This is a genomic window from Allobosea sp. NPDC055594 (genome assembly GCF_053618995.1).
On record NZ_JBSHIO010000003.1, the window covers coordinates 1 to 55,884 of the forward strand.

Annotated in this window: 54 protein-coding genes; 15 read left to right on the top strand and 39 right to left on the bottom strand. The window is 67.3% G+C overall.

Annotated features, from left to right (window positions below):
* Together ACWGRX_RS07120 and ACWGRX_RS07125 are read right to left on the bottom strand one after the other, a co-directional pair.
* Positions 1–1,232 (bottom strand): DNA translocase FtsK (locus tag ACWGRX_RS07120; RefSeq protein WP_452116967.1); only part of this gene is annotated, 1,232 nt, incomplete at its 3' end.
* A gap of 133 nt (positions 1,233–1,365) precedes the next feature.
* Complete coding sequence (locus tag ACWGRX_RS07125; RefSeq protein ID WP_452116968.1) at positions 1,366–2,991, bottom strand: long-chain-fatty-acid--CoA ligase; 1,626 nt, start codon at positions 2,989–2,991, stop codon at positions 1,366–1,368.
* A gap of 193 nt (positions 2,992–3,184) precedes the next feature.
* On the opposite strand from ACWGRX_RS07125, the gene ACWGRX_RS07130 reads away from it, so the two are divergent.
* The 3 genes from ACWGRX_RS07130 (at position 3,185) to ACWGRX_RS07140 (ending at position 6,026) form a co-directional block, all read left to right on the top strand.
* On the top strand, positions 3,185–3,586 hold the full coding sequence (locus tag ACWGRX_RS07130; protein ID WP_452116969.1) for a MarR family winged helix-turn-helix transcriptional regulator: 402 nt from the start codon (positions 3,185–3,187) through the stop codon (positions 3,584–3,586).
* Positions 3,587–3,595: 9 nt separating this feature from the next.
* Positions 3,596–4,462, top strand: a complete 867-nt coding sequence (locus ACWGRX_RS07135; protein ID WP_452116970.1) for a patatin-like phospholipase family protein — start codon at positions 3,596–3,598, stop codon at positions 4,460–4,462.
* 100 nt (positions 4,463–4,562) lie between these two features.
* Positions 4,563–6,026, top strand: a complete 1,464-nt coding sequence (locus ACWGRX_RS07140; protein WP_452116971.1) for an amidase family protein — start codon at positions 4,563–4,565, stop codon at positions 6,024–6,026.
* Between the two features lie 4 nt (positions 6,027–6,030).
* Here ACWGRX_RS07140 and ACWGRX_RS07145 read toward each other — a convergent pair whose 3' ends face one another.
* From ACWGRX_RS07145 to ACWGRX_RS07155, 3 genes are read right to left on the bottom strand one after another with little or no spacing between them, the layout of a single operon-like run.
* On the bottom strand, positions 6,031–7,059 hold the full coding sequence (locus ACWGRX_RS07145) for a DmpA family aminopeptidase (protein WP_452116972.1): 1,029 nt from the start codon (positions 7,057–7,059) through the stop codon (positions 6,031–6,033).
* Positions 7,060–7,083: 24 nt separating this feature from the next.
* The gene (locus tag ACWGRX_RS07150; RefSeq protein ID WP_291648372.1) at positions 7,084–7,482 is read right to left on the bottom strand and encodes a VOC family protein; all 399 of its coding nucleotides are present in this window, start codon (positions 7,480–7,482) and stop codon (positions 7,084–7,086) included.
* Positions 7,483–7,499: 17 nt separating this feature from the next.
* Positions 7,500–8,030: a hypothetical protein gene (locus ACWGRX_RS07155; RefSeq protein ID WP_291641614.1), complete on the bottom strand. Its 531-nt coding sequence runs from the start codon at positions 8,028–8,030 to the stop codon at positions 7,500–7,502.
* A 290-nt stretch (positions 8,031–8,320) separates the two neighbouring features.
* Between ACWGRX_RS07155 and ACWGRX_RS07160 the strand changes: the two genes are divergently transcribed.
* Together ACWGRX_RS07160 and ACWGRX_RS07165 are read left to right on the top strand one after the other, a co-directional pair.
* Positions 8,321–9,703: an aminotransferase gene (locus ACWGRX_RS07160; RefSeq protein WP_291648194.1), complete on the top strand. Its 1,383-nt coding sequence runs from the start codon at positions 8,321–8,323 to the stop codon at positions 9,701–9,703.
* Positions 9,704–10,239: 536 nt separating this feature from the next.
* On the top strand, positions 10,240–11,130 hold the full coding sequence (locus tag ACWGRX_RS07165) for a metallophosphoesterase (RefSeq protein WP_452116973.1): 891 nt from the start codon (positions 10,240–10,242) through the stop codon (positions 11,128–11,130).
* Between the two features lie 89 nt (positions 11,131–11,219).
* On the opposite strand, the gene ACWGRX_RS07170 is transcribed toward ACWGRX_RS07165, so the two are convergent.
* The gene (locus ACWGRX_RS07170; protein WP_452116974.1) at positions 11,220–11,816 is read right to left on the bottom strand and encodes a L,D-transpeptidase; all 597 of its coding nucleotides are present in this window, start codon (positions 11,814–11,816) and stop codon (positions 11,220–11,222) included.
* Positions 11,817–12,054: 238 nt separating this feature from the next.
* On the opposite strand from ACWGRX_RS07170, the gene ACWGRX_RS07175 reads away from it, so the two are divergent.
* Positions 12,055–12,984: a histone deacetylase family protein gene (locus ACWGRX_RS07175; RefSeq protein WP_452116975.1), complete on the top strand. Its 930-nt coding sequence runs from the start codon at positions 12,055–12,057 to the stop codon at positions 12,982–12,984.
* Between the two features lie 176 nt (positions 12,985–13,160).
* On the opposite strand, the gene ribB is transcribed toward ACWGRX_RS07175, so the two are convergent.
* From ribB to ACWGRX_RS07190, 3 genes are all read right to left on the bottom strand, one after another.
* Positions 13,161–14,441, bottom strand: a complete 1,281-nt coding sequence (gene ribB, locus ACWGRX_RS07180; RefSeq protein WP_452116976.1) for a 3,4-dihydroxy-2-butanone-4-phosphate synthase — start codon at positions 14,439–14,441, stop codon at positions 13,161–13,163.
* 181 nt (positions 14,442–14,622) lie between these two features.
* Positions 14,623–15,741, bottom strand: coding sequence for a chorismate synthase (aroC, locus tag ACWGRX_RS07185; protein WP_452116977.1), 1,119 nt, complete (start codon positions 15,739–15,741; stop codon positions 14,623–14,625).
* A 72-nt stretch (positions 15,742–15,813) separates the two neighbouring features.
* Positions 15,814–16,209: a hypothetical protein gene (locus ACWGRX_RS07190; RefSeq protein ID WP_452116978.1), complete on the bottom strand. Its 396-nt coding sequence runs from the start codon at positions 16,207–16,209 to the stop codon at positions 15,814–15,816.
* A 431-nt stretch (positions 16,210–16,640) separates the two neighbouring features.
* On the opposite strand from ACWGRX_RS07190, the gene ACWGRX_RS07195 reads away from it, so the two are divergent.
* A complete protein-coding gene (locus ACWGRX_RS07195; RefSeq protein ID WP_452116979.1) occupies positions 16,641–17,387 on the top strand; it encodes a pseudouridine synthase in 747 nt (248 codons plus the stop codon).
* Positions 17,388–17,488: 101 nt separating this feature from the next.
* Here ACWGRX_RS07195 and ACWGRX_RS07200 read toward each other — a convergent pair whose 3' ends face one another.
* A complete protein-coding gene (locus tag ACWGRX_RS07200) occupies positions 17,489–19,225 on the bottom strand; it encodes a sensor domain-containing diguanylate cyclase (protein WP_452116980.1) in 1,737 nt (578 codons plus the stop codon).
* 119 nt (positions 19,226–19,344) lie between these two features.
* Complete coding sequence (locus ACWGRX_RS07205) at positions 19,345–21,018, bottom strand: formate--tetrahydrofolate ligase (RefSeq protein WP_452116981.1); 1,674 nt, start codon at positions 21,016–21,018, stop codon at positions 19,345–19,347.
* A 239-nt stretch (positions 21,019–21,257) separates the two neighbouring features.
* On the opposite strand from ACWGRX_RS07205, the gene ACWGRX_RS07210 reads away from it, so the two are divergent.
* Positions 21,258–21,857: a dioxygenase family protein gene (locus ACWGRX_RS07210; RefSeq protein ID WP_452116982.1), complete on the top strand. Its 600-nt coding sequence runs from the start codon at positions 21,258–21,260 to the stop codon at positions 21,855–21,857.
* A 153-nt stretch (positions 21,858–22,010) separates the two neighbouring features.
* Here the strand turns inward: ACWGRX_RS07210 and ACWGRX_RS07215 are convergent, their stop codons facing one another.
* The 4 genes from ACWGRX_RS07215 to ACWGRX_RS07230 all read right to left on the bottom strand — a co-directional run bounded on the left by ACWGRX_RS07215 (position 22,011) and on the right by ACWGRX_RS07230 (position 24,985).
* Positions 22,011–22,415: a low affinity iron permease family protein gene (locus ACWGRX_RS07215; protein WP_452116983.1), complete on the bottom strand. Its 405-nt coding sequence runs from the start codon at positions 22,413–22,415 to the stop codon at positions 22,011–22,013.
* Positions 22,416–22,470: 55 nt separating this feature from the next.
* Positions 22,471–23,310: an S-formylglutathione hydrolase gene (fghA, locus tag ACWGRX_RS07220; protein ID WP_452116984.1), complete on the bottom strand. Its 840-nt coding sequence runs from the start codon at positions 23,308–23,310 to the stop codon at positions 22,471–22,473.
* Between the two features lie 229 nt (positions 23,311–23,539).
* The gene (locus tag ACWGRX_RS07225) at positions 23,540–24,652 is read right to left on the bottom strand and encodes an S-(hydroxymethyl)glutathione dehydrogenase/class III alcohol dehydrogenase (RefSeq protein WP_291642583.1); all 1,113 of its coding nucleotides are present in this window, start codon (positions 24,650–24,652) and stop codon (positions 23,540–23,542) included.
* Positions 24,653–24,685: 33 nt separating this feature from the next.
* Entirely contained in the window at positions 24,686–24,985 is a 300-nt protein-coding gene (locus ACWGRX_RS07230; protein WP_452116985.1) for a metal/formaldehyde-sensitive transcriptional repressor, read from the bottom strand.
* A gap of 104 nt (positions 24,986–25,089) precedes the next feature.
* On the opposite strand from ACWGRX_RS07230, the gene ACWGRX_RS07235 reads away from it, so the two are divergent.
* Entirely contained in the window at positions 25,090–25,524 is a 435-nt protein-coding gene (locus ACWGRX_RS07235) for an HIT family protein (RefSeq protein WP_452116986.1), read from the top strand.
* A 120-nt stretch (positions 25,525–25,644) separates the two neighbouring features.
* Here the strand turns inward: ACWGRX_RS07235 and ACWGRX_RS07240 are convergent, their stop codons facing one another.
* From ACWGRX_RS07240 to tolQ, 10 genes are all read right to left on the bottom strand, one after another.
* A complete protein-coding gene (locus ACWGRX_RS07240; RefSeq protein WP_452116987.1) occupies positions 25,645–26,544 on the bottom strand; it encodes an outer membrane protein in 900 nt (299 codons plus the stop codon).
* A gap of 322 nt (positions 26,545–26,866) precedes the next feature.
* A complete protein-coding gene (gene glmM, locus ACWGRX_RS07245; RefSeq protein WP_452116988.1) occupies positions 26,867–28,210 on the bottom strand; it encodes a phosphoglucosamine mutase in 1,344 nt (447 codons plus the stop codon).
* 225 nt (positions 28,211–28,435) lie between these two features.
* Positions 28,436–30,361: an ATP-dependent zinc metalloprotease FtsH gene (gene ftsH / locus ACWGRX_RS07250; protein ID WP_291642592.1), complete on the bottom strand. Its 1,926-nt coding sequence runs from the start codon at positions 30,359–30,361 to the stop codon at positions 28,436–28,438.
* Between the two features lie 111 nt (positions 30,362–30,472).
* Positions 30,473–31,534 carry a tRNA lysidine(34) synthetase TilS gene (gene tilS / locus ACWGRX_RS07255; protein ID WP_452116989.1) on the bottom strand — a complete coding sequence of 354 codons (1,062 nt, stop codon included), beginning with the start codon at positions 31,532–31,534 and terminating at the stop codon, positions 30,473–30,475.
* A complete protein-coding gene (gene ybgF, locus ACWGRX_RS07260) occupies positions 31,531–32,451 on the bottom strand; it encodes a tol-pal system protein YbgF (protein ID WP_452116990.1) in 921 nt (306 codons plus the stop codon). Before ybgF ends, tilS begins: the two co-directional genes overlap by 4 nt.
* 124 nt (positions 32,452–32,575) lie before the next feature.
* The gene (gene pal / locus ACWGRX_RS07265) at positions 32,576–33,076 is read right to left on the bottom strand and encodes a peptidoglycan-associated lipoprotein Pal (RefSeq protein ID WP_291642597.1); all 501 of its coding nucleotides are present in this window, start codon (positions 33,074–33,076) and stop codon (positions 32,576–32,578) included.
* A 327-nt stretch (positions 33,077–33,403) separates the two neighbouring features.
* A complete protein-coding gene (gene tolB / locus ACWGRX_RS07270) occupies positions 33,404–34,717 on the bottom strand; it encodes a Tol-Pal system beta propeller repeat protein TolB (protein ID WP_452117346.1) in 1,314 nt (437 codons plus the stop codon).
* Positions 34,718–34,773: 56 nt separating this feature from the next.
* Positions 34,774–35,895, bottom strand: a complete 1,122-nt coding sequence (gene tolA / locus ACWGRX_RS07275) for a cell envelope integrity protein TolA (RefSeq protein WP_452116991.1) — start codon at positions 35,893–35,895, stop codon at positions 34,774–34,776.
* 46 nt (positions 35,896–35,941) lie between these two features.
* Positions 35,942–36,388, bottom strand: coding sequence for a protein TolR (tolR, locus tag ACWGRX_RS07280; RefSeq protein ID WP_291641446.1), 447 nt, complete (start codon positions 36,386–36,388; stop codon positions 35,942–35,944).
* A gap of 12 nt (positions 36,389–36,400) precedes the next feature.
* Entirely contained in the window at positions 36,401–37,114 is a 714-nt protein-coding gene (gene tolQ / locus ACWGRX_RS07285) for a protein TolQ (RefSeq protein ID WP_291641444.1), read from the bottom strand.
* Positions 37,115–37,256: 142 nt separating this feature from the next.
* On the opposite strand from tolQ, the gene ACWGRX_RS07290 reads away from it, so the two are divergent.
* Positions 37,257–37,577 (top strand): hypothetical protein, encoded by a 321-nt coding sequence (locus tag ACWGRX_RS07290; RefSeq protein WP_452116992.1) that lies wholly within the window; start codon positions 37,257–37,259, stop codon positions 37,575–37,577.
* 15 nt (positions 37,578–37,592) lie between these two features.
* Here the strand turns inward: ACWGRX_RS07290 and ACWGRX_RS07295 are convergent, their stop codons facing one another.
* The 3 genes from ACWGRX_RS07295 to ybgC all read right to left on the bottom strand — a co-directional run bounded on the left by ACWGRX_RS07295 (position 37,593) and on the right by ybgC (position 39,507).
* A complete protein-coding gene (locus tag ACWGRX_RS07295; protein ID WP_452116993.1) occupies positions 37,593–38,045 on the bottom strand; it encodes a DUF2852 domain-containing protein in 453 nt (150 codons plus the stop codon).
* A gap of 316 nt (positions 38,046–38,361) precedes the next feature.
* Positions 38,362–39,009 carry a TetR/AcrR family transcriptional regulator gene (locus ACWGRX_RS07300; protein ID WP_452116994.1) on the bottom strand — a complete coding sequence of 216 codons (648 nt, stop codon included), beginning with the start codon at positions 39,007–39,009 and terminating at the stop codon, positions 38,362–38,364.
* Between the two features lie 57 nt (positions 39,010–39,066).
* A complete protein-coding gene (gene ybgC, locus ACWGRX_RS07305; RefSeq protein WP_452116995.1) occupies positions 39,067–39,507 on the bottom strand; it encodes a tol-pal system-associated acyl-CoA thioesterase in 441 nt (146 codons plus the stop codon).
* A gap of 139 nt (positions 39,508–39,646) precedes the next feature.
* Between ybgC and ACWGRX_RS07310 the strand changes: the two genes are divergently transcribed.
* Complete coding sequence (locus ACWGRX_RS07310) at positions 39,647–39,859, top strand: hypothetical protein (protein ID WP_452116996.1); 213 nt, start codon at positions 39,647–39,649, stop codon at positions 39,857–39,859.
* Positions 39,860–39,866: 7 nt separating this feature from the next.
* Here ACWGRX_RS07310 and ruvB read toward each other — a convergent pair whose 3' ends face one another.
* From ruvB to ruvA, 3 genes are read right to left on the bottom strand one after another with little or no spacing between them, the layout of a single operon-like run.
* Positions 39,867–40,910, bottom strand: coding sequence for a Holliday junction branch migration DNA helicase RuvB (gene ruvB / locus ACWGRX_RS07315; protein WP_291641434.1), 1,044 nt, complete (start codon positions 40,908–40,910; stop codon positions 39,867–39,869).
* Positions 40,907–41,392: a GNAT family N-acetyltransferase gene (locus tag ACWGRX_RS07320; protein ID WP_452116997.1), complete on the bottom strand. Its 486-nt coding sequence runs from the start codon at positions 41,390–41,392 to the stop codon at positions 40,907–40,909. The genes ruvB and ACWGRX_RS07320 overlap by 4 nt, the downstream gene beginning before the upstream one ends.
* Positions 41,389–42,006, bottom strand: coding sequence for a Holliday junction branch migration protein RuvA (ruvA, locus tag ACWGRX_RS07325; protein WP_452116998.1), 618 nt, complete (start codon positions 42,004–42,006; stop codon positions 41,389–41,391). Before ruvA ends, ACWGRX_RS07320 begins: the two co-directional genes overlap by 4 nt.
* Positions 42,007–42,094: 88 nt before the next feature.
* Between ruvA and ACWGRX_RS07330 the strand changes: the two genes are divergently transcribed.
* Positions 42,095–43,306 (top strand): NAD(P)/FAD-dependent oxidoreductase, encoded by a 1,212-nt coding sequence (locus ACWGRX_RS07330; RefSeq protein WP_452116999.1) that lies wholly within the window; start codon positions 42,095–42,097, stop codon positions 43,304–43,306.
* Here the strand turns inward: ACWGRX_RS07330 and ruvC are convergent.
* On the bottom strand, positions 43,294–43,803 hold the full coding sequence (gene ruvC / locus ACWGRX_RS07335; protein WP_452117000.1) for a crossover junction endodeoxyribonuclease RuvC: 510 nt from the start codon (positions 43,801–43,803) through the stop codon (positions 43,294–43,296). The two genes, ACWGRX_RS07330 and ruvC, sit on opposite strands and share 13 nt — an antisense overlap.
* Positions 43,804–43,998: 195 nt before the next feature.
* Between ruvC and ACWGRX_RS07340 the strand changes: the two genes are divergently transcribed.
* Positions 43,999–44,778, top strand: coding sequence for a sulfite exporter TauE/SafE family protein (locus ACWGRX_RS07340; protein WP_452117001.1), 780 nt, complete (start codon positions 43,999–44,001; stop codon positions 44,776–44,778).
* Positions 44,779–44,899: 121 nt separating this feature from the next.
* On the opposite strand, the gene ACWGRX_RS07345 is transcribed toward ACWGRX_RS07340, so the two are convergent.
* A complete protein-coding gene (locus tag ACWGRX_RS07345) occupies positions 44,900–45,646 on the bottom strand; it encodes a YebC/PmpR family DNA-binding transcriptional regulator (RefSeq protein ID WP_452117002.1) in 747 nt (248 codons plus the stop codon).
* Between the two features lie 210 nt (positions 45,647–45,856).
* Between ACWGRX_RS07345 and ACWGRX_RS07350 the strand changes: the two genes are divergently transcribed.
* Positions 45,857–47,206 carry a methyl-accepting chemotaxis protein gene (locus ACWGRX_RS07350; RefSeq protein WP_452117003.1) on the top strand — a complete coding sequence of 450 codons (1,350 nt, stop codon included), beginning with the start codon at positions 45,857–45,859 and terminating at the stop codon, positions 47,204–47,206.
* Positions 47,207–47,295: 89 nt separating this feature from the next.
* Positions 47,296–49,302 (top strand): PhoX family protein, encoded by a 2,007-nt coding sequence (locus ACWGRX_RS07355; protein WP_452117004.1) that lies wholly within the window; start codon positions 47,296–47,298, stop codon positions 49,300–49,302.
* 212 nt (positions 49,303–49,514) lie between these two features.
* Here ACWGRX_RS07355 and fba read toward each other — a convergent pair whose 3' ends face one another.
* The 6 genes from fba to tkt form a co-directional block, all read right to left on the bottom strand.
* Positions 49,515–50,597, bottom strand: a complete 1,083-nt coding sequence (gene fba / locus ACWGRX_RS07360; protein WP_265055983.1) for a class II fructose-bisphosphate aldolase — start codon at positions 50,595–50,597, stop codon at positions 49,515–49,517.
* Positions 50,598–50,691: 94 nt separating this feature from the next.
* Positions 50,692–50,937: a hypothetical protein gene (locus tag ACWGRX_RS07365; protein ID WP_452117005.1), complete on the bottom strand. Its 246-nt coding sequence runs from the start codon at positions 50,935–50,937 to the stop codon at positions 50,692–50,694.
* Positions 50,938–50,992: 55 nt separating this feature from the next.
* Complete coding sequence (locus tag ACWGRX_RS07370; protein WP_452117006.1) at positions 50,993–52,186, bottom strand: phosphoglycerate kinase; 1,194 nt, start codon at positions 52,184–52,186, stop codon at positions 50,993–50,995.
* Between the two features lie 35 nt (positions 52,187–52,221).
* Positions 52,222–52,683, bottom strand: coding sequence for a hypothetical protein (locus ACWGRX_RS07375; protein WP_291641407.1), 462 nt, complete (start codon positions 52,681–52,683; stop codon positions 52,222–52,224).
* 71 nt (positions 52,684–52,754) lie between these two features.
* Positions 52,755–53,765 (bottom strand): type I glyceraldehyde-3-phosphate dehydrogenase, encoded by a 1,011-nt coding sequence (gene gap / locus ACWGRX_RS07380; RefSeq protein ID WP_291641405.1) that lies wholly within the window; start codon positions 53,763–53,765, stop codon positions 52,755–52,757.
* Positions 53,766–53,862: 97 nt separating this feature from the next.
* Entirely contained in the window at positions 53,863–55,860 is a 1,998-nt protein-coding gene (tkt, locus tag ACWGRX_RS07385; protein ID WP_452117347.1) for a transketolase, read from the bottom strand.
* Positions 55,861–55,884 lie beyond the last annotated feature (24 nt).

Here is a 55,884-nt window from a genome sequence, read left to right on the forward strand (position 1 = left end):
AGCAATTCGCGCAGGAAGACGGTCTCGCGCTTGGTGTTGGGCAATTCGATGCCGATCGCGTTCTTGCCCTGCACCACCGCGACGCGCGCCGAGATCGCGCTCATCGAACGCGCGATGTCGTCCGCCAGCGAAATCACCCGCGACGACTTCGTCCCAGGTGCAGGCTCCAATTCGTAAAGCGTCACAACAGGGCCGGGGCAGGCCTGGACGACCTCGCCGCGGACATTGAAGTCCTCCAGCACGCCTTCGAGGAAGCCCGCATTCTGCTGCAAGATCTCGACCGGGATCGCGCTCTCGATCTGCGGCGGCTCGGCCAGGAAATCGATCGGCGGCAGCTCGAAACCCGGGATCACCACCGAAACCGCCGGCGCGATCTCGACGCCGCGGCGCTTCGCGCGCTGCGCCGAGGCGTCGGGCTCGGGCGCGCGTTGCGGGCGCTCGGCCTTGAGAATCGGGACGGCGTTTTTCGTCGCCTGTGCCGGCGGCGGGCTTTCCTGCACCGGCGGCTCGACCGGTGCGGTTGCCGGCGGAGCGGAGGGCATGGCGGGGGCGGTGAAGCTCACATCGAGCCGATAGCTCTGCGTCCAGCCCATGCCGCTCCAGGGCGTCGCGGTCGCCGCGGCACCCATGAAGCCGTCGGCCTGCGGAACGACCCGCCGCTCTTCGGCCAGAGCCGGCGGCAGCGGCGGGGCGGGCAGCAGGGCCGGCTCGGGGAGCGTCTCGGCCAGGGTCTCGATCGCGGTCTCGTCGGCCCGCTCGGCATCCGGGATGAACTCCCAGAAGGCGTCGTCGGACAGGAAGGCGAAAGGCGTCGACGGCATCGTCTCGACGCCCGGTTCCGCATCCTCGCACGCCATGGCAGGCGCGTGCGCGGAGCCCTCGCTGTCGAGCGCGGCGACCATCGCTTCCGACGTGCCTTCGGCGGCGGCGATCTCGGCGAGCTGCGCCTCGCCCCAGACCTGCTGCATCAGATGCCGCGGCGTCCGCCAGAAGCGGACGCGGTCGAGTTCGGCCGGGGCAAGCGGCACTGGCTCGGGCTCGGGTTCGGGAAGGCTGATCTCGACGACCTCCGCCTCGACGACTTCCGGCTCGACACGCGGCTTCGCGGTCTTCCTCGGCGTCCGCCAGTAACGGACCGCGGCCGGCTCGGAAGCCGACTGGCCGGTCTGGGGCTGAAGGGAGGAATCGGCGCCTTCCGCCTGGAGATTCCAATTCACTCGACGCATGGACATCAGCAAGCACGGCACATTGGTTAACGACTGCTTTGAGGCGTACCCCGGCAGGGTTAAGAGGGGATGAAGCTTTGCCCGCCGCGCACCGCGACAGCGGGTTGTCCCCAGGCCGATCGGCTGGCCGCGGCGTCGCCTAAACGGCGGGCAGTCGGTACTCCCGAAACATCTCGCGCAGCGCCGTCTTCTGGATCTTGCCGGTCGCGGTGTGCGGGATCGCCTCGACCAGCACGACATCGTCGGGCAGCCACCATTTCGCGACCTTGCCGGTCATGAAGGCGATCATCTCCTCCTTGCCGGGCGCCCGACCGGGCTTGGGCACGATCACCAGGAGCGGCCGCTCATCCCATTTCGGATGGGCGACGCCGATCACCGCCGCTTCCGCCACATCGGGATGGCCGATGGCGAGGTTTTCGAGCTCGATCGAGGAGATCCATTCGCCGCCGGACTTGATCACGTCCTTGGAGCGATCGGTGACCTGCATGTAGCCATGCGGATCGATGGTCGCGACGTCGCCGGTGTCGAAGAAGCCATGCTCGTCGAGGATCGGCTGGTCGTGCCGGTAATAGGCGCCGGCGACGGCCGGGCCGCGCACTTTCAGCCGCCCGAAGGTCTTGCCGTCCCAGGGCAGCTCCCTGCCCTCATCGTCGGTCAGCCGGAATTCGACCGTGAACTGCGGATGGCCCTGCTTGACCTTGAGGTCATAGAGCGCCTCGCCCTCGAGATCGGCATAATCGGGCTTGATCGTGCAGAAGGAGCCGATCGGGCTGGTCTCGGTCATGCCCCAGGCATGGTCGACGGTGACGCCGTATTTTGTCTCGAAGGCTTCGGTCATCGCCCGCGGGCAGGCCGAGCCGCCGATCACGACCCGCTTCAGGCTGGTGAGCTTTTCGCCGGTCGCCTCGAGATGCTGCAGCAGGCCGAGCCAGACCGTCGGCACGGCGGCGGTCAGCGTCACGCCCTCGCCGTTCAGGAGTTCGAGCAGCGAGGCGCCGTCGAGCTTCATGCCCGGCAGGACGAGCTTCGCCCCGGTCATCGGCGCCGAATAGGCCAGCGACCAGCTATTGGCGTGGAACAGCGGCACCACCGGCATCACGACGCTGCGCGAGGACAGGCCCATATAGTCGGGCATGGCGCAGGCCATGGCGTGCAGCACGTTCGAGCGGTGCGAATAGAGCACACCCTTGGGCCCGCCCGTGGTGCCCGAGGTGTAGCAGAGCCCGGCGGCGGTGTTCTCGTCGAGCTTCGCCCAGGCGAAATCGGCATCGCCCTCCGCGAGCCAGTCCTCGTAAGCGACGGCACCCTTCAGCGAGGTTTCCGGCATGTGCTCGCGATCGGTCAGGACGATGTAGCGCTCGATCGTCGGCAGCCTGTCCTGGATGCCTTCGACCAGCTTGACGAAGGTCAGGTCGAGGAAGAGCAACCGGTCCTCGGCATGATCGATGATCCAGGCGATCTGCTCGGGAAACAGCCGTGGATTGACGGTATGGGTGATCGCCCCGATGCCGGTGATGCCGTACCAGAGCTCGAGATGGCGGTCGGTGTTCCAGGCCAGCGTCGCGACGCGGTCGCCGACCTTGATCCCGCTGCCCGAGAGCTTCTTCGCCAGCTTCAGCGCCTTCTCGCGCACCTGCGCATAGCTCGTACGCCGGATCGGCCCCTCGACGCTGCGGCTGACGACCTCGCGGTTGCCATGCTGGATCGCGGCATGGTCGATGATCCGGTGGATCAGCAGGGGCCAGTCCTGCATCAAGCCCAGCATGCGCCTTCTCCCCATTGGTAGTACTTGTTTTGCGCAGCATAGCCAGGGGAGGCGCGGACGCGAAAGCCCTCGCGCAGCGGCCGAAGATAAGCTAGTTCAGGGATGAACCATCCGGGGGAAAGAGCCATTGCCAGCATCCCGCCCAGTTCCTGCGCCTGAGCCGGTCGAACCAGACCGCGTCTGGTTCCGCTTCATGCGGCTGCACCAGCGCATGCTCGGCCAGATGACGGCGCGCATCCGCGAGCTCGGCCTCTCCATCCCGCAATTCGACCTGCTCTCGACCCTGACCGAGCGGGAAGGCATCAGCCAGAGCGAGCTCGCCGAGCGGCTCTACGTCACCAAGGGCAATGTTTCGGGCCTGGTCGACAGGCTGGTCCAGGCGGGACTGGTCGAGCGCCGCGCCATCGCCGGCGACCGGCGCTCCTACGCCATGCACCTGACGCCGGAGGGCCGGCGCCTGGCGGAGGCCGGCATGGCGACGCAGCGCGATTTCGTCGCCTCGACTCTCGGCAAGCTGCCGACCGGCGATCTCGTCGAGCTCGACCGGCTGGTGCTGGCCTGGCGCGACCTCGCCCGCGCCGTCGACGAGACATAGGCGGAGCGCGTGTTCGCGGGGCTGGCCTATGCCGGCGGCGGCAATCGTTGCTACTGGCAGGGCGGCTTCTACGAGACCGTGGCGCCGCGCATCGGCCTGAAGCCGCGCCGCGTCGTCGGCGCCAGCGCCGGCGCCTTCGCCATGCTCTATACCGCGCTCGGTCTCGGCCCCACCGTGCGCGAATTGGTCCGCGAGGCCTGCCTCGGTCGGACCTCCGAGGTGGACTGGCCGGCCTTTCGCCGCGGCGGCCGCCTCTTCCCGGTCGGCGAGCTCTATGAGCAGATGCTGGCCCAGCTCTTCACTGCCGATCGGCTCGCCGCACTCCAGGCTCGTGCTGATTTCCTGGTGGCGGTGTCGCGGCCCCCACGCTTCTGGCCGCTGCCCGTCGCCGCCGCGCTCGGCATCGGCGCCTATCAGCTCGAAAAGCGCCTGCATCGCCCGGTGCATCCGACCGCTGGCCGCAGGCTCGGCTTCGTGCCCGATCTGGTCCGCATCGCCGACTGCGCAACGCCGGCCGAGCTGGTCGCCGCGCTGATGGCGAGCGCCTCGGTACCGCCCTTCATGCCGGGCGGCCTGGTCGCGGGCCGCGCCGCGCTCGATGGCGGCCTCGTCGACAGCGCCCCGGCCTGGGCGCTCGCCGAGCTGGAGCAGCAAGGCGAGCCGACGCTCGTGCTGCTCACGCGCCCGTTCGCACAGGTGCCCGAGGTCGCGAACCGGACCTACACCGGCCCCTCCGAAACGATCCCGGTCAGCCAGTTCACCATCCGCAACTGGGACGGCATCCGCTTCGCCTATGAGCTCGGCATCCGCGATGGCGAGGCATTTCTCCGGAGTTTGGAAAGCAGGCAGGTCCGCAAGGCCTCGACAGCGCCGTGACCCCATAAGGCGCGATGCCGATCCGCATCGTGCGGCAAGACCCGTTTTCATCGCCCTTCAGGACAGGCTACGATTCGGTATTCGGCCGCCGGAATCAGCCATGCCTTCGATCGATCTCACCGCCTCCGCCACCAGCCTGCGCGCCGGCCTCATCGCCCGCCGCTTCAGCGCCAGCGAGCTGCTCGAAGCGACCCTTGCCCGCATCGATGCGCTGAATCCCGCGCTCAACGCCATCGTCGCGCAGGATCGCGAGGCGGCGCGCGCCATGGCGGCGGAATCCGACCGACGCATCGCGGCGGGGCAGGCGCGCCCGCTGGAAGGCCTGCCGATCACCATCAAGGACGCCTTCGACGTCGCCGGCCTGCCCTCCTCCGGCGGCCTGCCGGCCTACAAGGACCGGATTCCGGCAGAGGATGCGGCAGCCGTCGCCCGCCTGCGCGCCGCCGGCGTGGTGATCATCGGCAAGACCATCGTTCCGGTCTTCTCCGGCGATTTCCAAAGCTACAACCCTGCCCATGGCATCGCCAACAATCCCTGGAACCCCGAATACTCGCCCGGCGGCTCCTCCGGCGGCGCCGCTATCGCCGTCGCGACCGGCATGGCTGCCTTCGAGCTCGGCTCCGATCTCGGCTCCTCGATCCGCTGGCCGGCCCAGGCCTGCGGCGTGCTCGGCCTGAAGACCAGCTGGGGGCTGGTCTCGACCTGGGGGGCCGTGCCGCCGCCGCCCGAGCGGCGCACCGCGCGCAATGTCGACCTGATGGTCGCCGGCCCGATCGCCCGCCACGCCGAGGATCTCGACCTCGTCCTCGCAGTGCTCGCCGGCCCGCGCGACGCCCATGTCGCCGGCCCGCCCCTGCCCGCTCCCCGTCACGCCGACGCCAAAGGGCTGCGCGTCGCGGTCTGGGCGAGCGAGTCCTTCGCGCCCGTGACCCGCGAGGTTTCCGAGGCGGTACGCGAGGCCGGCCGGCGCCTCGCCGCGGCCGGCGCGCTGGTCGACGAGGCGGCCCGCCCCGGCTTCCGCTTCAGCGAAGCCTATGAGGTCTATGCGCTCTTGAACCACGCCGTCGTCGCCTATGGCCTGCCGCCGAAGGTACGCGCCCGCATCCAGGCGCAGGCCGGCAAGTTCAGCCCGAGCGATCTCTCGCATCAGTCACTGCAGGCCCGCGGCGCCCGCATGACGCCCGGCCTCTACCAGCAGGTCCAGCAGCGCCGCCTCGCGCTGAAGCGGCAATGGACCCGCTTCTTCCAGAATTACGACGTGCTGCTCTGCCCGCCCGCCCCGGTCGGCGCGCTGAAGCACGACCATCTGCCGGACTTCCATGCCCGCAGGCTCGATATCGACGGTGTGGAGCGGCCCTATCTCGACTTCCTGTGCTGGGCGAGCCTTGCGACCGGCGCCGACCTGCCGGCGCTCTCCGTACCGGTCGGCCCGTCGCAGGCCGGGATGCCGCTCGGCGTGCAGGTCGTCGCGCCGATGGGTGAGGACCGAAGCGCCATCGCGGTCGGGGCCATGCTGGAGAAACTCGGCGGCGGCTATCGCGTTCCGCCGATTGCCGCGGCGTAAAAGCCTACAAGTAATCCGCCAGCGAAGCCCTGCGGTTTCCGTCGCGACCGACCGTCTCCGGCGCCGCCAGCATGGCGTTCAGCACCGCCTCCTGCGTCGCCTCGGCGGCGGCCCGGAAGGGCAGGTCGATGCGGTTCTCGTTGAGCGCGGCGAGCGGCACGATATCGGCCTTCTCGTGATGCGCGACCCTGTTCGCTGTCGAGAAGGCGATGGCGATGTCGCCGCTGCCATTGCCCCAGAAGGCGCCGAGCCGGGCGAGGCCCGCGCCGCAGCGCTGGGCGACGCGCGTCAATTGCCGGCTCTCCAGCGGCAGGTCGGTGGCCAGGATGATGATCACCGAGCCGCGCTCGGGCGGCTGGGCCGTCCGCTTCGCCGATGGCACCGGGCGACGGCCATCGGGCAATACGAGATCGCCGGCATTGCCGAAATTCGCCTGCACCAGCACGCCGAGCGTGAAGCTGCGGCCATCCAGTTCCACCAGCCGCGACGCCGTTCCGATGCCCCCCTTGAAGCCGAAAGCGCTCATGCCGGTACCGGCGCCGACCGCACCCTCCTCGACCGGTCCGCCAGTGGCGGCATCGAGCGCGGCTTCCGCATCCGCGAGCGTCAGGCGCCGTGCCCGGATGTCCGAGAGGAAACCGTCATTGCATTCCAGCACCAGCGAGTTGACCGTGCCGGTGCTGCGCCCGATCTGCGGATTGGCGGCGAGCGCCCGTCCGACCAGGGCCTCGATCCCGGTCGCGACCGAAAACGTGTTGCCGAGCAGGATCGGCGTCTCGATCTGGCCGAGCTCGGCGAGCTGCATCAGCCCGGCGCTCTTGCCGAAGCCGTTGATGATCTCGACACCGGCGCGGACCTTCTCGCGGAAGAGATCCCCGTCATGCGGCAGCACCGCCGTGAAACCCGTGTTGACACCGCCTTCCCGGATTGTCCGGTGGCCTACGATGACACCGGCCACATCCGTGATCGCGTTGAGCGGGCCGGTCGTCAGCGAGCCGCAGATCAGACCATGGTCGCGTGCCCTCTTGTGCAAGGTGCCCTCCTCCTCCGGCGACGATCAGACGGCTGCGTTGAACACGGCTTCGAGATGATGCCCGTCGGGGTCGACGACGAAGGCCGCATAGTAATTCGGGCCGTAATGCACCCGCAGGCCGGGCGCGCCATTGTCGCGGCCGCCATGCTCCAGAGCCGCACGGTGAAAATCCGCGACCGCCTGACGACCCGGCGCCGCCAAGGCGAGATGGAAACCAGGCCTCGGCGGCCTTTGCCCGTCAGGGCAATGCTTCAGAGCCAATTGATCGCCGCTGCCCGGCACCCCGTAGCCGATGGCCTGTCCGGCTTCGCCCGGCCGCAGATCCTGCCAGACACGGACATAGCCGAGCGGGGCCAGCGCCGCGTCGTAGAAGGCTGCGGCGCGCATAATATCGGCGACGCCGAAGGAGAGATGATGCAGCATGGGCCGGCCCGATGCGCTCACGCCGCGACCGTCACCTTGGCGACCGTCGGCCGCGAGCGCCCGCCGACCAGCTCCTCGCGCAGCACCAGGCGCTCATGCGGCCCGATCGCGCCGATCGCGACCTCGCGATCCGGCAGGATCGCGGTGGCGAGCTTGCCGACGAAGACGATCACCGGCCGCTGGCCGGCGCTCGCCCAGCGGCGGAACTGGCCGAGATAGGGTTCCTTGCGCCAGGCCTGCGCCGCGCCGGGATCGACCTGGGCGAACAGCCATTTGGTCGCCGGGTCCATTGTCAGCACGAAACGCGCCTGATCCGGCTTCCATTCCGGGCCGAGGAAGCCCTGCGTCATCCACAGGCAGAAGAAGTCGCGGCATTGCTGCGGCCTCTGCGCGTAGATCTTGCAGGATCGCCCGGGAAGGCAATGCTGGCACCACGCGCCGGCGACGCTGTCGACCTCCGGATTGTCATAGACCTTGCAGCACAATGTGCAGCTGCCGCAATCGCGGCCCGGCGCCGGCCGGTTCGCCAGGGTGGCGGGATCGATCATGCGGACCTCTCGTGAACCGGCCGCACCATGAGCATCGCCGCTGCTGCTGGCAAGCCATGATTGGAACCGTTCCAGACGCGATTTCCCGGCATCGGCCCTCGTGCCGCGGGAGCCGCGCAGCGGCGTCTCGAAGCATGGCGGCTCCATCGGGAAAAAGCCGCCTCAAGTTTCCGACGCCGCGGCACTGCCCTGCGCCAGACTCTGCTTCGATCTGCAAGAAAATCGCTCAGCGCTTGCGCGGCTGCGGAGCTATGCTCGCATAAACGTCCCATAAGGAAGCGGAGCCGGGCATGCTGACCAACCTCGCCGTGCGCGATATCGAAACGCTGATTCACCCCTATACCAATCTCGCCACCCATCGCGAGGTCGGCCCGCTGGTGCTGGAGCGCGGCAAGGGCGTCTTCGTCTACGACACCACCGGCAAGGACTATATCGAGGGCATGGCCGGGCTCTGGTGCACCTCGCTCGGCTATTCCAACGACGAGCTGGCCGAAACCGCCTATGAGCAGCTCAAGAAACTGCCCTTCACCCATATCTTCTCGGGCCGCAGCCACGACCCGGCGATCGAGCTCGCCGAGAAGCTGAAGGAGATCGCGCCCGTACCGATCTCCAAGGTCTTCTACGGATCGGCCGGCTCCGATGCCAACGACACCCAGGTCAAGCTGGTCTGGTACATGAACAATGCGCTCGGTCGCCCCAAGAAGAAGAAGATCATCTCGCGGCTGAAGGGTTATCACGGCGTCACCGTCGCTTCGGCCTCGCTGACCGGCCTGCCGGCCAACCATACCGATTTCGACCTGCCGCTCCCCGGCATTCTCCACACCTCCTGCCCGCATCACTACCGTTTCGCCCATTCCGGCGAGAGCGAGCTCGATTTCTCGGCGAGGCTGGCAGCCGAGCTCGACGAGATGATCCAGCGCGAGGGCCCGGACACGGTCGCCGCCTTCATCGCCGAGCCGGTGATGGGCGCCGGCGGCGCGGTGACCCCGCCCGAGGGCTATTTCGAGGCGATCAACGCCGTCCTCGCCAAATACGACATCCTGTTCATCGCCGACGAGGTCATCACCGGCTTCGGCCGCACCGGCGAGATGTTCGGCACCACCACCTACAAGATGAATGCCGACACGCTGTCCTGCGCCAAGGCGCTGACCTCGGCCTATTTCCCGCTCAGCGCCGTGATGGTCAACGAAGCCGTCTATGAGGTTCTCGTCGACCAGAGCCGCAAGATCGGCACCTTCGGCCACGGCAACACCTATGCCGGCCACCCGGTCGGCTGCGCTGTCGCGGTCAAGACGCTGGAGATCTACCAGCGTGACAAGATCATCGAGCGCGTCCGGCAGGTCTCGCCGAAATTCCTCGCCCGCCTCGGCAAGCTGGCCGAGCATCCGCTGGTCGGCGAAGCCCGCGGCGTCGGCCTGATCGGCGGCATCGAGCTCGTCAAGGACAAGGCGAGCAAGGCGCAGTTCGAGGCCAAGAAGGCCGTCGCCGCCAAATCGGTTTCCTTCGCCCAGGAGGAGGGCGTGATCCTACGCGCCATGGGCGGCGACCGCGTCGCCTTCTGCCCGCCGCTGGTGATCAGCGAGGCCGAGATCGACGAGATGTTCGACCGCTATGAGCGGGCGCTCGGCAAGACGCTCGACTGGGTCAAGGCCGAAGGTCTGCTCGCCGCCTGACAGCAGCCTGCGCATTCATGATCTCGATGCCCGCCCTCGTGGCGGGCATTTTCATTTGAGGTCCAATCTTGATCTGACGAGCGCACAGATGGCGGGGACGGGGCGCACGGCGATAGCGGGAACGTGACCGCAGCGGATTATCGGCAGCCGCCAGCGAAACCACGCCAAAGCCGGCCAAGACCTCGTTGTGACGCAGAAAACGTCATGATGTTTTCACGATGCCGCCGCCGGCCCGACCCGATCGGCTGCGACATTGCCTCTGTCGACGGCCAGGAACCGTCGGCAAGCCTAGATGGAACCCGAGAGTCATGTCTTCGCAAAAGCCCCAACAGACGGCACCGCGCAGCGCCAGCTTTCACGACGCCACGGCGCGCGAGGCCTATGCATCCCGCTTTCGCCCAATCGCAATTCCTGCCATTCTCGCTGGAACTCGCTGGGCACCCGCCGCGTTGACACCGCAGCGCAGGGACGTCCCGGCGATCCTGCGCAGCGGTTCTGAAGATTGACCACGGCACGACCTTCTACCGAGACCCTCCATGCTTGACCGGCGCAGAGTTCTTCAGACTCTCGCCGGTCTTTTTCTGTCTGCCATCGGCCTGGGCAGCTACGCCTATGCCTGGGAGCCGACCCGTCAGGGCGTGACGCGCTACCGGTTGAAGCCAGCGCGCTGGCCGCAAGGCGAGACTCTGCGCCTCGCCGTGATCTCCGATCTGCATGTCGGCGGCCCGCATATGCCGGTGTCGCGGGTGCGCGCGATCGTCGACCAGACCAATCTCCTCCAGCCCGATCTCACCCTGCTGCTCGGCGACTTCATCGCCAGCAGGCCGAAGCGGCCGGACGACCCGCCCGAGGCGGCGTGGGCAGCCGAACTCGCCCGCTTGCGCGCCACTCATGGCCGCTTCGCCATACTCGGCAATCACGACTGGTGGCATGACGCCCGGGCGCAGCGCGACTATCGCGGCCCCACCGAGGTCAGGCTCGCCCTCGAAGCGGTCGGCATTCCGGTGCTAGAGAACGATGCGCGGCGACTGGACACCAAAGCCGGGCCGCTCTGGCTAGCCGGCCTCGGCGACCAGCTCGCCTTTCTGCGGCCGCGCCGTGGCCAGCGACGCGGCATCCACGATCTCGCGGCAACGCTAGCCGGGATCGACGACGACGCACCCGTGATCCTGATGGCGCATGAGCCGGACGTCTTCGCGCGCATGCCGGCCCGCGTCTCGCTGACACTCTCGGGGCACACCCATGGCGGGCAGGTCCGAATTCTCGGCTGGTCGCCGATCGTGCCCTCGCACTATGGCAACCGTTATGCCTACGGCCATGTCGTCGAGAATGACCGTGATCTCATCGTCTCGGCCGGGCTGGGGACGAGCAAATTACCGCTGAGGTTCGGCGCCCCGCCGGAGATCCTGCTGATCGAACTGGGTTGAAGCAGTTTCGCGCGAAACCGGGCCCGGCTCACCCGAGGACGAGGCGAAGGGGCGACCGAGATGCGGCACCAACCGGCGCCGCTCCAGCCTCAGCGGACGATGACCTTGCCGCCGACCTCGGAGCGATTATAGAGGTCGATCGCATCGATGTTGCGCATCCGGATACAGCCCGACGAGGCCGAACGGCCAATCGTCTCGGGCTCGTTGGTGCCGTGGATGCGGTACAGCGTGTCCTTGCCGTCCTGGTAGAGATAGAGAGCTCGGGCCCCGAGCGGATTGTCCGGTCCGCCTTCCATGCCGCCGGCGCGCGGCGCCAGATGCGGCCAGCGCTTGATCATCTCCGCCGGTGGCGTCCAGCGCGGCCATTCCGCCTTGCGCTGCATCACCGCCGTGCCGGTCCAGCCGAAGGCCTCGTCGCCGGTCGCGACGCCGTAGCGAATCGCCTTCTTGTTGGGCAGCACGAAGTAGAGGAACTTCTCTGTCGTATCGACCACGATCGTGCCCGGCGCTTCACCGGTGGGATCATTGATCTCGTAGGGAAGATGCGTGATCTGCGTCTCGAATTTCGGAACCAGCGCCATGTATTCGGCATCGCGTGCCGAAAGCGAGGGTGCATTCACGGTCTTGTATTGGCACGCCCCGAGAAGGACGGACACGCCGAGCGCAGCAACCAGAGACCGCTTCATGACTTCCACCGACGACGCCAGGACAGCGTCTGTTATGATGAATGGATCGTTAAGATTCTGTGACCCGACAGACGCAAGCCAGGGCCGGAACGGAGCCCAGATTTACGGCTCCAACGTCAGCCGTGCAACGAGGTTCCGGGATTTCGATGCGATTTGGCTTCTTGCTGCGCTGCAGTGACAATATGGTCACGCTTGCCGGCGCCGATTGACCCAAAGATACCCTTGGAGAGCCTTCCGCGTGACCACGCTCCTGATCAGCCACCCTTCCAGCCTCCAGCATGCCACGCCGACCGGCCACCCCGAACGCCCCGACCGGATTCGCGCCGTCGAGCGCGCGCTCGAGGACGAGCGCTTCGCGACCCTGCAGCGTGTCACCGCCCCAGAGGGCGAGCTGGCGCAGGTCGAACTCTGCCATCCCGCCCCGTTCGTGCAGGGCGTGGTCGCCGCTGCGCCGCGGGACGGCCTCGTCGAGCTCGATGCCGACACGACGATGTCGCCGGGCACGCCCTCGGCTGCACTGCACGGGGTCGGCGCCGCCGTGCTCGCCGTCGACGAGATCATGACCCGGCGCGCCGCCAATGCCTTCTGCGCCATGCGTCCGCCCGGTCACCATGCCGAGAGCAAGCGCGCCATGGGCTTCTGCTTCTTCAACAATGCCGCGATCGCCGCCCGGCATGCGCAGCAGGCTCACGGCGCCGAACGGGTCGCGATTCTCGACTGGGATGTCCATCACGGCAACGGCACGCAAGAGATCTTCTGGAACGATGCCAGCGTGCTCTACGCCTCGATCCACGAGATGCCGCTGTTTCCCGGCACCGGCGCAGCCTCCGAGCGCGGCGAGCACGGCACCATCGTCAACGCCCCCTTGCGCGCCGGGGACGGCAGCGATGCTTTCCGCGATGCCTATGAGAGCGCGATCCTGCCGTCGATCGCAGCCTTCCAGCCGGATCTCGTGATCGTTTCGGCCGGGTTCGACGCGCATTGGCGCGACCCGCTCGCCAATATCAACCTGAAGGAACAGGACTTCGCCTGGGCGACGCAGAAGCTGATGGAACTCGCCGACCGCCATGCCGGCGGCCGGCTCGTCTCGATCCTGGAAGGCGGCTACGATCTCGAGGGCCTGTCGAAATCGGTGGCTGCGCATGTCATGGCGCTGATGCGGGGGTGACGTTCCCGTCATACGGAGATCACACCGCAGAGCCTCATCCTGAGGAGCCGCGAAGCGGCGTCTCGAAGGATGCTCCAGGAGGCTCCGACACCAGCTGGATCATCCTTCGAGACGCGGCCTGCGGCCGCTCCTCAGGATGAGGGCCCAACCTCTTGGATTTCCGGCAGCGCGAAGCCCTACTCCAGCGGCTCGGTCTCGGCGATCTCGATGCCGAAGCCGGAGAGACCGACGAAGGAGCGCGAGGTCGAGGCGAGGTTGACGATCGAGGCGACGCCGAGATCGCGCAGGATCTGGGCGCCGAGGCCGATCTCGCGCCATTGCTGGAAGCGCACCGCATCCGAGCCTTCCTCGACGCTCTTGATCGGCACGCCGGCCGAACCGTCGCGCAGATAGACCAGCACGCCGCGCCCCTCCTTCTGGAACCGGCGCAGCGCGCACTGGATCGAGGAGGCGCCACCGAGCACGTCGGCGACGACATTGGCGCGATGCAGCCGGGCCGGCACCTTCTCGCCATCGCCGAGCTTGCCCATCACGAAGGCGAAGTGCTGGGTGTCGTCGAAGCGCGTGACATAGACATGGCCGGTCATCTCGCCGAACTCGGTCTTGACCGGGAAGGAGTGCACGCGCTCGACGAGCTTCTCGCGCGCCTGGCGATAGGCGATCAGGTCGGCGACGGTGATCTGCTTCAGCTTGTGCTTCTCGGCGAAGGCGGCGATCTGCGGCCCCTTCATCACCGTGCCGTCATCGTTGGCGAGTTCGCAGATCACGCCGACAGGCGGCAGATTGGCGAGCTTGCAGAGATCGACGGCCGCCTCCGTATGGCCGGAGCGCATCAGCACACCGCCTTCCTTGGCGATCAGCGGGAAGACATGGCCCGGGCGGACGAAATCGGCGGCGCCCATATTGCCGTTGGCGAGCGCGCGCACCGTGTTGTTGCGCTGCTCGGCCGAGATGCCGGTGGTCAGCCCGTGCTTGACGTCGACCGTGATGGTGAAGGCGGTGCCGAGCGGGGCGTCGTTGGAGGAGACCATCGGGTCGAGCCGCAAACGGCGGGCTTCGTCGCCGGTCAGGGGCGCGCAGACGATGCCGCAGGTGTTGCGGATGATGAAGGCCATCTTCTCCTGCGTGCAGAGCGAGGCTGCGACGATGAGGTCGCCCTCGTTCTCGCGGTCGTCGTCATCGGTGACGATCACGATCTCGCCGCGCGCGAAGGCTTCGATGGTCTCGGCGACATTGCTCTGGGTCATGGCGGCCTCGCGGGGGCCCTGCAGGCCCAGGAAATCATTGGGGGTGACGGCACCGCCGGTGGCGGCGGCGATGCGCTCGGCGCTCTCGCGTGAGATCCAGGCATCGGGGTCGTTGCAGAGCGCGGTCACGCTCGCGGGCGACAGGCCCGCCTGGCGCGCAAAGGCGCTGCGGCCGATCTTCTGCTGTTGGAGCCAGGCGTCGAGTTTCATGGCGTCAATCTAATACGCCAGCGCTTCGCCCGCAATGAACCGTTACACAAATTTCAGTGATACTGAAATTTGTGTCGCTACCGCCAGGATCGGGCCTCGCCCGACCATCTCAAAAGACCAGCCGGCCGATCGTGTGTTTCCCGGGTCTGCGCTGCGCTTCGCCCGGGAAACACAGCAATCCTCAGCGCCCGAACGGCCAGCGCGGCTCCACCACCCCGACCTGGCCGCGATGGCGCAGATAATGGTCGGCGAGCGCGCAGGCGACCATCGCCTCCCCGACCGGCACGGCCCGGATACCGACGCAGGGGTCGTGGCGCCCCTTGGTGAACATCTCGGCCTCGCCACCGCTGCGCGTCACGGTGGCGCGCGGCGACAGGATCGAGGAGGTCGGCTTCACCGCGAAGCGCGCGACAATCGGCTGGCCGGTCGAGATGCCGCCCAGGATGCCGCCGGCATGATTGGTCAGGAACAAGGGCTTGCCGTCATTGCCGGCGCGCATCTCGTCGGCATTGTCCTCGCCGGAGAGTTCGGCGGCGCCGAAACCTTCGCCGATCTCGACGCCCTTGACCGCGTTGATGCTCATCAGCGCCGCGGCGATATCGGCATCGAGCTTGCCGTAGATCGGCGCGCCCAGCCCCTCCGGCACGCCCTCGGCGACAATCTCCAGCACCGCGCCGATCGAGGAACCGGATTTGCGGATGCCGTCGAGATAATCGGCGTAGAAGGCGGCGGCCTTGGCGTCGGGGCAGAAGAACGGGTTGCGCGAAACCTCCTCCCAGTCCCAATTGCCGCGGTCGATCTTGTGCGGGCCCATCTGCACCAGCGCACCACGGACCTTGAGGCCGGGCACGACCTTGCGGGCGATTGCCCCGGCCGCGACCCGCATCGCCGTCTCGCGCGCCGAGGAGCGCCCGCCGCCGCGATAGTCGCGGATGCCGTATTTCACGTCATAGGTGAAATCGGCATGGCCCGGCCGGTACTTGTCCTTGATCTCGGAATAATCCTTCGAGCGCTGGTCGACATTGTCGATCATCAGCCCGATCGCGGTGCCGGTGGTGACCTGCGCGCCGCTCGCCTCGTCGGTGAAGACGCCGGAGACGATGCGGACCTCGTCCGGCTCCTGGCGCTGGGTCGTATAGCGCGACTGGCCGGGACGGCGCCGGTCGAGCTCGAGCTGGATCTCCGCCTCGGTGATCGGGATCAGCGGCGGGCAGCCATCGACGACGCAGCCTATGGCTGGCCCATGGCTTTCGCCGAAGGTGGTGACGCGGAAGAGATGGCCGAAACTGTTGTGGGACATGGTAGCCTGACACGATAACGCATCAGGCTCTTAGCCGCATTTCGGCGCAGGCGGAACCCGCAGCGCTCCGGCTCACTTCACGTCGATGACGACGTCCTTGCTGGTGACGAAGCGTCCACCACCATCATTGCGTATGCCGTCATACAACAATGTGAGACGGTCCTGGCCACGAAAGCCAGGATTGGGCTTATAGAGCGACACGCGGGCGTCGACGACCTGCCCGTCGCATTTGCTGCCGGGCATCTGGAGCGGAGCCTTCACGAGCGCATGCGCCACCCGCCCATTTGCAGGCGGCGTCGCCACCGAGACTTCGGGTGGCTCCCAGGACCAGCATGAGCCATCCGTGTACATGGCCATCGCATAGGCGAGCACGGGCTTTCCGGCAGTGGTCGTGCGGGTAATGGTTTCATTGCAGCCGCCAAGCAGGGTGGCTGTCGCTGCAAGCGCGGCAAGAACTCTGGTCGTCATAATGTCCCCCAGCCCAAAATGGGCCGGGGCAGCAGATGCAATCCAGGGCTGCAATGCAAGGGCGAGGCTTGCGCGATTGTGAACGGTCGCCGCCGGCTCGCCGGTGATCCCAGGATTGACAGCCTCGGCGTCAGCCGTTTTCTAGGCGCGATGAAGCGCAATATCTGCACTCTGTCGCGCTCCTGGCGCCCCGGGAGCGTTATCATCGCGGGCACCTAGCCCCGGACCCTGCGGGCAGCCGCAGGTTCGGGGAATGTGGCCTTGCGGTCGGCCACGGCGCCTGCGCGGTGCCATTCAGAACAGCACCGCTCCCCCGCGACGATAAGGCCGGCAACGCGCTCCCGCGCGGCACGGCCGCTCCATGAGGGCCTTGGTGCTTCGCAAGGGAACGCCATGGCGCAAAGCCGGCCCTCCCTTTGGAATCTCCGACCATGACCAGACGATCTGACCCCGGCCCGGCCGGTCTCGTCAGCCTCGCGCGCGCCCTTTCCAAGCTCGGCTATTGCTCGCGCACCGAGGCGGAGCGCCTGGTCCTCGACGGCCGCGTCCGGGTCGATGGCCGGCCCGCCCGAAACCCTTCGCTGCGCCTCGACATGGGCCGCGCCAGGATCGCCGTCGATGGCGAGACGGTCTCGGCCGAGCAGCGCATCTATCTGATGGTGAACAAGCCGCGCGGCATGGTGACGACGCGCCATGATCCGGAAGGACGGGAAACCGTCTATGCCTGCCTCGATGGGCTCGACCTGCCCTTCCTCGCCCCGGTCGGCCGGCTCGACAAGGCGAGCGAGGGCCTGCTGCTGATGAGCAACGACACGCGCTGGGCGCAGAGCATTCTCGACCCCGCCTCCGGCGTCGAGAAGACCTATCACGTCCAGATCGACACCGTGCCCAACGAGGCGATGCTGGCCAGGCTCCGTGCCGGCGCCGTCGACGGCGAGGAGCGCCTCACGACCCGGGCCGCGACGCTGCTGCGCCATGGCCGGCGCAATGCCTGGATCGAGATGGTGATCGACGAAGGCCGCAACCGGCAGATCCGGCGCATCGTCGAGGCGGCCGGGGCCAAGGTGCAGCGCCTCGTCAGGGTCGGCATCGGCGCCCTGCCGCTCGGCGACCTCGCCAAGGGCGCGGTGCGGCCCTTGCGGCCCGAGGAGATCACATTGCCGCTCGGCAATCCCTGAACTGCCCTTCCCTGGCTTCAGCTCCGTTGCGGCGGCTTCACCGCGTTGCACTGGTTGGCCCGAAAAGTGGATTTCGCTTCTCGGTCCGGTGTCCTGGAGGGCTACGCCGCCCGCAATGGCGTCTTGTGCAGCACGAAGCGATCGCGACCATTGCGCTTGGCCTCGTAGAGCGCCGCATCCGCTCGCGCGGCGGCATCGGACAGGCTCTCATCCTGGCCGACCAGCACCGCGCCGATGCTGGCCGTCACCGCGACCATCCGGCCATCCGCGAGCGGGACCGGCGCATCGCGCAGATTGGCCCCGAGCTTGGCCGCGATCGCCGACAGCGCCGGCACATCGCAGCCACTGATCAAAAGGATGAACTCGTCTCCGCCCCAGCGGGCGCAAGCATCGTAATTGCGCAGCACCGACGACATGCGCTGCACGCAGGCGACCAGCACCGCATCGCCGCCCTGGTGGCCGTGCTCGTCATTGACGCGCTTGAAGCGATCGAGATCGACGATCAGCAGGCCACAGGGCTTGCCCTCGCGCCGGGCCCGGTTCTGCTCGCGCGCGAAGGCGTGGTCGAAGCCGCGCCGGTTCAGGATCGAGGTCAGCGGGTCGTATTGCGCCAGGCGTTCCAGCTGCTCGGTGCGCTCGCGCACCATCGCTTCGAGCCGCCCGGTATTGTTGCCGACCGCCTGCGCCATCTCGTTGAAGGCGTGCGCCAGGCGGGCGATCTCGTCATGACCGTCCTCGCGCGCAGTCGCCTTGAAATCACCGCCGCGCAGCCGCGCCAGTCCCTGCTCGACCCAGGCGAGCCGGTCGAGCACCTTGCGCTTGAACAGAAGGGTCATCAGCGTCGCGGCCGCGAGCAGGATCGCGGCGATCAGGGCCGCCAGCGGCATGAACAGCTTGCGATCGATGATCGCGTCGACATCCATCACGGTGACGTTGAACCAGCCGAGCCGGTCGAGAAAGCCGACGCCGACCAGCACTTCGCGCCCCTCCATCTGCATGAAGCGCGAGAGCACGAGCACGTCGCCACGCGAGACCTGTTTCATCATCTCTGCCAGCGCCACGCGATCCGTCTCGCGGTCGAGCAGGTTGAAAATCGTCTTCTTCGCCGAGATGTCCTTGGTCAGGCTGTGGAAGTCGACGACGCGCGGGTCGCGATGCGCCTGGATCGCCCCTTGCAGGTCGACGAACATGCTCTGCACGCCAGTCTGCGGGAACTCGACGACCTCCCTGATGAACTGGGTGAGGTCGACGCCGGTGCCGATAAGCCCGAGCACCTGCCCGTCCTTCTGGATGATGCAGTTGATCCAGACCTTGGTGACACCGAGCGTCTCGTCGCGATTGACGTTGAGATGGCAGCCTTTGCCGAGTGCGCGCGTCTTAAAATACCAGGCGTCCTGCGGCGCGTCCGGCGAGACGGCGTAGCGCAGCCGGTTGTGCTCGTAGCTGTTGTCCTTGTCGTTGAAGTAGTAGTTGCCGCTCTTGTCGACGACCGCGAAATAGCTGCGATCATTGAAGGACAGCCGGTAATGCTCGAGCTCGGCAAGGCCGCGCCTGGCCTTTTCCGGGTCACGCTCATCCTGCGCCCATTCGACGATCACCGGCGCGCGCGCCACGGTCTCGGCCAGCGAAACCTCGCGCATCAGGGCCTCAAGCCCGCGGAAACGGTCGAACAGGATCTGCTTCTCGGCGAAGAGGGTGCCGAGCTTCACCACCGTGCCGTTGACGATCCAGAGGAAGATGCCCGAGGCCGGCAGGGCGATCGCGACCATCGTCGCCAGCACGAGGGCCAGAACGCGCCCCTTCAGACCGGAGCTGCGCCAGGCATCGAGCAAGCGCATAGGGCAAAGACCTCCGACCACGCGCCTTTCCGGGGATTCGGAAGGAGCGGAATAGGATCATTGCGACGATATGGTTTATGTTTTGTTGACGCAGCGTCCGCCGCCAGGTCGCCGGCGAGCTAGAACAGCCCCTCGATCTGCCCGTTCGCATCGATATGGATGCGCTCGGCCGCCGGCTGCCGCGGCAGGCCCGGCATGGTCATGATGTCCCCGCAGATCGCCACCACGAAGCCGGCGCCCGCCGCCAGCCTGAGTTCGCGCACCGGCACGGTATGACCGGACGGCGCTCCGCGCAGCGTCGGATCGGCGGAGAAGGAGTACTGGGTCTTGGCGACGCAGACCGGCAGGTCGCCATGCCCGGCCGCTTCGAGCTCGGCGAAGCGCGCGCTCACCCGGGCATCGGCCGAGATGCCGGCGGCACCATAGATTTCGCGCGCCACCTTCTCGAGCTTCTCGCGCAGCGGCAGCGCGTCCGGATAGAGCGGCGCGAAATCGGCCTCGCCGCTCTCGACCAGCGCCGCGACCTTGGCGGCGAGCTCTTCCGTGCCGGCGCCACCTTGCGCCCAGTGCCGGCAGATCACCGCCTCGACGCCGAGATGGTTGCGGCAGAAATTCTGGATCAGCGCGTGCTCGGCCGGCGTATCGCTGACGAAATGGTTGATCGCGACGATCGGCGGCACACCGAACTTGCGGAGGTTGTCGACATGCCGCGCCAGATTGGAGAGACCTGCCTCGAGCGCCGGCAGGTTCTCGGCCGAGAGCGCGTCGCGGGCGACGCCGCCATGCATCTTCAGCGCCCTGACGGTCGCGACCACCACGGCGACATCGGGCTTCAGCCCGGCCTTGCGGCATTTGATGTCGAAGAACTTCTCGGCCCCGAGATCGGCCCCGAAGCCGGCTTCGGTCACGACATAGTCGGCGAGCTTGAGCGCGGCGCGCGTCGCGATCACGGAATTGCAGCCATGGGCGATATTGGCGAAGGGCCCGCCATGGACGAAGGCCGGCGTGCCCTCCAGTGTCTGCACCAGGTTCGGCATCAGCGCGTCCTTGAGCAGCACGGTCATCGCGCCCGCCGCCTTGAGATCGGCTGCGGTGATCGGGCTCTTGTCGCGCCGGCGGCCGACGACGATACGCCCGAGCCGCGCCTCGAGATCGGCCAGGTCGGTCGCGAGGCAGAAGATCGCCATCACCTCGGAGGCGACGGTGATGTCGAAGCCGTCCTCGCGTGGGAAGCCGTTGCTCGCCCCGCCGAGCGAGGAGACCACGCTACGCAGCGCCCGGTCGTTCATGTCCATGACGCGGCGCCAGGCGACATGACGGGCATCGAAGCCTAGCTCGTTGCTCCAGTAGACATGATTGTCGAGCATCGCCGCGAGCAGATTATGTGCGCTGGTGATGGCGTGGAAATCGCCGGTGAAATGCAGATTGATCTGCTCCATCGGCACGACCTGGGCATGGCCGCCGCCGGCAGCGCCGCCCTTCTGGCCGAAGCAGGGACCGAGCGAGGGCTCGCGCAGGGCGATCATGGTGCGCTTGCCAAGCCGAGACAGCCCGTCGCCGAGACCGACCGTGGTCGTCGTCTTGCCCTCGCCGGCCGGCGTCGGACTGATCGCCGTGACCAGGATCAGCTTGCCGTCCGGCCGCGCGGTGAACTCGGCGATCGCGCCGGTATCGACCTTGGCGATGTATTTTCCATAGGGCTGCAATGCCGCGTCCGGGATACCGGCCTTGGCGGCGATCGCCCCGATCGGCTGCAGCTTCGCCTTGCGGGCGATCTCGATATCGGTCGGCATGTCGTCCCCTTGATACTGTCTCGAATGGGACGCCTTGCCGGCCGATTCCCCTTGGCGCGACTGTGCCGAAAAAGCGCGGCCGCCGCCAGCGCTCGCGTCCGCGACCCGACCCGCGTGGTGGGCAGATGCCGAGCGGCACCGCGCATCACAGTTCGGCGAGCCAGATGCGCTCTGCCTGAAATCTGCCCGAAGCTGCCCGGCAAGAACGGCGTGGACCAGCGAATGGGAGATAGCAGACCATGACCGCAGCACCGAGCCGCCGCGACCTCATCATCGCGAGCCTGTCGGCCGCGGGCTTCGCCAGCCTCGCCCTGCCGCCCGAAGCGCTGGCGCAAGGCGCCGAGCTGCCGGCGACACCCGCCTGCGACGGCCAGGCTGCCGCGACCCCGCGCCAGACCGAAGGCCCCTATTTCACGCCGTCATCGCCGCAGCGCTCCGATCTGCGCGAGGATGGGACAGGCCAGCTGCTCGCCCTGAGCGGCTTCGTGCTGACGCGGCAATGCCGGCCAGTCCCTGGCGCACTGCTCGATTTCTGGCAGGCCGATCCGTCCGGCCAATACGATAATCGCAGCTTCCGCTTTCGCGGCCATCTCTTCGCCGATCAGCAGGGCCGCTACCAGTTCATCACCCGGGCGCCCGGGCTCTATCCCGGCCGCACCCGCCATCTCCACGTCAAGCTGCGCGGCGGCGCGCAGAGCCCGGTGCTGACGACGCAGCTCTATTTCCCGGACGAGCCCGGCAATCGCCGCGACGGACTGTTCGATTCAAGGCTGCTGATGAAGCTGCGTCCGGCCGAGGGCGGCCAGCTCGGCCGCTTCGACTTTGTATTGGCGGGTTAGCGTTTGGCGGTTTTCTGCAGAGGGTTTCGTCATCCCGGACAAGCCGCGATAGCGGCGCCGCTCCGGGATCCATCGTAGGGCTCCGGAGCTCCAGGATGGATCCCGGGGCCAGCCCGGGATGACGCTGCGGTTCCGAGTGAAATGCAGCAATCTCTAGCCACGCTTTCCAGAGCGCGCCTTGCGGGCGATCGCCTCGAACTCCCCGCGGATCGTCTCGATCTTGTCTTCGTCGAGTTCCTCGAGATCGAGCAGCTCCTCGCGCGCGCCCTCGATCCTGGCGATCAGCTCATCGAGCTTGATCTGCATCGCGGCGGTGTCGCGGTTCTGGCTGTTCTGGATGATGAAGACCATCAGGAAGGTGACGATCGTCGTCGAGGTGTTGATGACGAGCTGCCAGGTGTCGTTGAAGCCGAAGAACGGCCCCGACGCCGCCCAGACCAGGATGACCGCGAGCGCGACGAAGAAGGTCTGCGGCTTGCCGGCCCAATGCGCCGTCGCCTGCGAAAGCCGCGTGAACAGGGAGCGCTTGCCTCTGCCGGACGAGATCGCCGATGCCATGGCCATTCCCCAATGCGGAGCTGCCAGCTCAACGCCGCAGCGGGGAAGGCGTTCCTCAGCCAGCCGTCAGCCGCTCGGCATGCCAGGCGATGTGCTGGGCCATGAAGGTCGAGACGAAATTATAGGAGTGGTCGTAGCCCTCCCGCATCGTCAACGTCAGCGGAATGCCGGCCGTGGTGCAGGCGAGTTCGAGCAGCTGCGGCCGCAACCCTTCCTGCAGGAAGCCGTCGGCGGTGCCCTGGTCGACGAGCAGTTCCTTGACGCGATGCCCGTCGGCGATCAGCAGGGTCGCGTCATAGCCGCGCCAGGCCGCCTCGTCCGGGCCGAGATATTTCTCGAAGGCCGGCCGCGACCACCCGGCGGTGGAAGGCTGGCTGATCGGCGCGAAGGCCGAGACCGAGGCGTAGCGCCCGGGATTCTTCAGCGCCAGCGTGATCGCCCCGTGCCCGCCCATGGAATGGCCGAAAATGCCCTGGCGGGACATGTCGAGCGGCAATTCGCGGGCGACGAGCTCCGGCAATTCGTCCCGGATATAGCTCTCCATCCGGTAGTTCGTCGCATAGGGCGCCTGCGTCGCGTCGAGATAGAAGCCGGCGCCCGAGCCGAACTGCCAGTTCTCCGGCTCGTCCGGCACACCCTCGCCGCGCGGCGAGGTGTCGGGGCAGATGATGGCGATGCCGTTGGCGGCCGCCGCCGCCCGGTACTCGCCCTTGTCCATCACGTTCTGATGGCTGCAGGTCAGTCCGGAGAGATACCAGAGCACCGGAACCGGGCCCGCCTCCGCTTGCGGCGGCAGGAAGACCGCGAAGGTCATCGGGCAGGCGCAGGCCGCGCTGTCATGGCGATAGACGCGCTGCTGGCCGCCAAAAGCCTTCGAGGAGGAGACGAGTTCCATCGCAATTCCTTTCGGTCGTTCATCGCCGGCCGGACCACCGGCGGCACACTCGCGTCATGCTCGGGCTTGTCCCGAGCATCCACGTCCTGACCACCGCCTGTGGCGACCGAAGACGTGGATGGTCGCCACGAGGGCGACCATGACGGGCAGCACCGTTCTGTACGATGGTCGGCTCAAGACCGACCCTACCGCCTTGCTGCCCGCTCGATGCGGCGGAAGAACGACCGCCTCAGTAGACCACCACCGAGCGGATCGACTTGCCCTCATGCATCAGGTCGAAGCCATGGTTGATCTCGTCCAGGCTCAGCTTGTGGGTGATCAGATCATCGATGTTGATCTTCCCCTCCATGTACCAGTCGACGATCTTCGGCACGTCGGTGCGCCCGCGCGCGCCGCCGAAGGCAGTGCCCTTCCAGACCCGGCCGGTGACCAGCTGGAACGGACGCGTCGCGATCTCCTTGCCAGCCTCGGCGACGCCGATGACGATCGACTCGCCCCAACCACGATGGCAGCACTCCAGCGCCTGGCGCATCACATCGGTGTTGCCGGTCGCATCGAAGGAGAAGTCGGCGCCACCGCCGGTCAGGTCGACGATCGCCTGCACCACCTTGTCGTTGCCGATCTCGCGCGGGTTGACGAAGTCGGTCATGCCGAACTTCTCGGCCATGGCGCGCTTGGCCGGGTTGATGTCGACGCCGATGATCTTGTCGGCGCCGACCATGCGGGCGCCCTGGATCACGTTGAGGCCGATGCCGCCGAGGCCGAAGACCACGACATTGGCGCCGGGCCAGACCTTGGCGGTGTAGATCACCGCGCCGATGCCGGTCGTCACCCCGCAGCCGATATAGCAGATCTTGTCGAAGGGCGCGTCCTCGCGGACCTTGGCCAGCGCGATCTCCGGCAAGACCGTGAAGTTCGCGAAGGTCGAGCAGCCCATATAATGGAACACGGTGCCGCTATCGCAGGAGAAGCGCGAGGTGCCGTCCGGCATCAGGCCCTGCCCCTGGGTGGCGCGGATCGAGGTGCAGAGATTGGTCCGGCGCGACAGGCAGGACTTACAGCTGCGGCATTCCGGCGTGTAGAGCGGGATGACATGGTCGCCTGGCTTCAGCGTGGTGACGCCCGCGCCGACCTCGCGTACGATACCCGCGCCCTCATGGCCGAGGATCGCCGGGAACTTGCCCTCGGAATCCAGCCCCGACAGCGTATAGGCGTCGGTATGGCAGATGCCGGTCGCCATCACCTCGACCAGCACCTCGCCGGCCTTCGGGCCGCCGATCTCGATGGTCTCGATGGTCAGCGGCTTTCCGGCCTCCCAGGCGACGGCGGCGCGTGTCTTCATCTTGATGTCCTCCTTGAACTGGTCCCGGCGCGCCTATTTCAGATAGGTGCGCAATGTCCTGATGATGCCGTCGATCTCGGCATCGGCGTCGAAGTCCGCCGCCCCCTGCCCGCCCAGCGAGCCGCCGCGCGCTTGGCCGAAGGTCTCGCGCAGATGGCCTTCGAGCACTTCCGCCATCAGCCCGTTGGCCGCGCCGCGCAACGCGGCGATCTGCTGCAAGAGCGTGCTGCAATCCGTGCCGGCCTCGACGGCGCGCTCCAGCGCCTCGGCCTGCCCCCGGATGCGGCGCAGGCGCGCGACAGCACGCTTCTTCTCTTCCGGGCTATGCGGCATGGCATTTCATTCTCTAGGCCTAGAATACTCTAGGGGAGTATGTCAATCATAGGCCTCTCCCCGGCCAGCGGACCTGCGCGCCGGGTGCTAGGCTGGAGGCCGGGATGACCAATGATTGCCTGTTCTGCCGGATCGCACGCGGCGAGATCGCCTGCCACGCGGTTCATGAGGACGAGGATGTCCTCGCCTTTCTCGACATCCATCCGGTCCGGCCGGGCCATACGCTGGTGATCCCGCGCGCCCATTATCCCTGGTTCGAGGACATCCCGCCCGAGCTCGCCGGCAAGATCATGACGGTGTCGCAACGCCTCGCCCGCGAGATGAAGGCGCTCTACCCGGTCGAGCGGGTCGCCATGCTATACACCGGCATCCATGTGAACCACGCCCATGCCCATATCGTGCCGATGCATCACCGGCACGACATCACCTCGGCAGTCTATCTCAAGCAGGGCATCGAGGCTTTCACGCTGCCGGCGCAGCCGCCCGCGCAGGAGCTGGAGGAGGTCGCTGCGGCCTTGCGCAGCCGGCTCGCCCCATAGCGAGCAAGAACCCGACATTCCAACGCAAGCCTCCCCGAAACGCCGAGGCGATGGCTGGTTGAAAAGAAAAGGCCGCGCGAACCGGGTTCGCGCGGCCTCGTGATGCAAGGCGGAGACGGATCAGTACTTGCGGACGACGTGGGTGGCCGGCGCGTAGATCGGCTGCTCCTTCGGGCCGCAGCAATCCGGGTCGCCGAAATTCCAGCGCATGCCGATGCGGATGTCGTGGCTGTCGATGTCCTTGACCTTCAGCGGGCCCTGGATCTGCCCGGTGAAGGCATTGACCAGACGACCCGAATGGGCGTCGCCGAGATTGAGATAGCGGTAGCCGAGCTCGAGGGTCAGGTTCTTGTTCACCTCGTAGCCGACACCGGCCATCAGCGCCCAGGCCATGTTGGTGTTCGAGCCGCTGCCGGCCGTGCCGAGCGTCGGCTGGATGATCGCGGCGTACTGGCCGGTGGGATCGATCCAGTTGGCGCCCTGGTCGGTGAGGCCGGTCACGCGGTTCTGCGCCACGCCGATACCAGCGCCGAGATAGGGCGTCAGGCAGTTCCAGGTGCCGAGATCGACATAGGCGTTAAACAACGCCACCATCGAGCTGACATTGCCCTTATAGGTGTTGGTCAGGATGCCGGGCCGGCCGTATTGGTTGGTGTAGTCCCACCTGTCCGTGGCGCTGGCCTCGCCGCCGCCACGAAATTCGAGCGTGCCGTCGACGCGGAACCAGTTGTTGAAGCGATAGCCGAGGCCAAGCCCGGCGAAGAAGGTCGTCGTGCGATCGCCCTCGCTGATGAAGACTCCGCCTCCATTGCGCAGATCGTCCTGCTCGTACTTGCCGATGCTGGTGATGCCGACGCCGACATCGCCGCGCAGATAGATGCCAGAGGAAAGCGTGCCGCGCAGCGCGACGGGCTCCGGCGGGGGCGGCGGAGGCGCGACCGGGAAATCAGCAGCCTTGGCGACGGCGGAAGCGCCCAGAGCCATGGCGCCGGCGAGCGCTAGGGTTTTAAGGCTGCCCATGGCAGGGTTCCTTCGTGTTTGCGCAGGCGGAACGCAGCTCGCGCGAGTTACCGATGGGAAGACCTTGCCATTGATTTCTTAAACGACACTTAACCTTAAAACCTAACCCTACTTTTGCGTGAACGAGAGCGCTGCAGCGCCCCGGAGCTCAGACTCTCGGCCACATCATCTTTGGCCATGCTTGGCCGCGCCGAATACCGGGCCAGCCCGGGGCCGCCAGACAAAGAAGCGCCGGAGCCTTGCGCATGGCTCCAGCGCTGCCGTGATTTGCCGTCCTGTCAGGTTCGCGGCGACGAAAGACGCGGCGAAACCAAAGCCGGGTTCAGGCCGCGGCCTTCGCCACCGCCTCCACGACCTCGTCGACCGCCCGCATGACCAGGTCGCGATCATCGCCCTCGGCCATGACCCGGATCACCGGCTCCGTGCCGGAGGGCCGGATCACCAGGCGCCCACTCTCGCCCAGCATCTGCTCTGCCGCCTTGATCGCGCTGACCACCGGCTTCTCCTCCAGCGGCCGCCCCTGCTTGTAGCGGACGTTCTTGAGGATCTGCGGCAGCGGCTCGAAGCAATGGCAGACCTCGGAAACCGGCTTCTCCTTGCGCTTCACCACCGCCAGCAACTGCAGCGCCGCGACCAGCCCATCGCCGGTCGTCGCATAATCGGACAGGATGATATGGCCCGATTGCTCGCCGCCGAGATTGAAACCATTGGCCCGCATATGCTCCAGCACATAGCGATCGCCGACGGCGGTACGGGCCAGCGACAGGCCCAGCCCTGCCAGATAGCGCTCGAGCCCGAGATTGGACATCACGGTCGCGACGATACCCGGCGCCGAAAGCAGCCCGTCCTCCTGCCAGCTGCGCGCGATCACGCCCATCAGCTGATCGCCATCGACGACCTGCCCGTTCTCGTCGACGATCAGCACGCGGTCGGCATCGCCATCGAGCGCGATGCCGATATCGGCACGCAGCTCGCGGACCTTCTGGCTCAGCGCCTCCGGCTTGGTCGAGCCGACATCGCGGTTGATGTTGAAGCCGTCCGGCTCGACGCCGATGGCGATGACTTCGGCCCCGAGTTCCCAGAGCGCCTCGGGCGCGACCTTGTAGCCGGCGCCGTTGGCGCAGTCGACGACGATACGCAGCCCTTCCAGGCTGAGATTGCGCGGCAAGGTGCGCTTGGCAAACTCGATATAGCGGGCGTCGGCGCTCTCGATGCGCTTCGCCCGGCCGAGCGCTGGCGAAGCCGAAAGCTGCTTGCCGAGATCGGAGTCGATCAGCCGGGTGATCTCGGACTCGACCTCGTCGGAGAGCTTGTAGCCGTCCGGCCCGAACAGCTTGATGCCATTGTCCTCATAGGCGTTGTGCGAGGCGGAGATCATCACGCCGAGATCGGAACGCATCGAGCGCGTCAGCATCGCGACGGCGGGCGTCGGCATCGGTCCCAGGAGCAGGACGTCCATGCCGACCGAGGTGAAGCCGGCGACGAGCGCGTTCTCGATCATGTAGCCCGACAGCCTCGTGTCCTTGCCGATCACCACGCGATGGCGGTGTTCGCCGCGGCGAAAGGCAAGACCGGTCGCCTGGCCCACCCGCAGCGCCAGATCCGGCGTGATCACGCCATTGGCGCGGCCGCGAATGCCATCGGTGCCGAAGTATTTGCGTGTCATGGTCGAAGTTCTTCCCTGGAGCCTTGTCGGCTCGACATTACCTTGTGCGGTCATACAGGCTGAAAGCCCGCTCATCTCCTCACAAATTGTGACGAAACGTATCCGCCCCGCGCCGCCAAGGACGCCTTCGAGGAAAACCACCGGGCAGAGCCTTCCGAAGCCTGCCCCTCTCGAAGAAAAGGGCGGCCCGATGGGCCGCCCGATCTCGTTCTCCTGAAAACCGCTTCAGGCCTGCGGCTGCGGCTCCAGACCGGCATCGGGCTCGTCGCGCTTGCGGCCCTTGCCGGCGCTCGGCACGGCCGAGCCGCGCGGAGCGTGCGGCGTGTCGTCGGTATCGCGCATCGGGCGCTTGCCGGCGATCAGGTCGCGGATCTCGTCGCCGGTCAGCGTCTCGAACTCGAGCAGCGCCTCGGCCACCGCGACGAACTCGTCATGGTGCTTGCTGAGGATCTCCTTGGCGTCGAGATAGCCCTGGTTGACCAGGCGGCGGACTTCGCTGTCGATCTTCTGCGCCGTCGATTCCGAGATGCTCTGGCTGCGGCCCATCGACATGCCCAGGAAGACCTCCTCCTGATTGTCGCCATAGGCGACCAGGCCGAGCTCCTCCGAATAGCCCATCTGCGTGACCATGGCCTTCGCCATCTTGGTCGCCTGCTGGATGTCGCCGGTCGCGCCGGAGGTGATGTTCTCCTTGCCGAAGGTGATCTCCTCGGCGACGCGCCCACCCATGGCGACCGCGAGCTGCGAGGTGAACTCCTTGAACTTCATCGAGTAGCGATCCCCCTCCGGCAGGAACTTGACCATGCCGAGCGCACGTCCGCGCGGGATGATCGTCGCCTTGTGGACCGGGATGCCGGCCGGGACATAGAGACCGACGATGGCGTGACCGGCCTCGTGATAGGCGGTCAGCTTCTTCTCCTCCTCGGACATCGCCATCGATTTGCGCTCGGCGCCCATCATAACCTTGTCCTTGGCGTCCTCGAATTCGAGATGCGTGACCATGCGCTTGCCACGGCGGGCGGCGAGGAGAGCGGCCTCGTTGACGAGATTCATCAGGTCGGCGCCGGAGAAGCCCGGCGTACCGCGGGCCAGCACCTTGAGGTCGACATCCGGAGCGAGCGGGACCTTGCGCACATGCACGCGCAGGATCTTCTCGCGGCCGGCGACATCCGGGTTCGGCACGACGATCTGGCGGTCGAAACGGCCGGGACGCAGCAGCGCCGGGTCGAGCACGTCGGGCCGGTTGGTCGCGGCGATGATGATCACGCCCTCGTTCGGCTCGAAGCCGTCCATCTCGACCAGGAGCTGGTTGAGGGTCTGCTCGCGCTCGTCATTGCCGCCGCCGAGGCCGGCGCCGCGATGACGGCCGACGGCGTCGATCTCGTCGATGAAGATGATGCAGGGCGCGTTCTTCTTGGCCTGCTCGAACATGTCGCGGACACGGGATGCGCCGACGCCAACGAACATCTCGACGAAGTCCGATCCCGAGATCGTGAAGAACGGCACGTTCGCCTCGCCGGCGACGGCGCGCGCGGTCAGCGTCTTACCGGTGCCCGGAGGGCCGACCAGCAGCACGCCGCGCGGGATGCGGCCGCCGAGGCGCTGGAACTTCTGGGGATCGCGCAAGAATTCGACGATCTCCTGCAGATCCTCCTTGGCCTCGTCGATGCCGGCGACGTCCTCGAACGTGACGCGGCCATGCGCCTCGGTGAGGAGCTTCGCCTTCGACTTGCCGAAGCCCATGGCGCGGCCGGCGCCGTTCTGCATCTGGCGGGACATGAAGATCCACAGGCCGATGAAGATCACGAAGGGCAGCGAATTGACCAGCAGCGCCATGAACCAGGGCGTGCCCTCGGAGGGAGCGCGGGCCGAGACCTGAACGCCCTTCTGCGCCAGCGTCTTCAGCAGGGCCGGGTCGCCATAGGGCGCATAGGTCACGAAGCTGCGGCCATCCGAAAAGGTGCCGGTTATCTCCTGACCGGCCACCACGACATTGGTGATACGCCCGGCCTCGGACTCGTTGATCAGCTGGCTGTAGGGGATCTCATTGGTGCTGACCCGTTGGCTCGGGCTCTGGAACAGGGTGACCAGCGCCAGAACCAGCAGGAAGATCACCACCCAGAGGGCAAAATTTCGGAAGTTCGGATTCATCAGGGTTCCGATCCGCTCTCCAGCGGAAGTGCCGGACGAGCCTGAGATATTCACGGTCTAATCTAGGAGCCTCTGCCCTTTTTGCCAAGGGAAGGCTGCGTTTTGCCCGCCTCATTCCGCCGCAGGGTGAACGCCGCGTCGCCGCGGCGGCTCGCGCGCTACGGTCAGCCCGCCGTCGCCGGCAAGCCGCAGCACGCAGCCGGCGAGCGTGCGTCGGAGCGGTTGGCCATCTCGCGCCGCCTCGGCCAGGGCGAGAGCACAGCTTTCCAGCCTTTCGAGACGCATGTCGGGTCTCGCTGCGACATCCGGCTGGAACGCCGCCAGCGCTCGCCCCAAAACGCGGATGACCATCTCCTCCGGCTCGCGGCACAGGGCCGCGAAATCGAGCCGCAAACCGTCTTCACCCCACGTCGACAAGGTGGGCAGCAAGGCCGCCATACGCTGATCCAGCGCCTGTTCCGCCCGTGCAATTCGTGTCGCCAGCTGGCCAAGCCGGGCCGATGTCAGCCCCTCTTCCGCCAATAGCGGCATCAGCCTACGCCAGCGCACGCGGGTGAAATTCGTATCCTCGTTCGACGGATCGCTGGCATGATCGAGACCACGCGCCAGGCAGGTGGCGACGAGGCGCGCCTTCGCGACCCCGAGCAGCGGACGGGCCAGCGGCACGCCTTCCTTGACGGTACGCGCGCGCATGCCGGAAAGGCCGCCAGGACCCGAACCCTTCGCCATCCGCATCAGCAGGGTCTCGGCCTGGTCGTCGAGCGTATGAGCGGTGACGATGACACCCCCGCCAAGCGCCCTCACCTGCTCGGCGAGCAACGCATAGCGCGCCAGCCGTGCCTGCTCCTGCAGGCCCGAGCGGGGCTTCTCGCCCTCCCAACGGATGATGGCATGGGGAACATCGAGCCTGCGGCAGAGACGCCCGACCGCAGCCGCCTCCATGGCGGCCTCAGGTCGCAGGCCATGATCGACGGTCGCGGCATAGAGTGCCGGCCGCCCCGCACGGGCTTTCACCCAGTCAGAGAGCAGGGCGAGCAGCGCGAGGGAATCGGGGCCGCCCGATACGGCGACCAGCAGGCGCTCCTCGGCGGCCAGCGGCGCGAACAGCGCCTCCGCTTCGGCCTCCGAGAGTGCCGCCGGCGCGGCGGCGGCGGCGGGCGGCGCCGCGCTCAAGCGCAGCGGGCGCGCTTCTGCTCGCGCTCGACACCCTTGCGCACCGCGTTCGAGGCGCCGGGATAATCGATCCCGACCTTGGCATAGGTGGCGCAGGCCTGGTCGCGGGCACCGAGCCCGTTCAGCGCCATGCCGAGCTTGAGCAGGCTGTCGGGGCCCTTGCCGGCCTTGGGATAATCACGCGAAATCTTCAGGAACTGCTCGGCGGCCTCGCGATAGCGCTGGCGCTGGAAATAGCTCTCGCCAAGCCAGAAGGTCGCGTCGGGCGCGAGCCGGTCACGCGGATAGCTCTGCAGGAATTCGCGGAAGCTCATCTCGGCCCGCTCATATTCCTTGCGCAGCACATGAGCATAGGCGACGTCGTAGATTTCCCGCGGGCTGGCGGCCTGACCGGCGGCGGCGACGCTCGGACCACGCGGTGCGGCCGGCGGCAGCGCGCCTTGCGGCTGACGGCCGACGCCGGAAATGTCGAGCGGCCCCTGCCCTGCCGTGGAGCTGCCGGCGAAGTCATCGTCGATCACCTCGCCGATCCGGCGCGGCGCACCGGCCGCGCTCGGATTGGCCGCGGGATCGAAGGCGTCGCCGCGGCGCTGGCGCGATGGCTGGGGCGGCGGCGAGGCCGGCGCGGCGCCGGAACGCGCGCCACCACGCTCGGAAAACCGGAAGTCGACATCCTCCTGGAATTTCCGGAGTTGCTCTGTCAGGCGCCGGTTCTCGAACTGCAGCTGCTCGATCTGGCCCGAGAGCTGGCGCAGCTGGTTCTCGAGCCGCGTCGTGCGCACCAGCAGGTCGGCGGCATCCTGCGCAGAGGCCGGCAGCGCCCCGACGCCGACGACAAAGGCCAGCGCCGCGGCGGCGACGCCATGAAGAACACCCCGTCGCTTCGCAGAGAAAACGCAGATTCTCGACCCGATCATCATCCAGCAAACCGCCCTACGTCGAAACCAGAGCCTATCACACCGCGATACCACGGCCAAAATGTGAAAGGGCCGGCGCTTTCCTCTCGGGAAGCGCCGGCCCTCTCGCGTCCCGGAGGGAACCTCAGACGCCGGCGCCGGCGTCGAGCACGGTCACGGAGCGGCGGTTCTGCGACCAGCAGGAGATGTCGTTGCAGACAGCAACGGGGCGCTCCTTGCCATAGGAGATCGTGCGCATCCGGTTGGCCGGGATGCCGCGCGAAGCCAGATAGTCGCGCACCGTCTGGGCGCGGCGGGCACCGAGCGAATAGTTGTATTCGCGGGTGCCGCGCTCGTCGGCATGGCCCTCAATGGTGAAGGTATAGCGCGGATAGCGCCCGAGCCAGGCCGACTGCTTGTCGAGCGTGGCCACGGCGGTCGGTGTCAGATCGGTCGAATCGGTCTCGAAGAACACGCGGTCGCCGACATTGACGACAAAGTCCTGAGCGCTGCCCGGGGTCGCCGCTCCGCCGGCGCCGAAGCCATCGGCATTCTGGTCTTTGGCGCAGGCGCCGAGGGCGAGCGCGCCCAGCATGGCAACGGCGAAGCGCGCGGTGCGCGCGCTGGCGGCGAAGGACGCGAGCATAATGTTTCTCCGGGCTTTCCAAGGCGAGGACGCGCCTTTTCGGCGTCGTACGTCCTGCAATCAATGATGTATCAACCTAAACGAGACCTTGCCAAACCAAGGCGAAGTGGCGGCATTGCGGCGCATGGTTAATAAAACGCCACCATCTACTGCATTCGCCCGCCCGTGGCAAAAATGTACCATAGGCACGCTGCGGGCCTGCCGTTCCGCGTCCTGAAAATGTACGAGCGCCGCTGAAAGCAGCCTGCCTGCCGGCGCGGTCCGTGCGGACGTCCTTAGGGCTCGACGCCGCACCGGCGCGGGGCCCCCGGATGCTCTCCGCCCGCCTCAGCGCGCGGCGGTGAGCAGCGGTGACCAGGTCGGGTCCGAGGCGAAGGCGGGGGTCGGCACCGGTACTTCGACGCGCCCGGTGATGTCGACCATGTAGAGCTTGCCCCCGGACTGCCCGCCGGGATCGCGGAAGAACATGATGTACTGGCCGTTCGGCGCCCAGTTCGGCGCCTCGTTGTGGAACCCCTCGGTCAGGATGCGCTCACCCGAGCCGTCGGGCCGCATCACGCCGATCGAGAAGGCGCCGCTACCCTGGCGGGTGAAGGCGATGAGGTCGCCGCGCGGCGACCAGGAAGGCTGCGAATAGGAGCCCTGGCCGAAGGAGATGCGCTTGCCCTCGCCGCCACCGGCGCCCATCAGATAGAGCTGCTGCGAGCCGCCGCGATCGCTCTCGAAGACGATCTGCGCGCCATCGGGCGAATAGGAGGGCGAGGTGTCGATCGCCGGGGTCGAGGTTAGCCGCGTCGTGGTGCGCGAGCCGATGTCGATCGCGTAGAGATTGGCGTTGCCGCCCTGCTGCAGGCTGAGCGCGATGCGCGCGCCATTGGGCGAGAAGCGCGGGCTCGTGGTCATGTCGGGGAAGTTGCCGACGACCTGGCGCTGCCCGGTCTCGATGTTGAGCACATGGACACGCGGCGGTTCACCGGTGCGCTGGGCCATATAGGTGACCTCCTGCGCCACCGGCGAGAAGCGCGGCGTCACCACCGAGACCGCGCCATCGGTCAGGTAGCGCACATTGGCGCCGTCCTGGTCCATGATCGCAAGCCGCTTGCGCCGGCTTTCCTTCGTCCCGGACTCGTCGACGAAGACGACGCGGGTGTCGAAGAAGCCGCCGACGCCGGTGACCTTGGTAAACACCGCGTCCGAGATGATGTGCCCGACGCGGCGGGAATTATTGGGATCGGTGAAGTATTGCTGGCCGTCGATCTGCTGGCCCGTCAGCACGTCCCAGAGCCGGAACTCGGCCTTGAGGCGGCCGGCGCCGTCGCGCGAGACGCGGCCCGTCACCAGCGCCTGGATGCCGGCGCTCTTCCAGGCCTCGAATTGCGGCACGCTGTCGAAGGGCGGGTTCTTCTCGGGATGGCGCGCCTTTTCGATCGGCAGGAAATAGCCGCAGCGCTTCAGATTGTTGGTGATGATGCCCGAAACCTGGACGCCGCCCTCGCCCGCGAAATCGGCGATCGCGATCGGCATCGGCTGGAAGGTGCCCTTGCGCAGGTCGATGACCAGCTCGGCACGCGCCGCAGCCGGCAACAAGGCCGTGCCGGCGAGTGCGGCGCCGCCGAGAGCCAAGGCATGGCGGCGCGTCAGCCCGGGCGCGCACGGCGCCGTCCGGATGATGGGGAGAGGATAGCGGTCGATCGCGGTCACAGCACGTCCCTTGCGTCGAAATTGACGACGACATCACGCCAATCGTCATAATACGCGGCAAACTGAGCGGGAATACGCAGCGGCGAACAGCGTCGCGTCGCCGTCAGAGCCGAATCCGCCGCGACCCGGAAGAGCGGGTCGGACGAGGAATTGGTCACGCTCGCCTGGCCGAGCAGCGAGCCGTCGGTGTTGAGCTTCATCCGGACCTGGGGCACCACCGGCTTCTGCGAGCTCTGCAGCGCGATCGGCACGTTCCAGCACTTCTGCAACTGGTCCTGGATGATGCCCATCAGCTGCGCCCTCAGCGAGGGCGAGAGCTTCTGCGAGGTCCCGGTCTGGGTGCCGAGCGAAGCGGTGCGGTTGATCTGCGGCGCGCTCGAGCCCGAGGATTGCGCCTGCTCCTTCGACTGCAGCAGCTTGGCGATGTCGTTCGGATTGAAATTCTTGGCGAGTTCTGCCTCGCGCTTGGCCTTGGCTTCCGCTTCGCGCTTCGCCTTGGCTTCCGCCGCGAGCTTGGCCTTCTGCTCGGCTTCCGCCTTGGCCTTGGCTTCGGCTTCGGCCTTCGCCTTGGCGAGCTTGGCGGCCTCCGCCTTGGCCTGCGCCTCCGCTTCGGCCTTCGCCTTGGCGGCCGCCTTGGCCTCTTCCTCGGCCTGCTTGGCCTTGCTCTCGCGCTCGGCCTCCTCGGCCAACTTCGCCAGCTCCTCGCGGCGCTGCTCGGCCTCGCGGGCCGCGGCCTGCTCGGTCTTCTGCGGCGGCTGCTTCACCGGCTCGGCCGGCGGGGTCGGCTTCGGCGTCGGCCGCGAGGGCGGAAGCGGCGCCGCGACATTCTCCTCGGCGACCTTGAGCTCGGGCGGCCGCGAGGGCGGCGCCGGCGTGTCGTGCTTGGCCTCTCCGGCCTCCTTGCGCTCGACCACCTCGGACTGGCGCTCGGCGCGCTGCTGCGGCTGCTCCTGGACCTTCTCGGCCTGGCGCTCGCCGCGCGTCACCTGGTTCAGCGCGGACGGGTCGATCACCTCGACGGCGATCGCCTCCATATGCTCCGGCAGCGGGTTCGGCGAGGAAAACGCCAGCAGCCCCGCGACCAGGAAGGACGCGTGGCCCAGGGCGGAAACCGCCAAGCCCGGTTCGGAACGCGAAACCATCAACGCGGCAGCATCCTCTCGCTCAGTGCGTGCTCGGCTCGGTGACCAGCGCCACGCGCTTGAAGCCGGCGCTGGTGATGGTCGACATCACCGAGGCGACGCGGCCATAGTCAACCTGCTTGTGGCCACGAACATAGATCCGGTCGTCGAAGCCCTGCTTGGCGATCGCCTGCAGCTTCTGCACGAGGTCGGGCTCCAGCGTCGGCTGGTCCTGCAGGAAGATCTGGCCCTTGTCGTCGATGGCGATGGTGATCGGCTTCTGGTCGACATTGATCGGCTTGGCGCCGGTCTGCGGCAGGTCGATCGGCACGCCCGTCGCGATCAGCGGCGCGGCGACCATGAAGATGATCAGAAGCACCAGCATGACGTCGATGAACGGCGTCATATTGATCTCGGCGATGGCGCCGTGCCGCCGGCGGCGGCTGCGACGTCCTCCGGCCCTGGCGCCGGCTGCGGCTGACATGCCCATCCGCGCCGCTCCTTAAGCCGCCAGCCGTTCGTCGATCTGCCGCGACAGGATCGCGGAGAACTCGTCGGCGAAAGCTTCCAGCCGGTTCTGCGCCTTGGCGACCTCGGCCTGCAGCTTGTTGTAGGCCATCAGCGCGGGGATCGCGGCGAACAGGCCGATCGCGGTGGCGAACAGCGCCTCGGCAATGCCGGGCGCCACCACGGCGAGAGAGGAATTCTTCGAGACCGCGATCGCGGTGAAGGAGTTCATGATGCCCCAGACCGTGCCGAACAGGCCGATGAACGGAGCTGCCGAAGCGATGGTGGAGAGCACCAGCAGCTTCGATTCCAGCCGCTCGGCCTCGCGCTGGATGGTGACGTCGAGCACCTTATCGATGCGCTGCGACAGGCTTGCGACCGAACGCCCGCCATTCTCGAAGGAGCGCTTCCATTCGCGCATCGCCGCGACGAAGACGGCGGCCATGTCGCTGACCGGCCGGTTGGCGAGTTCGCGATAGAGTTCCTCGAGCGAGCGGCCGGACCAGAACACCTCCTCGAAGGCATCCATGTCGCGGCGGGTGCGGCGGTAGAGCAGGGTCTTGTCGACGATGATCGACCAGCACCAGACGGACGCGGCCAAGAGTCCGATCATCACGATCTTGACGACGAAATGCGCGTGCCAGAACAGCGACCAGAACGACATGTCGATCTGCGGCGCGACCTGCGCGACCTCCGCGGCGGGGTTCATCCTGTCATCCTTCTGCCTGGCCGATGCGAAATCCGACCGACTCCGCACAGCCTGCTAGACGCGCCGCGAAGTTCGCGCCGCCGCCCGATCTGCGCTCCGGGGATATGCCGTCAGAACCAATCGCCGCTGAATCCGGCGAAAGATGGGCCAAACGACGATATTCGGCGCGCCAAAGGCCTTGTTTCGGATTAAGGCCCGGTCAACCTTAACAATCCTCGTGGTTAACATCGGGTTATGGCGCTGGCGCCGGGCGGCGAATCAGGACGGTGCGTCGGAATCGGTGCCGGCGTTTCCCGCACGCGGCGGCGGCACCTTCCGCCTCCTCGCCGAGGCCTGCGGCACCAATCTGACGCAGACGCTCGACCTTCCTCATCTGCCGGCCGCAAGAAACCGGAAGCGACTCGTAAGTCGGCAAAAGCAAACGGCCCGCCTCGGTGACGAGGCGGGCCGCGATGACTGCTGATGATCTCGGGCTTGATCAGGCGCTGGCGCCTGCCTCGGCCTCCGGCGTGCCCCGGCGGCGCTCGCTCATGAACTCGTCGAACTCGGCCTTGTCCTTGGCCATGCGCAGCCGGCCGAGGAAGTCCTGGAATTCGCGCTGCTCATCCTCAAGGCGACGCAGCGTCTCCTCGCGATACTCGTCGAAGGCGCGGTTGCCGCTGGACGGGCCGCGCCCCCAGCCGCCGCCGAAGCCGGAACGGCCCCAGCCCTGCCCGCCACCCATGCGGTCGCGCAGGCGCTCCATCTTGTCCTGCAGGCGGCTCATCCGGTGCTCGTAGCGCGCCTGTCCGCAACCATGTCCCATGCGTCCACTCCCAAACAGAAAGACCAGGGTCGCCAGACCCAGCGGCCACCAGACGATGAAGCCGAGCACAGCGAATGCGAGCCAGGCTCCCTTTCCGTATTCATCAAGCTTGGCGACGATCGGCATCGATCCCTCTCGAAACTGAATGGCAGCGACGGATGCCGCTGCCGGCCAACCTCCCCGATCGGCGAGCGCCGATCGTGTGAATGTAAATCACATTCACATATCTGGCCGCAACTGCCAAGCCTTTCAAGACGAGGGACGCAAATTTTTGCGCAGGCCCCTCCCCCCCGCCATCAACTCGGTTTGCCGACAAGCCGCGTCGGCGGCGCCGATAAAGGAGCCATGCCGGAACCTTTTTGAAGAAGACCCCGGAATGGCTCCCGGATCTGCGCTTCGCTACGTTCGGGACGTCGATAATCTGAAGATGTGCGGGTGAGCCTCAGCCGGCCTTGTCAGGCGGCAGGCCGAGCCCTTTGAGATAGATCAGCATGCCCGCCTCGAGCAGGTCGGAAGCCGACATCGGCAGTGGGCGCCGGCCGCCATCGGCGCGTCCGAACAGGGCTGCGACACCGTGCGACATCGCCCAGATATGCAGCGCCATCATCAGTGCCGGCGGCCGCTTGCCCGGCGGCAAGGCCGCGATCAGCGTCTCGGCCGCCTGCCGCAATTGCTGGAAGGCACGCTCCGCCGCATTGCGCAGTTCCGGGCTGGCGTCGAGCGGCACGCCCGCCTCGAACATCGCCGAATAGAAGGCCGGCTGGTCGTGGGCGAAGGCGAGATAGGCGCGGCCGAGCCGGTGGAAGGCAGCCTCGACATCCGGTCTGCCCTCGTCCCAGGCTTTCGCCAAGGCGTCCTCGAAGGCGGCGAAGCCGCGCGCCGCGACATCCGCCAGCAACTCGTCGCGGTCGCGATAATGCCGATAGGGCGCAGCCGGGCTGACACCGGCCATCCGGGCGGCTTCGGCGAAGGTGAAGCCGTTCGGCCCCTTCTCGCCGATCAGGCCGAGCGCGGCGCGCACCAGCGCCTCCTTGAGATTGCCGTGATGGTAGCCGCGCGGCTGCTCGGGCTCGTTGCGTTTCCAGCTCATGTTAGCGGCCCTAACATGGTGACCGGCGAGCGTCGATGCCAACCCGTGCAGGCCCGGTCAGACGATCTCCAGCCCAAGCCTCTGCCGCAGCACGTCGGGGATGCGTCGCGCCTTGCCGCCACCGACGCAGGCGACCTTGACCTGCGCGGTGATCAGCACCTCCTCGCCGCGCAGGACGCGCTGGTCGAGCTCCATGGTGGCGCCGCGCGCCAGGGTCGGCACCGTCTCGACCGTCAGGAGGTCGTCCATCACCGCCGGCCGGACGAAATCGATCGTCATGCGCCGCACCGCGAAGCCGAGCGCCGCATCCCCGTCGAACAATTCGCGCTGCTCGATCCCGAGCGCACGGATCAGCTCGGTGCGGCCGCGCTCCATGAAGCGCAGATAGGAGGCGTGATAGACGACGCCGGAGAAGTCCGTGTCCTCGTAATAGACGCGGACGGAGATCCGGTGGCCGGCGGACTTATGGTCGGCGGACCTGGGCTGCAAATCGGTCATCGCGAGCTGGCTTGGTCCTTTGCTGGGTGACGTGCCCACCGTGCCGAGCAGTTTCCGGATCATCCTGTCAAGTGCATGCCGGCGCGGAACCCGACCGGGACCCCGGGGTTATCCTCGCAGGACACGAGGAGACATGCCGATGTCGAAGCTGCGAGATGCAGCCCAGCAGGCCAGGGCCCGCAAGGCGCTCGATCAGAAGCGCAAGGCCGAAACCGGGCCGACACCTTCCGACAGCCGCAACGCCGGCGAAGGCATGCAGCCGATCGAGAATGCTGGGAAGGCGCCTTCCGGCGCGCTCGAGGATGCCGGCCAGCTGCCGGCCATGCAGCGCGCGAAATTCGCGCGCCGTTAGGCCCCGGTCAGGCGTCCTCGTCGTCGCCGAACAAGCCGAACTGTGCCGTCTCGCGGTTGGGTTCGGCCATGCCGAGATGCCGGAAGGCATGCGCGGTCAGAAGGCGCCCGCGCGGCGTACGCTGCAGGAAGCCCTGCTGCAGCAGGAAGGGCTCGATGATCTCCTCGATCGCGTCGCGCGGCTCGGAGAGCGCCGCAGCGATGGTCTCGATGCCGACCGGACCGCCGCCGAAATTCACCGCGACCATGGTCAGATAGCGCCGGTCCATCAGGTCGAGACCGATGCCGTCGACCTCGAGCAGGCCGAGCGCCTTGTCGGCGACCTTGCGGGTGACGATGGCGTCGCCATCGACGATGGCGAAGTCGCGCACGCGCCTCAGCAGGCGCCCTGCAATGCGCGGCGTCCCGCGGGACCGGCGCGCGATTTCGTTGGCGCCGTCATCCGACATCGGCACGCCGAGCACCCGCGCGCCCCGCGCGACGATACCCTGCAATTCCTCGACCGTGTAGAACTGCAGACGCACCGGAATGCCGAAGCGGTCGCGCAGCGGCGTCGTCAGCAACCCCGCCCGCGTCGTCGCGCCGACCAAAGTGAACTTCGGCAGGTCAATCTTGACCGAGCGCGCGGCCGGCCCCTCGCCGATGATCAGGTCGAGCTGGTAGTCCTCCATCGCCGGATAGAGGATTTCCTCGACCGCCGGGTTGAGCCGGTGGATCTCGTCGATGAAGAGCACGTCGCGCTCTTCGAGATTGGTCAATTGCGCCGCAAGGTCGCCGGCCTTGGCGATCACCGGCCCCGAGGTCGAGCGGAAATTCACCCCGAGCTCGCGCGCCACGATCTGCGCCAATGTCGTCTTGCCGAGGCCAGGCGGCCCGACGAACAGGACATGGTCGAGTGCGTCGCCGCGCGCCCGCGCCGCATTGATGAAGACCTGGAGGTTCGCCCGCGCCGCCGCCTGGCCGGTGAAATCGGCGAGCGAAAGCGGCCGCAGCGAGTTCTCGCTGTCGTCCTCGCGGCGCTCGGGCGTCACCAATCGGCGCGGCTCGCTCACAGCGCGATCTCCAGTTCGAGCGCGTCGCGCACGGGAATGTCCTGATAGCCGGTCTTGATGATCGTCGGGATCACCGAGCGATAGGCGTCGATCGCCTCGACATAGAGCCCCGAGAAGCGAAAGCCGAGCTTCTGGTAGAAGGCCAGGCCCGGCATGTTGTCATTGGTCAGCATGGCCCGCAGCCTGACGGCGCCGCGCGCCTTCGCCGCGGTCTTGACCGCCTCGAGCAGTCGCTCCGCCGCACCCTCGCCAGGCTTCAGCGCATGCAGCGCGCAGAGCACGGCCGTGTCGCCATCGGGTGACCAGCTCGCCAGCGCCAAAGGTTCGCCGGCGGCAGAGAACAGGCCGAGCAGCGGGATCTCGGCGCAATCATAGGTCTTCAGGCCGATCATCATGCGATGCGAGCCCCAATACCGCATCATCAGCGCGAGGAAGGCGCTCTTGTCCTCGACCTCGCGGACCAGCTCCGGCGCGTGGCTCATTTCGCCAGCTCCTTCAGGCCGAGGCGGATCAGCTGGGCCGTCCCGGCTCCCTCTCCTGCGGCGCGGGACGCAGCTGCGACCGCCGCCACCGCCTGCGCCTGAGGATAGCCGAGATTGACCAGGGCCGAGACGGCATCGGCGATCGGCTGCGGCAGGCGCTTGTCGTCGAGCGCACCAGCAAGCTCGGCAACGCCGGCATCGATATGCCCGAAGGACGGCGCCTTGTCCTTGAGCTCGGCGCAGATCCTCTGCGCCAGCTTCGGCCCGACGCCGGGCGCGCGCGCCACCGCCGCCTTGTCGCCGGTCGCGATCGCCGTCGCCAGCACGCCGGGCTCCAGCGTCGAGAGGATCGCGAGCGCGACCTTGGCGCCGACGCCCTGGACCGTCTGCATCAGCCGGAACCAGTCGCGCTCGGTATCCGACAGGAAGCCGTAGAGCCGGATCGCATCCTCGCGGACATGGGTCTCGATCGACAGGGCCGCAGCCTCGCCCGTCTTGGGCAGGCGCTGCAGGGTCCGCGACGAGCACTGCACGACATAGCCGACGCCCTGAACGTCGACGATGACGAAGTCCTCCCCATACGAATCGATGAGGCCCTTTAGCTTTCCGATCATGCCAACCTGTTAGCATGATCGCCCCTTTCGGCCAGCGCGGATCATTCGCGGCGATCATGCGTTCTCCGCTGGAAATGGGGGGCACCGCGTGCTGACGAGAAAGAGAGACCTGCGGACCGGCCGCTCGGTCTGGCAGGAGAAGCGGGCGCCGTCCGTGCCGGGCTGGAAACTTCTGGCTGATGCGCGTGCCGATGTCGTCGTCATCGGCGCCGGCATTTCGGGCGCCATGGTCGCCGACGCGCTCAGCGAGGTCGGGCTGGACGTGCTGATCGTCGACCGGCGCGGCCCCGTGCGCGGCTCGACCGTCGCCAGCACCGCCCTCCTCCAGTACGAGATCGACCAGCCCCTGACCAAGCTCTCGCTCCAGATCGGCGAGGAAGCGGCGATCCGGGCCTGGCGGCGCTCTCGGCTGGCCCTGGACGGGCTTTGCGCCCGCATCCGAGCTCTGTCGCTGGCACCGACGCGGCGGCGCGACTCCCTCTATCTCGCCGGCGATCTGCTCGATGCCGAGGCCCTGTCGCACGAGGGCGAGGCCCGCCGCCGCGCCGGGTTCGAGACCGCTTTCCTCGGCACAGCCGCGGTCGAGGAGCGTTTCGGCATCGCACACCGGGCCGCCCTGCTCGGCTACGACAATGTCGAGGTCGATCCGCGCGCACTCGCCGCCGGTTTCCTGCGCACCGCGATCGGCCGCGGTGCGCGGCTCGCCAGCCCGGTCGAGATCGTCGACATCGACGCGAGACCGCGCTCGGTCGTTCTGCGGACCAAGGCCAGCACGCATATTAGCTGCCGCCATGTCGTGTTCTGCACCGGCTACGAGATCCCGCTCGGGCTGGAGCCGAAGGGACATCAGGCGATCTCGACCTGGGCGATCGCCACCCCCGCGCAGCCGCGCCGCCTCTGGCCGGAGCGCTGTTTCGTCTGGGAGGCGTCCGAGCCCTATCTCTATCTGCGCACCACGCCCGATGGCCGGGTGATCTGCGGCGGCGAGGACGAGGATTTCGTCGACGAAGAGGCGCGCGACCGGCTGATCGCGGCCAAGACCAAGACCTTGCAGAGGAAGCTCGCCGGGCTCTTCCCGGAACTCGACATACGGGCCGATTTCGCCTGGGCCGGCACCTTCGGCGCCTCGGCCACGGGGCTACCGACGATCGGCGAGCTGCCCGGGCTGAAGAATTGCTGGGCGGTCATGGGCTTCGGCGGCAACGGCATCACCTATAGCCGCATCGGCGCCGAGATCGTCCGGGCCGGGCTCACCGGCAAGGGCGATCCGGACGCCGAGCTCTACGCCTACCGGACCTGATACTTCGCCAGCATCGCCCGGGCGCCACGATGCTGGGCATGGCAGATCGCCACGGCCAGAGCGTCGGCAGCGTCGGCGCTCTTCGTCTCGGCCTTGGGCAGCAGCACGCGGATCATCGCCTGGACCTGCTTCTTGTCGGCATGGCCGACGCCCACCACCGTCTTCTTGACCAGATTCGCCGCATATTCGGCGACCTCGAGCCCCGCCAGCGCCGGCACCACCAAAGCAACTCCGCGCGCCTGGCCGAGCTTCAGCGCCGATTGCGGGTCGCGGTTGACGAAAGTCTCCTCGACCGCGACCTCCCCCGGCGCATGCGCCGCGATCACGCCGGCGATGCCGTCATGCAACTGCCGCAGCCGTTCGGCCAGCGGGGCCTTCTGCTCGCTTTCGACCACGCCGCAGGCGATGAAGGCGAGCTTGGTCCCCTCGCTGAGGACGACGCCCCAGCCGGTCTTGCGCAGACCGGGGTCGATGCCGAGGATACGAATCGCGTTCATCAGGGCAGCTTAGAGCACGTTCCGGGCAGCTTGCCTTCTCCGTCGGAGCGAAGCCTCCCGCGATCATGCGGCTGGCCTTCACGAACGCCCATCGTCCGATCGATGCTTGACGGTCATCGCCGTCATCACGGCAACAGGGGTTGATCGCATGGCCGCTTGGGGCGAGTTGAGAGTTCAGTCACCCCGCCCAAGGCCATGCTCGAACTCATCGCCCCCTTCTTCCCCGGCCTCACCGCCTCGGGCATCGCCACACTGCTCTTCGCCACCTTTCTCGGCGGGCTGGTGCGCGGCTTTACCGGCTTCGGCTTCGCCATGGTCTTCATGCCGCTCGCCTCGGTCGTGCTCGGCCCGGTCGCGGCGCTCGGCCTGATCTGGGTGATCGACGTGCCCTTCGCGCTGCCGCTGGCGGCGCGCTCAGCCAAAAGAGCCGAATGGCGCGAGGTCGTTCCGCTGCTGATCGCCGCGACCCTGACCCTGCCGATCGGCCTCACCCTGCTGGTCTGGCTCGACCAGACGACGATGCGCTGGCTGCTGTCCTCGCTCGTGCTCGCCACGGTGGCACTGCTCGCCTCCGGCTGGCGCTATCACGGCCAGCCGGGCATCCCGCTTTCGCTCGGCGTCGGCGCCCTGTCCGGGCTCTGCAACGGTCTCGCCAGTATCGGCGGCATGCCGCTCGCCGTCTTCTGGCTCGGTGCCCAGCGCAACGACCGTCACAAGACGCGTGCCAACATGCAGACCTATTTCGGCCTGGGCACCATCGTCAGCGGCACCATCCTCTGGATCAAGGGCATTCTCGGCGTCGCGGCCCTGACGATGGCGCTGCCGCTCTTCCTGATCTATGGCGCCGGCCTCTGGATCGGCACGCACGCCTTCAGGCTCGCCTCCGAGCAGACCTTCCGGCGCATCGCCTATCTGACGATTTTCCTCAGCGCGATCGCCGGCCTGCCGCTCTGGGATGCGCTGCTCGGGCGCTGATGCGCCACAGCCGTCAGGCTCGCCCTTGTGGCGAGCACCCAGGCCTTGGCCACCGCCCGTCCCAGCGGAAGATGCGGATGGTCGGGACGAGCCCGACCAAGATGCGATCCATCTGTCGGCCTCAGCCGCTGAGCTTGGCCATCACCTCGTCGGCGATCTCGAAATTGGCGAAGACGTTCTGGACGTCGTCGTCATTGTCGAGCGCTTCCATCAGGCGGATCATCGACGCCGCCTTGTCCTCGTCGAGCGGTGCGGTCGTGGTCGGCCGCCAGACCGGCTTGGCCGAGGCCGGCGCACCAAGGGACGTCTCCAGCGCCTTGCTGACATCGTTCAGCGCATCGAAGGCGCACAGGATGGTGTGACCGTTCTCGTCGCTGATCACATCGTCGGCGCCGGCCTCGATCGCCGCCTCCATCACCTTGTCGGCATCCCCGGCTTCGGCGGGATAGCTGATCTCGCCGACCCGGTTGAACATGAACGAGACCGAATTGCTCTCGCCCATCGCCCCGCCGGATTTGGTGAAGTAGGAGCGCACCGCCGAGGCCGTGCGGTTGCGGTTGTCGGTCAGCGCCTCGACGATGACGGCGGCACCGCCCGGGCCGTAGCCCTCGTAGCGGACCTCGTCATAGTTCTCGCCCTCGCCGCCGATCGCCTTCTTGATCGCGCGCTCGATATTGTCCTTCGGCATGTTCTCCGCACGCGCGGCCAGCACGGCCATGCGCAGGCGCGGATTCATGTTCGGGTCGGGCATGCCCATCTTGGCGGCGACGGTGATTTCACGGGCCAGCTTCGAGAACAGCTTGGAACGCACCGCGTCCTGCTTGCCCTTGCGGTGCATGATGTTCTTGAACTGGGAATGCCCGGCCATGGCTTGGTCGCCTCCGCTCTGATCGCTGTGCCTGCCCGCGGGCGCGCGCAGGCGCGCGTTATAGTCAGTGGCGTCGGCCGGAAGCAAGCGCACAGGGCGCCGGGTTCGGGATAACGCAACGGCGGCTCGCGCTTAAGCCTTTGTTTTCGAACTCTTCGCAAAGTCGCCAGGAGCACCTTTCTCCATGTCCCAGGCGATCAGAAGTTGCGCATGAGCGACGCCATCATCGAACACGACTCCCGCTTGCGCACCTTTCGCATCGACGCCTATGACCTCGCCTTGCTGAAGCGGCAGCGCGACTTCGCCCAGACCCGCCTTCCCGGCCTGCTGGAGGAACTTCACGCCAGCTTCGAGGCCTGGCCCGAGATCCTGCGGGCCATGCAGGAACCGGAGGTCCACGCGCTGCGCCTCGCGCACTGGATCAGGCTGGTCTCGGGCGAGATCGACGACGGCTTCCTGAAATCGGCGCATGCGCTGGCCAGTGCCTTCCATGCTCATGGCGTGCCCGTCCACGGCGTCGCCATCTGCCATGCCATCGTCGGCAATGCGATCGGGGCCGAGCTCGGCCTGTTGCGCGTTGGCCTGGGACAGCTGCGCTTCTGGCAGCGCCGCGAGCTCAACCGGCGCATAGCCCTGCGCGCCGCCTTGCAGAAGGCCGTGCAGCTCGACCTCGAACTGCTGCTCGAGACCTATACCCTCGTCCAAAAGCATAGCCGCGAGCGCAGCCAGGCCGAAATCGCGGCCTTCGAGGTCACCGTTCGCGACGTCGTCGCCTCGGTCGGCGGCAGCGCCCGGGTGATCGAGACATTGGCGCGCACCATGAGCGACACCGTCCAGGAAACCAGCTTCCAGGCGCTGGCGGCAGCCAGCGCCTCCGACGCGGCGTCCGAGAATGTCCGCAACGTCGCCAATGCGACGGAGGAGCTGTCGATCTCGCTGAGCCACATCTCCGCCGAGATCACCGGCGCCACGACCAAGACCCACGACGCCAGCGCCGCGGCGCGGACCACCGAGGTCATCGTCAAGAGTCTGGCGCAATCCGCCGAAACGATCGGCTCGGTCGTAGACCTGATCAGGACCATCGCCAGCCAGACCTCGATGCTGGCGCTCAATGCGACGATCGAGGCAGCCCGTGCCGGCGAGGCCGGACGCGGCTTCGCCGTCGTCGCCCAGGAGGTCAAGCAGCTCTCCGAGCGCACCGGCAAGGCGACCGACGAGATCGCCGCACAGGTCCCGACCATGCAGGCTCGCAGCCGCGAGGCGATTCTCGCCATCGAGAGCATTACCGGCTTCGTCTCGGGCATGGACCAGACGACGCTGAACATCGCGGGCACGATCGAGCAGCAGCGCGCCGCGACCGAGGAGATCGCCCGCAGCGTCAACTTCGCCGCACAGGGCACCCAGGAGGTCGCCCAGACCATCGGCTCGGTCAACGAGGCGGCCCAGATCGCCGGTGCCAGCGTCGGCGACGTGCTCGGCGTGGCGCAATCCCTTTCCCACCACGCCGGGCTGCTTGCCGAAGCCTTCGAGAACCTGTCCCATCGCAATCGCGCGGCCTGAACGGCGTCGGCCGTCGCGGCGCTGTCACGGCCCCGTCAAGCCGAACGGCTAGGTTCGACCGGGCCGAGGCAGGCCATGGAGAGACGGTGATGAGCGACGATCCCCATTATGAATCGACCTTCGGCGCGAGCCTGCTCGAGCATGAGGACGCCGCCCCGCAGAGCCCCACCGACAATCCGACCATGGGTGAGCTGATCGGCCAGCGCTTCTCGCGGCGCGGCCTGCTCAAGGGCGCGCTCGCCGTCTCGGCGATCTCCGCGACGGTCGGCACCGCCGCCCTGGCGACCGCCGAGCGCGCCGAAGCGCGCGGCGCCGAGGGCTCGGCCTTCGCCTTCAAGGAGGTCGAAGCCGGTGTCGATGCCGATCATCATGTCGCCGAAGGCTATGATGCCGATGTCCTGCTGCGCTGGGGCGACCCGCTCTTCCCGGACGCGCCGGCCTTCGATCCGGCGAGGCAGACGCCGCAGGCCCAGGCCAGACAGTTCGGCTACAACAACGACTTCGTCGGCTATCTGCCTCTGCCGGGCGCCGCCGACCCGTCCGGCCATGGCGTGCTCTTCGTCAATCACGAATACACCAACCCGCATCTGATGTTCCCGGGCGTCGTCGAGATCAAGGACGGCAAGCCGGTGATGAAGAACGCGACCCCGGAGCGCTACGCCATCGAGGCGATGGCCCACGGCGCGACGCTCGCGGAGATCCGCCGGACCGACGGCAAATGGGCGCTGGTCCAGGATTCAAACCTGAACCGCCGCCTCACCGCCGCCACCGAGATGCAGCTGTCCGGCCCCGTCGCCGGGGCCGAGCGCGTCAGGACCAAGGCCGATGCCACCGGCCGCAAGGTCTTCGGCACGCTGAACAACTGCTCGGGCGCGATGACGCCCTGGGGCACCTTCGTTTCCGGCGAGGAGAATTTCCACGGCTATTTCTCCGGCGAGCTGCCGGAAGGCCATCGCGAGGAGGCCAATTACAAGCGTCTCGCCATCCCCTCCTCGCCCTATGCCTGGGGCCGTTTCGAGGAGCGCTTCGACCTCGCCAGCGAGCCCAACGAGGCCAACCGCTTCGGCTGGGTGATCGAGGTCGACCCCTTCGATCCGCATTCGGTACCGAAGAAGCGCACCGCGCTCGGCCGCTTCAAGCATGAGGGCGCCGACAACATCGTCGCGAAGGATGGCCGCGTCGTCGTCTATCTCGGCGACGATGAGCGCTTCGACTATGTCTACAAATTCGTCACGGCCGGCCGCTTCGATCCGAATAATCGCGCCGCCAACATGGATCTCCTCGATTCCGGCACGCTCCATGTCGCGAAATTCGCGGCGGACGGCACGATCCAGTGGCTGCCGCTCGTCTTCGGAGAGGGGCCGCTCACCGCCGCCAACGGCTTCTCTGGCCAGGCCGATGTGCTGATCGAGGCCCGCCGCGCCGGCGATCTGCTCGGCGCCACCAAGATGGACCGTCCGGAAGACATCACCCCCAACGGCGTCAATGGCCGTGTCTATGTGATGCTGACCAACAATACGCGCCGCAAGGACGATCAGGTCGACGCCGCCAATCCGCGCGCCAGGAACGCTTTCGGCCACATCATCGAGATCATCGAGGATGACGGCGATTTCACCGCGACCAGGGGCAAATGGGAGATCCTGTTGACCTGTGGCGATCCGTCGGTCGCCGCGGTCGGGGCGAGCTTCTCGACCGAGACCAGCAAGAATGGCTGGTTCGGCATGCCCGACAATGCCGTGGTCGATTCCGCCGGGCGCCTCTGGGTCGCGACCGACGGCAACGGACCCAAGGAGACCGGCCGTACCGACGGGCTCTGGGCGGTCGACACCGAAGGCGCGGCGCGCCGGACCTCGAAGCTGTTCTATCGCGTGCCGCACGGCGCCGAGCTCTGCGGCCCCTGCTTCACGCCCGACGACACCACCGCCTTCGTCGCGGTCCAGCACCCCGGCGACGACGGCCCGGACTGGCCGGAATTCGGCCGCCGCTCCTATTATGAGGACCTCTCGACCCGCTGGCCCGACTTCAGGCCCGACATGCCGGTGCGCCCTTCAGTGGTGGCGATCACCCGCAAGGGCGGCGGCAAGATCGGCATGTGAACGGGGCATGGTCGGGCTTGACCCGATCATCTCCTGAAAATGAAACGCCCGGCCAAGTGCCGGGCGTTTTGCTGGTAGGCTGCCATGTGGCTCCGCCGTCATGCTCGCCCTTGTGGCGAGCATCCACGTCTTGAACACCACGCTCGATCAGTGACGCGAAGGTGTGGATGGTCGGGACAAGCCCGACCATGACGGATGCGCTAGGCGTGTGATCAGGCCGCCTTCTTGGCGCCGAAGGTCGGGTCGAGCTCACCCTTGGCGTAGCGCTTGGCCATGTCGGCCAGGGTGATGACGCGCTTGATCTTCGAAGCCTGGCCGGCGGTGTTGAACTCTTCCAGGCGCTGCTTGCAGAGCTTGGTCATCGCCTCCATGGCCGGCTTGAGATATTTGCGCGGATCGAACTCGCCGGGGTTCTCGGACAGGATCTTGCGGATCTGGCCGGTCATCGCCATCCGGTTGTCGGTGTCGATGTTGATCTTGCGCACGCCATGCTTGATGCCGCGCTGGATCTCCTCGACCGGCACGCCCCAGGTCTGGGGCATCTTGCCGCCGTACTGGTTGATGACGTCCTGCAGGTCCTGCGGGACCGAGGACGAGCCGTGCATGACGAGATGGGTGTTCGGCAGCAGCTTGTGGATCGCCTCGATGACATGCATCGCGAGGATCGCGCCGTCGGGCTTGCGCGTGAACTTGTAGGCGCCATGCGAGGTGCCCATGGCGATGGCGAGCGCATCGACCTTGGTCTCGGCGACGAACTTCACCGCCTCGTCGGGGTTGGTCAGGAGCTGGTCGTGGCTGAGCTTGCCCTCGAAGCCATGGCCGTCCTCCTTCTCGCCTTCGCCGGACTCGAGCGAGCCGAGCACGCCGAGCTCACCCTCGACCGAAATGCCGCCGAGATGGGCCATGTCGGTGACGGTCTTGGTGACGCCGACATTGTAGTCCCAGTCGCCCGGGGTCTTGCCGTCGGCCTTGAGCGAGCCGTCCATCATCACCGAGGTGAAGCCGGCCTGGATCGCGGTCATGCAGGTCGCCGGCTCGTTGCCGTGGTCGAGATGCACGCAGACCGGGATATGCGGATAGATCTCGGTGACGGCGTCCATCATGTGCTTGAGCATGATGTCGTTGGCGTAGGAACGGGCGCCGCGCGAGGCCTGGATGATAACTGGCGCATCTGTGGCGTCGGCAGCCGCCATGATCGCCAGCGCCTGCTCCATGTTGTTGATGTTGAAGGCGGGCACGCCGTAGTCGTTCTCGGCGGCATGGTCGAGCAATTGGCGAAGCGTAATACGGGCCACAGCGGTCCTCCGGGTGGATTCTGACTTATCTGAAGGGGTTTAGAATCGAACTGTGGCGGACGCAAAGCGAAAGGCGCCGACAGCGTGAACGCGGTCAGCGACCGCGCGCTTCGAGTGCCGCGACGCGCTCCTCGATAGCCGCGACCTGCTCGGCGAAGTCGCCAGTCACGGCTTTGGCCATGACGAGGAGGCCAGCCGTGTCGCGCCGCTGCTTGCGGACGAGTTCGCCCAATTCGTCAAAGCGCTTCTCGACTGCGTCGAACCGCTTGTCGTGATCGGCAAGCTGCGCCTGAATCTTCTTCAGGATCTCGTACATGGCCGTCTGTACGTTCTCGCTCATGCGCGAGAACATAGCATAAACATCGCCACATGCAACCACAGGCTGCGGCCGCCGGTCAGCCCTGCCGCAGCGCCTCGACACCGGGGAGTGCCTTGCCTTCCATCCATTCGAGGAAGGCGCCGCCCGCGGTCGAGACATAGGTCAGCTCGTCGGCGACACCGGCATGGTTCATCGCCGCGACGGTATCGCCGCCGCCTGCGACCGCGACCAGCCGGCTCGTCCGGGCGCGTTCCGCCACCGCCTTGGCGACCGTCACCGTCGCGGTGTCGAAGGGCGGCAGTTCGAAGGCGCCGAACGGACCATTCCAGACCACGGTCTTGACCTTGTCGAGCTTGAGCACGACCTCGGCGACGCTGAGCGGCCCGGCATCGAGGATCATCTCGTCATCGGCGACCTCGCCGATCGAGACGACACGGTGCCCGGGATTGGCCTTGAACTCGCGCGCCACCAGCGCATCGACCGGCAGCAGGATCTCGCAGCCGGCGGTCTTGGCCTTCGCCTCGATCTCGCGGGCGGTGCCGACGAGATCATGCTCGCAGAGCGACTTGCCGACATTGACGCCGCGCGCCGCCAGGAAGGTGTTGGCCATGCCGCCACCGATGACGAGCACATCGACCTTCTTGACGAGATTGCCGAGCAGTTCGAGCTTGGTCGAGACCTTGGCGCCGCCGACGATCGCCATCACCGGCCGCGCCGGGCTGTCGAGGCCGGCCGAGAGCGCCTCGAGCTCGGCCTGCATGGTGCGGCCGGCATAGGCCGGCAGCACATGCGCCAGCCCCTCGGTCGAGGCATGCGCCCGGTGCGCCGCGGAGAAGGCGTCGTTGACATAGATGTCGCCATTGGCGGCGAGCGCCTTGACGAAATCCGGGTCGTTCTTTTCGTCGCCGGCATGGAAGCGGGTGTTCTCGAGCAGCAGCACCTCGCCGTTCTTCGCCGCTGCGACCGCCTTGGCGACATCCTCGCCGATGCAATCTGCGACGAAGATCACCGGCTGGCCGAGCGCATGGGCGAACGCCGGAACGACCTGCCGCAGGCTGTTCTTGTCGTCGCGGCCCTTGGGCCGGCCGAAATGCGCCAGCAGGACGACCTTGCCGCCCTTCTCGGAGATTTCGCGAACGGTCGGCAGCACCCGCTCGATCCTTGTCGCGTCGGTGACCTTGCCGTCTTCCATCGGCACATTGAGATCGACGCGGACGAGAACGCGCTTTCCGGCAAGGTCGGCGTCGTCGAGGGTACGGAAAGCGGGCATCGCGATCTCTTCTGATGGTCGGGGCGTGGGCAGCGTCAGCGCGGCAGGCTCGGCGGCAGGATACCGGGCAAGCCGTTCTTCAGCACAATCACGGTGAGGATCACCGTCAGGATCGCGGTCACGATGCCGGTCAGGAGCAGCGCGCCGAAACGCGGTGTCGCGTTGACGCGCTGGCGGAGCGCGGAAAGCTCCTCGCGCAGCCCGGCGAAGTCCATGGTCCCGGCGGCGAGATCGACCTTCTGGGCGCTGCGCTCGAGCGAGGCTTCGGCGCGCGTCAGCACGGCCTCGTAGCGGGCGAACTTCTCTTCGATGCGGGCCGCCTTCTCCTCGATGCGCGAGAGCTGGTCGAGCTTGCGCGGATCGCCGGCGACGACCGGCTCGGCAGCCTTGATCTCGGCGGCGCGGGCCGCGGCGGTCTCGGCCATGGTCGGGGCGGGCGGAATGATCGCCTCGGGAGCGGGCGACGGGTTCGCGACGGTAGGCTCGATCTTGTTCATGCGCTCTGGCTTTCCCGTTCGTGAAAGAGGAATGGCCGCGCAGGGCGCGGCCATTCATGGACCCGGTCGGGTCAGATCAGCTTCGCCATGGCGACGGCGGTGTCGCTCATCCGGTTCGAGAAACCCCACTCATTGTCGTACCAGGTCAGGATGCGGACGAGCTTCTCGTCCATCACCTTGGTCTGGTCGAGCGCGAAGGTCGACGAGGCCGGATCATGGTTGAAGTCGATCGAGACGTTCGGCTGGTCGGTGACGGCGAGGATGCCCTTGAGCGGCCCGCGCTTGCTGGCCTTGATGATGGCGTCGTTGATCTTCTCGACCGTGGTTTTGCGCTTCGACATGAACTTGAAGTCGACGACCGAGACGTTCGGCGTCGGCACGCGGATCGAGGTGCCGTCGAGGCGGCCCTTCAGCTCGGGGATGACGAGGCCGATCGCCTTGGCGGCACCGGTCGAGGTCGGGATCATCGACATCGCCGCGGCGCGGCCGCGATAGAGATCCTTGTGCATGGTGTCGAGCGTCGGCTGGTCGCCGGTATAGGCATGGATGGTGGTCATGAAGCCCTTGTCGATGCCGACGGCGTCATGCAGCACCTTGACCACCGGCGCGAGGCAGTTGGTCGTGCAGGAGGCGTTCGAGACGACGATATGGTCCTTGGTCAGCTCGCCATGGTTGACGCCGTAGACCACGGTGAGGTCGGCGCCGTCGCAGGGGGCCGAGACCAGCACCCGCTTGGCGCCGGCGGCGAGATGGGCGCTCGCCTTCTCGCGCGTCGTGAAGATGCCGGTGCATTCCAGCGCGATATCGACGCCGAGCGCCTTGTGCGGGAGATCCTTGGGATCGCGCACGGCGGTGACCTTGATCGGCCCGCGGCCGACATCGATCGTGTCGCCGGAGACGGTCACGGTGCCGGGGAAGCGGCCATGCACCGAATCGAAGCGGAAGAGATGCGCATTGGTCTCGACCGGGCCGAGATCGTTGATCGCCACGACCTCGATATCCTTGCGCTTCGACTCGATGATCGCGCGCAGAACATTGCGCCCGATGCGGCCGAAGCCGTTGATCGCCACCTTGACCGTCATCTCAATCCTCTCCTTCGCCTTCAGGCGGCGCAGCTAGCGCCATTAGTGCGGGCAAATCGGCCAAACCATGGCGGATGCATGGTTCGGCCGCAAAAACTCAGGCGTTATGGCGCTTGATCGCGGCTTCCGCCACTGCTTCCGGCGTAATGCCGAAATGCGCATAGACCTGCTTGTAGGGGCCGCTGGCGCCGAAGGAGGACATGCCGACGAAGCCGCCATCGGCGCCGACCACGGCGTCCCAGCCGAAGCGGACCGCCGCCTCGACCGCGATCTTGACCGGCGCCTCGCCGATGATCGCCGCCTTCACCGCCTCGTCCTGCTCCAGCAGCAGCTCGAGCGAGGGCACCGAGACGACACGGGCGCGTACGCCCTTCTCGGCCAGGAGCTTGCGCGCCGCGACCGCGATCTCGACCTCGGAGCCCGAGGCGAAGAGCGAGACCTGCGCCTTGCCGCCCTCGGCGGCGAGCAGCTCGTAGCCACCCTTCGCCGAGCGGTTGGTCGCCGTGCCGTCCTGGCGCAGCGGCGCGAGATTCTGGCGCGATAGGGCGAGCACGGTCGGCCCGTCGGTGCGCTCGAGCGCGATCTGCCAGGCCTCGGCGGTCTCGATCGCGTCGGCCGGGCGCAGCACGCGCATGTTCGGCATGGCGCGCAGCGAGGCGAGGTGCTCGACCGGCTGATGGGTCGGCCCGTCTTCGCCGAGGCCGATCGAATCATGGGTCATCACATAGACGACCGGCAGCCCCATCAGCGCGGCGAGGCGCATCGCCGGGCGGGCATAGTCGGCGAAGACCAGGAAGGTGCCACCGGCGGTGCGAAAGCCGCCATGCAGGGTGATACCGTTCATCGCCGCCGCCATGGCGTGCTCGCGGATGCCGTAGCGGATATAGCGGCCCTTCGGGGTCTTCGGGGTGAAGTCCTCGAGGCCCTTGGCCTTGGTGTTGTTCGACGGCGTCAGGTCGGCCGAGCCGGAAACCAGCTCCGGCATCACCGGTACGATCGCATCGAGCGCCAGCTCCGAGGCCTTGCGGGTCGCGACCGCCTGCGGATTGGCAGCGAGCGCCTTCTTGTGGGCGATGACCGCCTTGCCGAGCTTGGCCGGCGGAGTCAGGCCGAGACGGCGCTCGAATTCGCCGCGCTTGCGCTCGGAGAGGCCGGAGAGCAGCCCCTGCCATTCCTTGTGCGACGCGGCGCCGGCGGCGCCGAGATCGCGCCAGGCCTTGAGCACGTCGGCGGCGACCTCGAACGGACCGCCGGTGATGCCGAGCGCCTTCTTGGCGGCGGCGAGTTCCTCGGCGCCGAGCGGCTCGCCATGGGCCTTGGAGGTGCCGGCCTTCTTCGGCGCGCCGAAGCCGATCACCGTCTTGCAGGCGATCATGGTCGGCTTGTTCGACTTCTGGGCGCGGCGGATCGCCGCCTCGATCGCATCGGGATCATGGCCGTCGACGCGCTCGGACTTCCAGCCGCAGGCCTTGAAGCGGGCGACCTGATCGACCGAATCGGAAATCGAGAGCGGCCCGTCGATCGAGATGCCGTTATCGTCCCAGAGCACGATCAGCTTGTTGAGCTTGTGGTGGCCGGCGAGCGCGATCGCCTCCTGGCTGATGCCCTCCATCAGGTCGCCGTCGGAAGCCAGCACATAGGTCTTGTGGTCGACCAGCTTCTTGCCGAACTCGGCGGCGAGCATGCGCTCGGCCATCGCCATGCCGACCGCGGTGGCGAGTCCCTGGCCGAGCGGGCCGGTGGTGGTCTCGACGCCCTTGGTCATGAAGTTCTCGGGATGCCCCGGGGTCTTCGATTCGAGCTGGCGGAACTTCTTGAGGTCGTCGAGCCCGAGGCCGCCCGTGCCGGTCAGATAGAGCAGCGCGTAGATCAGCATCGAGCCATGGCCGGCCGAGAGCACGAAACGGTCGCGGTCGGGCCAGGACGGCGCGGCCGCGTCGTACTTCATGATGCGCGAGAACAGCACCGCGGCGATGTCGGCCGCGCCCATCGGCAGGCCGGGATGGCCGGACTTGGCCTGCTCGACACCATCCATGGAGAGCGAGCGAATGGCGTTGGCGAGCCGCTCGTGTTGGGCGCGGTCGATCGCGGGCATCGTCATTGGCTCACTCCGGGGGGC

Coding starts and splice junctions, on each gene's coding strand:
- ACWGRX_RS07125 (WP_452116968.1), bottom strand. CDS start 2,991: ATGCTGGGCTTGATGCAGGACTGGCCCCTGCTGATCCACCGGATCATC.
- ACWGRX_RS07130 (WP_452116969.1), top strand. CDS start 3,185: ATGCGGCTGCACCAGCGCATGCTCGGCCAGATGACGGCGCGCATCCGC.
- ACWGRX_RS07140 (WP_452116971.1), top strand. CDS start 4,563: ATGCCTTCGATCGATCTCACCGCCTCCGCCACCAGCCTGCGCGCCGGC.
- ACWGRX_RS07150 (WP_291648372.1), bottom strand. CDS start 7,482: ATGCTGCATCATCTCTCCTTCGGCGTCGCCGATATTATGCGCGCCGCA.
- ACWGRX_RS07155 (WP_291641614.1), bottom strand. CDS start 8,030: ATGATCGATCCCGCCACCCTGGCGAACCGGCCGGCGCCGGGCCGCGAT.
- ACWGRX_RS07160 (WP_291648194.1), top strand. CDS start 8,321: ATGCTGACCAACCTCGCCGTGCGCGATATCGAAACGCTGATTCACCCC.
- ACWGRX_RS07165 (WP_452116973.1), top strand. CDS start 10,240: ATGCTTGACCGGCGCAGAGTTCTTCAGACTCTCGCCGGTCTTTTTCTG.
- ACWGRX_RS07170 (WP_452116974.1), bottom strand. CDS start 11,816: ATGAAGCGGTCTCTGGTTGCTGCGCTCGGCGTGTCCGTCCTTCTCGGG.
- ribB (WP_452116976.1), bottom strand. CDS start 14,441: ATGAAACTCGACGCCTGGCTCCAACAGCAGAAGATCGGCCGCAGCGCC.
- aroC (WP_452116977.1), bottom strand. CDS start 15,741: ATGTCCCACAACAGTTTCGGCCATCTCTTCCGCGTCACCACCTTCGGC.
- ACWGRX_RS07190 (WP_452116978.1), bottom strand. CDS start 16,209: ATGACGACCAGAGTTCTTGCCGCGCTTGCAGCGACAGCCACCCTGCTT.
- ACWGRX_RS07195 (WP_452116979.1), top strand. CDS start 16,641: ATGACCAGACGATCTGACCCCGGCCCGGCCGGTCTCGTCAGCCTCGCG.
- ACWGRX_RS07200 (WP_452116980.1), bottom strand. CDS start 19,225: ATGCGCTTGCTCGATGCCTGGCGCAGCTCCGGTCTGAAGGGGCGCGTT.
- ACWGRX_RS07205 (WP_452116981.1), bottom strand. CDS start 21,018: ATGCCGACCGATATCGAGATCGCCCGCAAGGCGAAGCTGCAGCCGATC.
- ACWGRX_RS07210 (WP_452116982.1), top strand. CDS start 21,258: ATGACCGCAGCACCGAGCCGCCGCGACCTCATCATCGCGAGCCTGTCG.
- ACWGRX_RS07215 (WP_452116983.1), bottom strand. CDS start 22,415: ATGGCATCGGCGATCTCGTCCGGCAGAGGCAAGCGCTCCCTGTTCACG.
- fghA (WP_452116984.1), bottom strand. CDS start 23,310: ATGGAACTCGTCTCCTCCTCGAAGGCTTTTGGCGGCCAGCAGCGCGTC.
- ACWGRX_RS07225 (WP_291642583.1), bottom strand. CDS start 24,652: ATGAAGACACGCGCCGCCGTCGCCTGGGAGGCCGGAAAGCCGCTGACC.
- ACWGRX_RS07230 (WP_452116985.1), bottom strand. CDS start 24,985: ATGCCGCATAGCCCGGAAGAGAAGAAGCGTGCTGTCGCGCGCCTGCGC.
- ACWGRX_RS07235 (WP_452116986.1), top strand. CDS start 25,090: ATGACCAATGATTGCCTGTTCTGCCGGATCGCACGCGGCGAGATCGCC.
- ACWGRX_RS07240 (WP_452116987.1), bottom strand. CDS start 26,544: ATGGGCAGCCTTAAAACCCTAGCGCTCGCCGGCGCCATGGCTCTGGGC.
- glmM (WP_452116988.1), bottom strand. CDS start 28,210: ATGACACGCAAATACTTCGGCACCGATGGCATTCGCGGCCGCGCCAAT.
- ftsH (WP_291642592.1), bottom strand. CDS start 30,361: ATGAATCCGAACTTCCGAAATTTTGCCCTCTGGGTGGTGATCTTCCTG.
- ybgF (WP_452116990.1), bottom strand. CDS start 32,451: ATGATCGGGTCGAGAATCTGCGTTTTCTCTGCGAAGCGACGGGGTGTT.
- pal (WP_291642597.1), bottom strand. CDS start 33,076: ATGCTCGCGTCCTTCGCCGCCAGCGCGCGCACCGCGCGCTTCGCCGTT.
- tolR (WP_291641446.1), bottom strand. CDS start 36,388: ATGGGCATGTCAGCCGCAGCCGGCGCCAGGGCCGGAGGACGTCGCAGC.
- tolQ (WP_291641444.1), bottom strand. CDS start 37,114: ATGAACCCCGCCGCGGAGGTCGCGCAGGTCGCGCCGCAGATCGACATG.
- ACWGRX_RS07290 (WP_452116992.1), top strand. CDS start 37,257: ATGGGCCAAACGACGATATTCGGCGCGCCAAAGGCCTTGTTTCGGATT.
- ACWGRX_RS07295 (WP_452116993.1), bottom strand. CDS start 38,045: ATGCCGATCGTCGCCAAGCTTGATGAATACGGAAAGGGAGCCTGGCTC.
- ACWGRX_RS07300 (WP_452116994.1), bottom strand. CDS start 39,009: ATGAGCTGGAAACGCAACGAGCCCGAGCAGCCGCGCGGCTACCATCAC.
- ybgC (WP_452116995.1), bottom strand. CDS start 39,507: ATGACCGATTTGCAGCCCAGGTCCGCCGACCATAAGTCCGCCGGCCAC.
- ACWGRX_RS07310 (WP_452116996.1), top strand. CDS start 39,647: ATGTCGAAGCTGCGAGATGCAGCCCAGCAGGCCAGGGCCCGCAAGGCG.
- ACWGRX_RS07320 (WP_452116997.1), bottom strand. CDS start 41,392: ATGAGCCACGCGCCGGAGCTGGTCCGCGAGGTCGAGGACAAGAGCGCC.
- ruvA (WP_452116998.1), bottom strand. CDS start 42,006: ATGATCGGAAAGCTAAAGGGCCTCATCGATTCGTATGGGGAGGACTTC.
- ruvC (WP_452117000.1), bottom strand. CDS start 43,803: ATGAACGCGATTCGTATCCTCGGCATCGACCCCGGTCTGCGCAAGACC.
- ACWGRX_RS07340 (WP_452117001.1), top strand. CDS start 43,999: ATGCTCGAACTCATCGCCCCCTTCTTCCCCGGCCTCACCGCCTCGGGC.
- ACWGRX_RS07345 (WP_452117002.1), bottom strand. CDS start 45,646: ATGGCCGGGCATTCCCAGTTCAAGAACATCATGCACCGCAAGGGCAAG.
- ACWGRX_RS07350 (WP_452117003.1), top strand. CDS start 45,857: ATGAGCGACGCCATCATCGAACACGACTCCCGCTTGCGCACCTTTCGC.
- ACWGRX_RS07355 (WP_452117004.1), top strand. CDS start 47,296: ATGAGCGACGATCCCCATTATGAATCGACCTTCGGCGCGAGCCTGCTC.
- ACWGRX_RS07365 (WP_452117005.1), bottom strand. CDS start 50,937: ATGAGCGAGAACGTACAGACGGCCATGTACGAGATCCTGAAGAAGATT.
- ACWGRX_RS07370 (WP_452117006.1), bottom strand. CDS start 52,186: ATGCCCGCTTTCCGTACCCTCGACGACGCCGACCTTGCCGGAAAGCGC.
- ACWGRX_RS07375 (WP_291641407.1), bottom strand. CDS start 52,683: ATGAACAAGATCGAGCCTACCGTCGCGAACCCGTCGCCCGCTCCCGAG.
- gap (WP_291641405.1), bottom strand. CDS start 53,765: ATGACGGTCAAGGTGGCGATCAACGGCTTCGGCCGCATCGGGCGCAAT.
- tkt (WP_452117347.1), bottom strand. CDS start 55,860: ATGCCCGCGATCGACCGCGCCCAACACGAGCGGCTCGCCAACGCCATT.